Source organism: Dickeya aquatica, assembly GCF_900095885.1.
GTDB classification, from domain to species: domain Bacteria; phylum Pseudomonadota; class Gammaproteobacteria; order Enterobacterales; family Enterobacteriaceae; genus Dickeya; species Dickeya aquatica.
This window is the reverse complement of record NZ_LT615367.1, coordinates 749,483-807,153: the sequence shown is the minus strand read 5'-3', so window position 1 is coordinate 807,153 and position 57,671 is coordinate 749,483. Positions and strand designations below refer to the sequence as shown.

The 57,671-nt window shown below is 48.3% G+C and carries 46 protein-coding genes, 1 tRNA gene and 1 pseudogene (1 of these 48 cut by a window edge); 21 read left to right on the top strand and 27 right to left on the bottom strand.

What is annotated here, in order from left to right; translation table 11 throughout:
* Positions 1 to 633: 633 nt before the first annotated feature.
* The 4 genes from DAQ1742_RS03670 to DAQ1742_RS03655 all read left to right on the top strand — a co-directional run bounded on the left by DAQ1742_RS03670 (position 634) and on the right by DAQ1742_RS03655 (position 3,107).
* Positions 634 to 1,383, top strand: a complete 750-nt coding sequence (locus DAQ1742_RS03670; protein ID WP_035339967.1) for an AAA family ATPase — start codon at positions 634 to 636, stop codon at positions 1,381 to 1,383.
* Between the two features lie 509 nt (positions 1,384 to 1,892).
* Positions 1,893 to 2,141, top strand: a complete 249-nt coding sequence (locus tag DAQ1742_RS03665; protein ID WP_035339965.1) for a hypothetical protein — start codon at positions 1,893 to 1,895, stop codon at positions 2,139 to 2,141.
* Positions 2,141 to 2,374 (top strand): 2Fe-2S iron-sulfur cluster-binding protein, encoded by a 234-nt coding sequence (locus DAQ1742_RS20830; protein WP_456298321.1) that lies wholly within the window; start codon positions 2,141 to 2,143, stop codon positions 2,372 to 2,374. Before DAQ1742_RS03665 ends, DAQ1742_RS20830 begins: the two co-directional genes overlap by 1 nt.
* 55 nt (positions 2,375 to 2,429) lie before the next feature.
* A complete protein-coding gene (locus tag DAQ1742_RS03655) occupies positions 2,430 to 3,107 on the top strand; it encodes a hypothetical protein (protein WP_035339963.1) in 678 nt (225 codons plus the stop codon).
* A gap of 143 nt (positions 3,108 to 3,250) precedes the next feature.
* Here the strand turns inward: DAQ1742_RS03655 and iolD are convergent, their stop codons facing one another.
* Positions 3,251 to 5,176: a 3D-(3,5/4)-trihydroxycyclohexane-1,2-dione acylhydrolase (decyclizing) gene (iolD, locus tag DAQ1742_RS03650; protein ID WP_035339961.1), complete on the bottom strand. Its 1,926-nt coding sequence runs from the start codon at positions 5,174 to 5,176 to the stop codon at positions 3,251 to 3,253.
* Positions 5,177 to 5,203: 27 nt separating this feature from the next.
* Positions 5,204 to 6,715, bottom strand: a complete 1,512-nt coding sequence (locus DAQ1742_RS03645) for a CoA-acylating methylmalonate-semialdehyde dehydrogenase (protein ID WP_035339959.1) — start codon at positions 6,713 to 6,715, stop codon at positions 5,204 to 5,206.
* 300 nt (positions 6,716 to 7,015) lie between these two features.
* Here DAQ1742_RS03645 and DAQ1742_RS03640 point away from each other — a divergent pair, with 300 nt between their 5' ends.
* Together DAQ1742_RS03640 and ddlA are read left to right on the top strand one after the other, a co-directional pair.
* On the top strand, positions 7,016 to 7,879 hold the full coding sequence (locus tag DAQ1742_RS03640; RefSeq protein ID WP_035339957.1) for a MurR/RpiR family transcriptional regulator: 864 nt from the start codon (positions 7,016 to 7,018) through the stop codon (positions 7,877 to 7,879).
* Between the two features lie 224 nt (positions 7,880 to 8,103).
* The gene (gene ddlA / locus DAQ1742_RS03635; protein WP_035339955.1) at positions 8,104 to 9,207 is read left to right on the top strand and encodes a D-alanine--D-alanine ligase; all 1,104 of its coding nucleotides are present in this window, start codon (positions 8,104 to 8,106) and stop codon (positions 9,205 to 9,207) included.
* Between the two features lie 183 nt (positions 9,208 to 9,390).
* Here ddlA and DAQ1742_RS03630 read toward each other — a convergent pair whose 3' ends face one another.
* Entirely contained in the window at positions 9,391 to 9,675 is a 285-nt protein-coding gene (locus DAQ1742_RS03630) for a YciI family protein (RefSeq protein ID WP_035339953.1), read from the bottom strand.
* A gap of 17 nt (positions 9,676 to 9,692) precedes the next feature.
* Positions 9,693 to 10,085: a VOC family protein gene (locus DAQ1742_RS03625; RefSeq protein ID WP_035339951.1), complete on the bottom strand. Its 393-nt coding sequence runs from the start codon at positions 10,083 to 10,085 to the stop codon at positions 9,693 to 9,695.
* A gap of 87 nt (positions 10,086 to 10,172) precedes the next feature.
* Here DAQ1742_RS03625 and DAQ1742_RS03620 point away from each other — a divergent pair.
* A pseudogene (locus DAQ1742_RS03620) lies at positions 10,173 to 10,316 on the top strand (GNAT family N-acetyltransferase); the annotation flags it as partial.
* Positions 10,317 to 10,382: 66 nt separating this feature from the next.
* Complete coding sequence (locus DAQ1742_RS03615) at positions 10,383 to 10,622, top strand: DinI family protein (protein ID WP_035339947.1); 240 nt, start codon at positions 10,383 to 10,385, stop codon at positions 10,620 to 10,622.
* Positions 10,623 to 10,688: 66 nt separating this feature from the next.
* Here DAQ1742_RS03615 and DAQ1742_RS03610 read toward each other — a convergent pair whose 3' ends face one another.
* On the bottom strand, positions 10,689 to 11,240 hold the full coding sequence (locus DAQ1742_RS03610; RefSeq protein WP_035339945.1) for a GNAT family N-acetyltransferase: 552 nt from the start codon (positions 11,238 to 11,240) through the stop codon (positions 10,689 to 10,691).
* 132 nt (positions 11,241 to 11,372) lie between these two features.
* Positions 11,373 to 11,795: a hypothetical protein gene (locus DAQ1742_RS03605; protein ID WP_035339943.1), complete on the bottom strand. Its 423-nt coding sequence runs from the start codon at positions 11,793 to 11,795 to the stop codon at positions 11,373 to 11,375.
* A gap of 645 nt (positions 11,796 to 12,440) precedes the next feature.
* Between DAQ1742_RS03605 and nifJ the strand changes: the two genes are divergently transcribed.
* The 6 genes from nifJ to DAQ1742_RS03575 all read left to right on the top strand — a co-directional run bounded on the left by nifJ (position 12,441) and on the right by DAQ1742_RS03575 (position 22,393).
* On the top strand, positions 12,441 to 15,974 hold the full coding sequence (nifJ, locus tag DAQ1742_RS03600) for a pyruvate:ferredoxin (flavodoxin) oxidoreductase (RefSeq protein ID WP_035339941.1): 3,534 nt from the start codon (positions 12,441 to 12,443) through the stop codon (positions 15,972 to 15,974).
* 252 nt (positions 15,975 to 16,226) lie between these two features.
* On the top strand, positions 16,227 to 17,279 hold the full coding sequence (locus DAQ1742_RS03595; protein WP_035345734.1) for a L,D-transpeptidase family protein: 1,053 nt from the start codon (positions 16,227 to 16,229) through the stop codon (positions 17,277 to 17,279).
* 316 nt (positions 17,280 to 17,595) lie between these two features.
* Positions 17,596 to 18,051 (top strand): MarR family winged helix-turn-helix transcriptional regulator, encoded by a 456-nt coding sequence (locus DAQ1742_RS03590; RefSeq protein ID WP_035339939.1) that lies wholly within the window; start codon positions 17,596 to 17,598, stop codon positions 18,049 to 18,051.
* Positions 18,048 to 19,169 (top strand): HlyD family secretion protein, encoded by a 1,122-nt coding sequence (locus DAQ1742_RS03585; RefSeq protein WP_035339937.1) that lies wholly within the window; start codon positions 18,048 to 18,050, stop codon positions 19,167 to 19,169. Before DAQ1742_RS03590 ends, DAQ1742_RS03585 begins: the two co-directional genes overlap by 4 nt.
* A complete protein-coding gene (locus DAQ1742_RS03580) occupies positions 19,156 to 20,778 on the top strand; it encodes a DHA2 family efflux MFS transporter permease subunit (RefSeq protein ID WP_180706230.1) in 1,623 nt (540 codons plus the stop codon). Before DAQ1742_RS03585 ends, DAQ1742_RS03580 begins: the two co-directional genes overlap by 14 nt.
* Positions 20,779 to 20,878: 100 nt before the next feature.
* Complete coding sequence (locus DAQ1742_RS03575; RefSeq protein WP_067486593.1) at positions 20,879 to 22,393, top strand: mannitol dehydrogenase family protein; 1,515 nt, start codon at positions 20,879 to 20,881, stop codon at positions 22,391 to 22,393.
* A 63-nt stretch (positions 22,394 to 22,456) separates the two neighbouring features.
* On the opposite strand, the gene DAQ1742_RS03570 is transcribed toward DAQ1742_RS03575, so the two are convergent.
* A complete protein-coding gene (locus DAQ1742_RS03570; protein WP_035339931.1) occupies positions 22,457 to 22,666 on the bottom strand; it encodes a helix-turn-helix domain-containing protein in 210 nt (69 codons plus the stop codon).
* Positions 22,667 to 23,118: 452 nt separating this feature from the next.
* Between DAQ1742_RS03570 and DAQ1742_RS03565 the strand changes: the two genes are divergently transcribed.
* A complete protein-coding gene (locus DAQ1742_RS03565; protein WP_035339929.1) occupies positions 23,119 to 24,645 on the top strand; it encodes an MFS transporter in 1,527 nt (508 codons plus the stop codon).
* Positions 24,646 to 24,908: 263 nt separating this feature from the next.
* Complete coding sequence (locus tag DAQ1742_RS03560) at positions 24,909 to 25,064, top strand: hypothetical protein (protein ID WP_158513803.1); 156 nt, start codon at positions 24,909 to 24,911, stop codon at positions 25,062 to 25,064.
* Between the two features lie 92 nt (positions 25,065 to 25,156).
* Here DAQ1742_RS03560 and DAQ1742_RS03555 read toward each other — a convergent pair whose 3' ends face one another.
* Both DAQ1742_RS03555 and DAQ1742_RS03550 read right to left on the bottom strand, forming a co-directional pair.
* A complete protein-coding gene (locus DAQ1742_RS03555) occupies positions 25,157 to 26,167 on the bottom strand; it encodes an AI-2E family transporter (RefSeq protein WP_067486590.1) in 1,011 nt (336 codons plus the stop codon).
* Between the two features lie 588 nt (positions 26,168 to 26,755).
* Positions 26,756 to 27,148, bottom strand: coding sequence for a hypothetical protein (locus tag DAQ1742_RS03550; protein ID WP_035339925.1), 393 nt, complete (start codon positions 27,146 to 27,148; stop codon positions 26,756 to 26,758).
* Positions 27,149 to 27,892: 744 nt separating this feature from the next.
* Between DAQ1742_RS03550 and acs the strand changes: the two genes are divergently transcribed.
* The 3 genes from acs (at position 27,893) to actP (ending at position 31,941) form a co-directional block, all read left to right on the top strand.
* Positions 27,893 to 29,854, top strand: coding sequence for an acetate--CoA ligase (gene acs / locus DAQ1742_RS03545; protein WP_035339923.1), 1,962 nt, complete (start codon positions 27,893 to 27,895; stop codon positions 29,852 to 29,854).
* A gap of 120 nt (positions 29,855 to 29,974) precedes the next feature.
* Complete coding sequence (locus DAQ1742_RS03540) at positions 29,975 to 30,286, top strand: DUF485 domain-containing protein (protein WP_035339921.1); 312 nt, start codon at positions 29,975 to 29,977, stop codon at positions 30,284 to 30,286.
* Positions 30,283 to 31,941: a cation/acetate symporter ActP gene (gene actP, locus DAQ1742_RS03535; protein ID WP_035339918.1), complete on the top strand. Its 1,659-nt coding sequence runs from the start codon at positions 30,283 to 30,285 to the stop codon at positions 31,939 to 31,941. The genes DAQ1742_RS03540 and actP overlap by 4 nt, the downstream gene beginning before the upstream one ends.
* 63 nt (positions 31,942 to 32,004) lie before the next feature.
* Here the strand turns inward: actP and DAQ1742_RS03530 are convergent, their stop codons facing one another.
* The 5 genes from DAQ1742_RS03530 to DAQ1742_RS03510 all read right to left on the bottom strand — a co-directional run bounded on the left by DAQ1742_RS03530 (position 32,005) and on the right by DAQ1742_RS03510 (position 38,889).
* Positions 32,005 to 33,651, bottom strand: coding sequence for a Na+/H+ antiporter (locus DAQ1742_RS03530; RefSeq protein ID WP_035339916.1), 1,647 nt, complete (start codon positions 33,649 to 33,651; stop codon positions 32,005 to 32,007).
* 210 nt (positions 33,652 to 33,861) lie between these two features.
* On the bottom strand, positions 33,862 to 35,229 hold the full coding sequence (locus tag DAQ1742_RS03525) for an NCS2 family permease (RefSeq protein ID WP_035339914.1): 1,368 nt from the start codon (positions 35,227 to 35,229) through the stop codon (positions 33,862 to 33,864).
* Positions 35,230 to 36,085: 856 nt separating this feature from the next.
* Positions 36,086 to 37,009 (bottom strand): kdo(2)-lipid IV(A) palmitoleoyltransferase, encoded by a 924-nt coding sequence (lpxP, locus tag DAQ1742_RS03520; protein WP_456298324.1) that lies wholly within the window; start codon positions 37,007 to 37,009, stop codon positions 36,086 to 36,088.
* Between the two features lie 314 nt (positions 37,010 to 37,323).
* The gene (locus DAQ1742_RS03515; RefSeq protein ID WP_035339910.1) at positions 37,324 to 37,872 is read right to left on the bottom strand and encodes a sugar transferase; all 549 of its coding nucleotides are present in this window, start codon (positions 37,870 to 37,872) and stop codon (positions 37,324 to 37,326) included.
* 54 nt (positions 37,873 to 37,926) lie between these two features.
* Entirely contained in the window at positions 37,927 to 38,889 is a 963-nt protein-coding gene (locus DAQ1742_RS03510; RefSeq protein ID WP_180706229.1) for a UDP-glucose 4-epimerase family protein, read from the bottom strand.
* A gap of 153 nt (positions 38,890 to 39,042) precedes the next feature.
* On the opposite strand from DAQ1742_RS03510, the gene DAQ1742_RS03505 reads away from it, so the two are divergent.
* Both DAQ1742_RS03505 and DAQ1742_RS03500 read left to right on the top strand, forming a co-directional pair.
* Positions 39,043 to 40,920, top strand: a complete 1,878-nt coding sequence (locus DAQ1742_RS03505; protein ID WP_035339905.1) for a polysaccharide biosynthesis protein — start codon at positions 39,043 to 39,045, stop codon at positions 40,918 to 40,920.
* 4 nt (positions 40,921 to 40,924) lie between these two features.
* Positions 40,925 to 41,674, top strand: coding sequence for a galactosyltransferase-related protein (locus tag DAQ1742_RS03500; protein WP_067486587.1), 750 nt, complete (start codon positions 40,925 to 40,927; stop codon positions 41,672 to 41,674).
* A 178-nt stretch (positions 41,675 to 41,852) separates the two neighbouring features.
* On the opposite strand, the gene DAQ1742_RS03495 is transcribed toward DAQ1742_RS03500, so the two are convergent.
* The 13 genes from DAQ1742_RS03495 to lysS all read right to left on the bottom strand — a co-directional run.
* The gene (locus DAQ1742_RS03495; RefSeq protein ID WP_145916152.1) at positions 41,853 to 43,451 is read right to left on the bottom strand and encodes a hypothetical protein; all 1,599 of its coding nucleotides are present in this window, start codon (positions 43,449 to 43,451) and stop codon (positions 41,853 to 41,855) included.
* Between the two features lie 531 nt (positions 43,452 to 43,982).
* A complete protein-coding gene (locus DAQ1742_RS03490) occupies positions 43,983 to 44,918 on the bottom strand; it encodes an NAD-dependent epimerase/dehydratase family protein (protein ID WP_035339901.1) in 936 nt (311 codons plus the stop codon).
* Positions 44,919 to 45,060: 142 nt separating this feature from the next.
* On the bottom strand, positions 45,061 to 48,531 hold the full coding sequence (locus tag DAQ1742_RS20680; protein ID WP_051124005.1) for a glycosyltransferase: 3,471 nt from the start codon (positions 48,529 to 48,531) through the stop codon (positions 45,061 to 45,063).
* Positions 48,532 to 48,620: 89 nt separating this feature from the next.
* A complete protein-coding gene (locus tag DAQ1742_RS03480; protein ID WP_035339898.1) occupies positions 48,621 to 49,973 on the bottom strand; it encodes an ABC transporter ATP-binding protein in 1,353 nt (450 codons plus the stop codon).
* A gap of 312 nt (positions 49,974 to 50,285) precedes the next feature.
* Positions 50,286 to 51,074, bottom strand: a complete 789-nt coding sequence (locus DAQ1742_RS03475) for an ABC transporter permease (protein ID WP_035339896.1) — start codon at positions 51,072 to 51,074, stop codon at positions 50,286 to 50,288.
* A 19-nt stretch (positions 51,075 to 51,093) separates the two neighbouring features.
* A complete protein-coding gene (rfbC, locus tag DAQ1742_RS03470; protein ID WP_035339894.1) occupies positions 51,094 to 51,645 on the bottom strand; it encodes a dTDP-4-dehydrorhamnose 3,5-epimerase in 552 nt (183 codons plus the stop codon).
* A gap of 4 nt (positions 51,646 to 51,649) precedes the next feature.
* Positions 51,650 to 52,525 carry a dTDP-4-dehydrorhamnose reductase gene (gene rfbD / locus DAQ1742_RS03465; protein WP_035339892.1) on the bottom strand — a complete coding sequence of 292 codons (876 nt, stop codon included), beginning with the start codon at positions 52,523 to 52,525 and terminating at the stop codon, positions 51,650 to 51,652.
* A gap of 17 nt (positions 52,526 to 52,542) precedes the next feature.
* Positions 52,543 to 53,406 carry a glucose-1-phosphate thymidylyltransferase RfbA gene (gene rfbA / locus DAQ1742_RS03460; RefSeq protein ID WP_035339890.1) on the bottom strand — a complete coding sequence of 288 codons (864 nt, stop codon included), beginning with the start codon at positions 53,404 to 53,406 and terminating at the stop codon, positions 52,543 to 52,545.
* Positions 53,406 to 54,473 carry a dTDP-glucose 4,6-dehydratase gene (gene rfbB / locus DAQ1742_RS03455; protein ID WP_035339888.1) on the bottom strand — a complete coding sequence of 356 codons (1,068 nt, stop codon included), beginning with the start codon at positions 54,471 to 54,473 and terminating at the stop codon, positions 53,406 to 53,408. Before rfbB ends, rfbA begins: the two co-directional genes overlap by 1 nt.
* Before the next feature lie 466 nt (positions 54,474 to 54,939).
* On the bottom strand, positions 54,940 to 55,323 hold the full coding sequence (locus DAQ1742_RS03450) for a winged helix-turn-helix transcriptional regulator (RefSeq protein ID WP_083960977.1): 384 nt from the start codon (positions 55,321 to 55,323) through the stop codon (positions 54,940 to 54,942).
* A 253-nt stretch (positions 55,324 to 55,576) separates the two neighbouring features.
* Positions 55,577 to 55,650 (bottom strand) — tRNA-Gly (locus DAQ1742_RS03445).
* A gap of 85 nt (positions 55,651 to 55,735) precedes the next feature.
* Positions 55,736 to 56,407, bottom strand: a complete 672-nt coding sequence (locus DAQ1742_RS03440) for a LysE family translocator (RefSeq protein ID WP_035339883.1) — start codon at positions 56,405 to 56,407, stop codon at positions 55,736 to 55,738.
* Between the two features lie 153 nt (positions 56,408 to 56,560).
* On the bottom strand, positions 56,561 to 57,671 hold the 3' portion of the coding sequence (lysS, locus tag DAQ1742_RS03435; protein ID WP_035339881.1) for a lysine--tRNA ligase. 407 nt of this gene lie beyond the right edge of the window; the window shows 1,111 of its 1,518 coding nt (coding positions 408–1,518); its start codon lies off the right edge, out of view; its stop codon occupies positions 56,561 to 56,563.

The following is a 57,671-nucleotide window of genomic DNA, read 5'->3' as shown; positions in this document are numbered from 1 at the left end:
AGGTAGCATTATCCTGTGGTGATAATAGAACGTTTATTCCAATTTAAGTAAAACTGGAAATTACGTTTTTGCGTACCAGATAACACTTTGGTGACAAATCAGCAAAATAGTGTTAGCAAAGTCACGGGATCAGCAGGGCCGTTTTTGCCGGTGTCAGGCTGGCGAAATACCGTCGAAGAGTGTGATACAACATCAGAAAGCATCAGCTTTGCCGGGAAAGGAGTCGCTTGCCGGGCAGGCAGGATGTGAAAAACAAAGGCCGTGTTAACCGCGCCACAACAGGCGATATGAGCGAGTACGCCAGTCAGTTGCATTGAAGCACACAAAATGAAATGAATATTCCAACCGTTATCTCTATACACAGGAAAATAGAAACCTCAACACCACCTCTCTTTTCCTGAATATAACGTTTTCCCTAAAAATAACGTTGATTTTGATAATAACAATCATTACCATATGTATGCTTTGCTTTAACAACCAACATTGCCTTATCAAAGCAAACAAATAATATGCGAGTGGTTTAACAAAATAGTTACAGAGCATCCCATACAGTTCTGGACTAAATGGATTGGAATAATTGGCCCACTGTGGTAGTGAATAGCTTTGGGTAGTCCATGGCAGGAATAACACAGAATGATTTCAAATCAGTATATCAGCCGCATCTCTCTTAACCGCGATAAGGTGGAATCATTCGACCTTTATCCATTTTCTATTCCAGCTATTCACTCGTTTGAGTTTATTGACCCTCATCCCAAGGTTACCTTTTTTATTGGCGAGAACGGCAGCGGGAAATCCACATTGCTGGAGGCCATCGCTGTTGCCATGGGGTTTAACCCCGAAGGCGGCACCCAAAATTTTAATTTCAGTACGCGGGCATCGCATTCACAATTATCGAATTACCTGAAAATAGCCAAAGGCGTGAAACGCCCCCGTAATGGCTTTTTCTTCCGTGCTGAAAGCTTTTTTAATCTGGCTTCTGAAATCGAACACCTTGATGCCGAACCTGCCAGTAGCCCGCCGGTGATTAATTCCTATGGCGGCCATTCTTTACATGAGCAGTCGCACGGCGAGTCATTTCTCTCACTGATGATGAACCGCTTTGGCAGCCAAGGATTATACCTGCTCGATGAACCGGAGGCCGCGCTCTCACCCGCCAGACAGTTAGCGATGCTGGCCAGAATGCATGACCTGATTCGGGATGACTCGCAATTTATCATCGCCACCCATTCGCCGATTCTGCTGGGTTACCCCGATGCGTTAATCTACCAATTTGATAGTGATAGTCTCTCTCCTGTAAATTATAAGGACACCGATCATTATCAAATTACACGTTCCTTTCTGAACAATCCGGAAAAAATGCTAAAAGAGTTGATGAAGAAATAGCTCTGTAATTATTAACTTCACATTGAATTTTTATTTCATCATCAATAAAAAACTTATGGAGGTTTAACAAAAAAATATCTATAGGAGTCATACAAACCCCACTAACAATAACACCATAAAAGGAAGAATAGGTGAATTATAAATCCATAAAAAAATATTTTTATTAGTTATTTATGCTACAACTTCACTCTATCATAACACAGGCCTTCCCGATGAAAAAACAAACAGAATATTGACACAAGAAAATAACAGTGGGAGAATAGAATTATCATATTACATCAATCAGCAAAGAATTAACCCAGAGAATTTTATTAAATCAAATCAATCTGCCAAGATACTTAATGAAAGTTACAAAGAAAAAAAAGATAGATGCATACTGGAATGTTTATCTACACTACCCACAGGCACGCTTGATGGTGCACCATTCCATAGATGTATGACTGAATGTATGGGAATGATGCCCATGTGTAACATTTAACTCACATTAAAAAACTTACGGGGTAATAACTATGTTTATTTCAGATAAAGATGTAGCCAGAAAAGTCATTAACAAGTCATCGATCATGATAACGTTAATTGAAAAAGATCTAATCGAATTAGGCACTCAAATACCTGAGGAAGAATACAACAAATGCAAATATAGAGTAGGTGAGCTCCTTTACACGCTTTGTAATGTTATCAATGATATTTCCATTGATCATCCTGATTTAAAACCCAAAGACTTCCCTGTATATATTACAAAAGAGGAAAGTAAATAATGCCAACTTATAATATAAGCATATTAAATTGCGGAGAAACAACGACGATAACATGCTCCGATGATGAATATATACTGGATGCCGCTGAGAACGCCGGATTAGAACTACCTTATAGCTGCCGAGCGGGTGCATGTTCTACATGTACATGTAGAGTCTTATCTGGAAAATATGATGACACCAATCAATCTTTTCTCAATCAAAATCAACAGGAAATTATATATTATCATGTGTAACATATCCTAGCTCTGATATGTTTATTATGTCTCATGCAGAGACGGATTTAACATAATGAACAGAAGATCTTTCATCATATCCGGGATAGCATTGGGGCTCTACAGCATCACGCATCAAACTTACAGCGCCCTAACGAAAAAAAACATCATAATAAATACAATACTCATCAATGACGAACAGAAAATTATCGACAGGTTGGATAAATTCCTGTTTAAAAAGGGGCAGTGTGTTTTTTCAGATTCGAAAGACCGTATACCTGTAAAATTTGTTTTGCGCTTTTTTGAAAAAAATACGATGAAACCGCTGATTGGCGCTAAAGTAGGGATCTGTCTTTCTGATGCGTTCAAAGCGATTGGAAAAACCCCCTCAACAAATAATACATGTAATGCAACATGGGCTGAGGTGACTGAAGAAAATTATATAGAGTTTTCAACTTACGTTCCCAAAATCACACTAAAAAAAGATAGATTCATGAACCCGATCGATTTCATTATCAGAAAAGAGGATAAATTCTCAATATCCAGAATTAATTTTTCGAATGATTTTTTACAAACACGAAGGGATTTACATAAGGAGGTTAAAAATGGTGTGTACACACAAACATTAACCGATCGAGCTATAGAGATTTCTGGCCAAAGTATTGATAGCTCGGTAGTTGAATTAACACCAGAAATGGCACGAGGTTACTTCCACGTCGCTATAGATTTTATTGTTGATGGTATTAATCTGTAAAACACATCACCGTATATCCAAAAGTAAACAAGAAATTTGGCATATCAGTTGTGTCCCTCTGTAAACATAAACAAAGTTATCGTATTGCGTTGAATCAGTATCCCATTTGTAAAACGGGATACTGATTAACTAAACTCCGTATTTTAATACTGCCGCGCGCGGGTGCGCTGTAATTGCACCTCGCGGGCGGCATCGACAATCGCCGGGTTTTCCGCCGTTTGCGCCGTGCCGATGTTCCACCAGGCGTCATAACCGTGCGACATGCTCTTGGGCAACACTTTGATATCCAGCAGACACGGGCCGGGGTGCGCCTGCGCCTCGCGTAAGGCGTGCAACAGCGAGGCTTCATCGCGCACCGTCCAGGCGCGCACGCCGTAGCTTTCGGCATTGCGGGCGAAATCCACCGTCACCAGCGGGCCGGTCAACCGGCCACTGCCCGGCTCTCGTCTGCGGTTTTCGGTGGCAAAACTGCCCATGCCCTGGCTCATCTGCAAATTATTGATGCAGCCAAAACCGGCATTATCAAACAACAGCACCGTGATTTTGATGCCCTCTTGTACCGCCGTGTGCAGTTCACTGTGCAGCATCAGGTAAGAGCCATCGCCCACCATGGCATACACCGGCTGCTGCGGCGCGGCCAGCCGTGCGCCCATCGCCGCCGCGATTTCATAGCCCATGCAGGAGTAACCGTACTCCAGATGGTAGCTGTCTGGCGTGTTGACCTGCCAAAGCCGCTGTAAATCCCCCGGCAGGGAGCCGGCGGCACCGACAATAATGGCATCCTCCTCCAGCGCCTGGTTAAGCAGGCCCAGCACACGGGTTTGCATCAAGCGCGTCCCCAGCGCTTCGCGGTATTCCGCCAGTTGTGCCTCAAGGTGCCCGGCGATTTCCAGCCCCTGCCCATCGTCATCGCGACGGGCGGCAAGGCGCTCGCACTCACGCTGCCAGTCGGCGCGGGCCTGCGCTATCGCCTCGCCCCAGGCGCTGCAATAGCCTTTCGTCGCCGCAGACAGGGCCTGCAACCCGACGCGCGCATCGGCTATCAAGGCAGTGGCATCCAGCTTCAGGGCGTCAAACTCCGCCACATTCAACAGCAAAAACTCCACGTCGGGATGCGTGAATAGCGACTTCGACGCGGTGGTGAAATCCGTCAGGCGGGTGCCGACGCCAATCACCACATCCGCCTGCGCCGCCAGCCGGTTGGCCGCCTGCCCGCCGGTCACACCAATTCCGCCGACGTTGAGCGGATGGGACGACACCACCGCGCTCTTGCCCGCCTGCGTTTCGGCAAAGGGTATCTGGCTGCGTTCGGCAAAGGCCTGGAAAGCCTCATGCGCCCCGGCGTAACGCACGCCGCCGCCGCAAATCAACAATGGCCGCTGCTTGCGCACCAGCAGTGCCGCCGCCTGCGCCAGACGTGACGCATCCGGCGGACGACGTTCCAGATGGTGTACCCGGCGCTGGAAAAAGGCCGCCGGATAATCCCAGGCTTGCCCCTGTACATCCTGTGGCAAACACAGTGTCACCGCCCCGGTATCGGCCGGGTCAGTCAGCACCCGCATGGCGTTGAGCAACGCGCTCATCAGTTGCTCGGGGCGGGAGAGGCGATCCCAATAGCGGCTAACCGGCCGCAGGCTGTCATTGGTACTGAGGGTCGCATCGTGGTACTGCTCGATTTGCTGTAACACCGGGTCGGGCTGACGGCTGGCAAACAGGTCACCCGGCAGCAGCAATAGCGGAATGCGGTTAGCGGTGGCGGTGGCGGCCGCTGTCACCAGATTCGCCGCGCCCGGCCCAACCGATGTCGTCACCGCCATCACACGCTGGCGGCGGTGCTGCCTGGCAAAACCAATGGCGATGTGCGCCATTCCCTGTTCATTACAGCCCTGATACACGCGCAAGTGCCCCGGCTCCTGCTCCAGCGCTTGCCCGATGCCCAGCACATTGCCGTGGCCAAAAATAGTCATCACCCCGGCAAACAGCGGGGTTTCCACCCCATCGACCTCAAGGTATTGCTGATTCAGAAACTTAACCAGCGCCTGCGCCATGGTCATGTTCAATGTTTGCATCGCTCTGCTCCTGCACCTGAAGTGGCATTATTCCAGCGTCGGCATCACAAAATGGCTGGTGTGCTGCGCAAGCCTGATGCTGGCAGGCCAGCGGCTGGTCACGGTTTTCATGCGGGTATAAAAACGCACGCCGTCATTGCCGTGTACATTGAGCGCACCAAAGATAGAGCGTTTCCAGCCGCCAAAGCTGTGAAACGCCATCGGCACCGGGATCGGCACGTTTACGCCGACCATCCCCGCCTGCACCTCCTCGCTGAACTGGCGTGCAGTATCGCCATCACGGGTAAAAATCGCCGCGCCGTTACCGTACTCATGCTGGTTGATAAGCGTCAGCGCGGTCTGGTAGTCCGGCACGCGCACCACCGCAAGCACCGGGCCGAAAATCTCTTTCCGGTAAATATCCATCTGCGGCGTCACGTTATCAAACAGCGTCGGGCCGACAAAATAACCCTGCTCATGCCCCGCTACGCGAAGGGCCCGGCCATCCACCCGCAGCGTCGCGCCCTGCTCAACGCCGCGCTGAATATAACCGATGATGCTGTCGCGATGAGCCGCCGAAATCACCGGCCCCATGTCATACTCTTTTTCCTCTGTCAGGCCGGGGCCGACGCGCATGGCGGCAATCTGCCGCTCCAGCGACTGGCACAGCGCTTCCGCCGTCTCATCACCCACCGCCACCACCACCGATAACGCCATGCAGCGCTCGCCTGCCGCGCCGTAAGCGGCTCCCAGGATCGCGCTGGCGGCCATGTCCATGTCGGCATCCGGCATCAGGATGCAGTGATTTTTCGCACCGCCTAATGCCTGACAGCGCTTGCCGTGCGCCGAGGCGGTACGGTAGATGTACTCCGCCACCGGCGTCGAGCCGACAAAACTCACCGCCTGAACACGCGCGTCACTGAGCAGGACATCCACCGCCTCTTTATCGCCTTGTACCACGTTAAAGACCCCCGGCGGTAAACCGGCAGCGGTAAGTAATTGCGCCAGCAGCAGCGACAGCGAAGGATCTTTCTCCGACGGTTTAAGCACAAAGGTATTACCGGTCGCCAGCGCAATCGGGAACATCCACATCGGCACCATCGCCGGGAAGTTAAACGGCGTAATGCCCACGCACACCCCCAAAGGCTGCATCAGCGAATGGCTGTCCACCCCGCTGCCGACATTCGCCGAGTGTTCGCCTTTTTGCAGGTGCGCCATGCCACAGGCAAACTCAACCACTTCGAGGCCACGGGTCAGCTCGCCGAGCGCATCAGAGTAAACTTTGCCATGCTCATCAGAGATAACGCGCGCCAGCTTATCCATGTTCTCTTCCAGCAGCGCCTTAAAACGGAATAACACGCGAGCCCGGCGCAGCGGCGACTGCCTGGCCCAGTCGGGGAACGCGTTGGCCGCCGCGTGGATAGCCTGTTCAACTTCCGCCGCGCTGCTTAATGCCACCTGCCGCGTTTGCTCGCCTGTCGCCGGGTTATACACCGGGGCAAACCGGCCACTGTGGCTCTGTGCAAGCTCGCCGTGAATAAAATTCGAGACCGTTTCCATCATGACACCTCCGCTGGGATTAAGGGGACAATTGGCTGCTACCGCTTTACTGTATATGAAATGAAAATTTCATTTTAATAGGAAATAAAATAAATGTTGATTATTGTGATCCAGCGTGGATTTTCAAAAACCCGTGTTATACCGCGTTCTGATAGCACTTTACCGTTCAGATAACCTGCAGGCGCATTGAATTATTTATTCTATTTATCACGCTAAAAACCAGAAAACGGTTTGAAATGCCGGTTCAACTCACTAGAATCTGAGCGACGGCATTCCGCCGGTGTGACGGAGAGAATAATCATGGCGATGGCGACCAGCCTGAGAGAACTACAACAGCAAATCCGTACCCGGTACGACACACTCAGCAAACGCCTGCAACAAGTGGCGCGTTATGTGCTCGATAACACCAATAGCGTGGCATTCGACACGGTGGCCATTATCGCCGAACAAGCCGATGTGCCGCCGTCTACGCTGATCCGCTTCGCCAATGCGTTTGAGTTCAGCGGGTTCAATGAAATGAAACAGCTGTTTCGCATGAATCTGGTTGAGGAAACCGCCAGCTACACTGACCGCGCGCGGCTGTTTCGTGAAATGGAAGAAGCCGCACCAGAACGCCCGCAAGACATATTGCATGAGTTTGCGCGATCTAACGCCCAGGCCATGCAACAGCTCGCCACGCGTACCGCGCCTGAAACGCTGGAAAAAGCCGTCGAGTGGCTGGCGCAGGCGCAAACCATTTATATCGTCGGGCTACGGCGTTCATTTAGCGTGGCGGCGTACATGGCGTATGCGTTAAGCCATCTGGAAAGCCGCCCGGTACTGGTCAACGGGCTGGGCGGTATGTTTCACGAGCAGCTATGTCGGGTCAGCGAGCAGGATGTGGTGGTGTCTATCAGTTTTTCGCCCTACGCGCCCGAAACCGTGATGGCAAGCGAACTGGCCGCCCGTGCCGGAGCGCGCCAGATAGTCATCACCGACAGCCAGCTCAGCCCGCTTGCCAGCCTCAGCGATGTCTGTTTCGTGGTAAAAGAAGCGCAGGTGGATGCGTTTCGTTCCCAGTCAGCCACCTTGTGCCTGGTGCAATCGCTGATGGTGTCGCTGGCCTACCGTCAGGGCAACCGCCAGCCGATACGGCAATTATCCTCGCAACCCACTGCCAAATGACCGCGTGTTTCGCCGCACCTGCGCCGATGACCATCGCGCGGCGACAGCCTCATCACTCGCCATGAACCGGAAAATCATGGCGAATATTGCCGCATTCACATTCACGTACCTGATGGAAAAAAGTCCCGTCGTCCGGCCTGAAATGATACTCTTGCAACCCTAGATCAAATAGCGTCTTATCAGGCAGTAGCCAGTACAACGGATCCCATAACGGAAAGAGTGATATGAGTAAAATTCGGGTTGGCGTGGTTTTTGGTGGTAAATCCTCTGAGCACGAAGTGTCTCTCCAGTCGGCAAAGAATATTGTGGATGCCATTGATAAAACGCGGTTCGATGTGGTGCTGTTAGGCATCGACAAGCAAGGCGAATGGCATGTTAATGACGCCTCCAACTACCTGCTGAACGCGGATAACCCCAAGCTTATCGCCCTTAATCGCTCCAGCCAGAATGTGGCGTTGATTCCGGGGCAAACCCATCATCAGTTGATTGACACCCAGAGCGCGGGCGCGCTGTCGCAGATTGACGTTATTTTCCCTATCGTACACGGCACGCTGGGCGAAGACGGTTCGCTGCAAGGGTTGCTGCGTATGGCGAATATCCCGTTTGTCGGCAGCAGCGTGCTGGGCTCGGCGGTCAGCATGGATAAAGACATCACCAAACGGTTATTGCGCGATGCCGGTTTACTGGTCGCCCCGTTCGTGACCCTGACGCGCGCCAACCGCGCGCACCACAGTTACGACAGCCTGAGCGCGGAATTAGGCCTGCCGCTGTTCGTCAAACCGGCCAATCAGGGGTCATCGGTTGGCGTCAGCAAGGTGCGCAACCGTGCCGAATTCGACGAGGCGCTGGCGCTGGCCTTCCGTTATGACCACAAAGTGCTGGTCGAGTCGGCGATTATCGGGCGGGAAATCGAATGTGCGGTACTCGGTAATGACTACCCGAAGGCCAGCCTGTGCGGCGAGATTGTGCTGCATGATGAGTTTTACTCTTACGATACCAAGTACATCAGTGAAGCGGGGGCAGCGGTGGCGATCCCGGCCCCGATGGATGATGCCGTGCATCAGCGTATCCGTGAACTGGCGTTGCGGGCCTTTCAAACGCTCGACTGCCGTGGCATGGCGCGGGTAGACGTGTTCCTGACACCGGATAATCAGGTGATCGTCAATGAGATCAACACGCTGCCCGGTTTTACCAACATCAGCATGTACCCCAAACTCTGGGAAGCCAGCGGCCTTGGCTACAGTGAATTGATCACTCAACTGATCGAACTGGCGCTGGAGCGCCATGCACAAGACACGAGCCTGCAAAGTTCTGTCTCGCCAGAGTAACCCGGATGGTTCGCCGTGCGCCCGGCACGGCGGTTGCAGCTATCCGCCAACGTCTCGGCGAGCGTGCGTCATTTTTACGACAACGGCATAAACGCAAGTCGTATAAACGCAAAGAGGGCGTACCGGTACGCCCTCTTGTCGCCAGCCAGCCCGGCCGACTAAGCCGGGTTTATCTCATCAGCATCACACGCGGCTTAACATCGCAAAGCTGTCGCTGGTCATAGATGGCTGAAAATCAGTCACCTCGTAGCGGGCAACGGCCTGAAACGGGTCTTGTTTCAGGAAGTCTTCCAGCACGGCGCGCTCAATACTGCGGGCCAGAATCACCCCACCGGTACGCGGATTCTTACGCCCGGAAGCAATAAATAATCCTTGTTCATAACCTCGTTTCAGCCAGGTGACGTGCGATTCCAAAAATCCCTCAACTTCATCCATGGGCGCTGTGTATGTCAGACTGATGATAAACATGGTCGTTCTCTTCATTATCAGTCGGTTATCGGCCAACGCCCCGCTTGCAGCACCACCCGATAACCGTCGGGATCCACAAAGGTTTTACCCTGCCGGTCCCAGTAAGGATTAAATGACGTCACCACGCTGAACCCGGCCTGCACCATACGTTCACAGGTTGCCTGCCACCGTATCGGGTCGGGAATGTACAGCACCAGTAAATCGTCTTCCGTCGGAGTCGGTCTGACCGGATGGTGATGGCAAACCGTCAACTCAAGATGCCAGGCCAACCCCGGTAGCCCCAGCATAACACCACTGAATCCATCATGTTGCGCAAACGCGCTTAATTTCTGCAATCCGACGCCATCGCAGTACATCCGTTCGCTGACGGCCAAATCCATCACCGGCCTTGCCACGCGCAATGTGATCATCTTTCACTCCTTTTTATTGCCAGACAGCGTGATAGCACGGTGTTAAGAAACGAGCCACATAAAAAACCTATTTTTTATCATGGCATTATCAGACTGAAAACCGGCATTCACCAACCACAGGCCATCCGGCTTTATCTGCGCCACGGCTATCGGGTGCGTGGCCTGTTTCCCCGCTATGATGATGATCCACTGAGCGTCTACATGGAAAAAACGCTGGTGGATAGCGCATAAAAAAGCGTTGCGCCCCCTAACGCAAAAGCTGTATATTCAACCAGCATTTTTCATGGAGAGGCAGCAATGTACGTAGAGCTGGTTTACGATAAAAGAAACGTGAGCGGATTACCCAACGCGGCAGAACAGATAAAAAACGAGCTAACTAAACGGATCCACCGGGTATTTCCAGACGCAGAGATCAAAATTAAGCCGATGCAGGCGAATGCGATTAACTCCAACGCCAGCAAACAGGATAAATCCACCATTAACCGCATCGTCGAAGAAATGTTCGAAGAAGCCGATGAATGGCTGGTGATGGAATAGCCTTTCATCGGCTGCGCCAGCCAGCCTCAGCGCTGCGGCTGGCATGGAACAGCCACGTTTCCGGTTTTAGACAGATGCGCACGGCTGTGGGTGCTCCATCATATACACCGCGACCGTCTCCTGCCGCTGAAGCGTGCTCAGAAACATCGGTCGTAACCCCAGCGAATGAAAGCCGCATTTCAGCAATACCCGCCCTGAGGCGACATTCTGCGGCAGGTGGCAACCGTAGATTTTCTCAATCCCCAGTTCGCTGAATGCAAACTGGCACAGCGCCCGGCTGGCCTCGGTGCTCAGGCCGCGCTGCCGAAAGGCGGGTTCCAGCCAGTAACCAATTTCCGGGTGTGCGGTTTCCAGCGACACCAGTGAAATCGCGCCCATAATTTGCCGGGTGCGAGAATCACAAATGGCGTAGGCCACCCCCTTATGCTGCTCCCAGTGTTGCTGAAAATCAGCAATCCAGGTGACAACTGCTGCCAATGAGCAAGGATAAGGGATTAACAGCGTCATGGCAGAAATGCCTGGGTCACTGTTTAGCAGTGTGCAGATGGGCTGCGCATCCTGTTCGTGTAACGGGCGCAGAATCAGGTGTTCGGTGGTCAGTGTGGGTTGTGGCGACATCAGGCTCTCCTTCTCAGTCGCGCCAGCACAACGGATATGTGTGTGTTTCGGCGTACTGTTTAGGTGGCGTGCCCCGTTCACGGTTCCGGGAAGGTGTAACCACACACCTTCCCGCTCCCCAGCCGGAGCCTTTCAGGAATAGAGGAGGCTGGCGACCTGTTCACTTTCCTCACGGGAATAGCCGCCATACGTCATGGCTGCGACAAACGTACTGCGATCGGTATTCGGATAGACCTGCTCATTAAGCACGATGCGCCCCACGTCTTCGGGCGTCAGCTCAGGAAACTGCTCGTGAATCGCCCCCACCACATCACGGCTGGCATAACCCAGCATACGGATGATACCGGCAATTTCCTGCGCGGATGTTTCATCCTGATAGGTGGAATAAATGACATCGGCAATCAATTTTGCTGTTAGCACGTTGACTCTCGACACATCGCTATAACGACTACCCAGAGACTGCACAATATGTGTGATGGCCTCTTGCGGCCCGTAGCCCCTTTCGCGGATTCGGGCTAATACCGTAACCATTTTTTCTCTCAGATCGTTAAACATAGCGCTGTTCCTTCCGTCGAAATCGATAATCAGCCCGAAGACCGCGAAAACTCTCCCTGGAGTAGAACCGCTATCCTTAACCCTCGCGTCTGGGATGCTTGCACCTGAGGCAATACGTATCGGCATCAGGTACATCATGGTATTACTTTCAGCATAGGCGCAGATACCTATCCTTCCACTGACTTATCACGCTTTACGGGTACAGGTTACTTTTTTCCGCCACACTTCACATCTTGAGCATGCACATAGGCTTACCCGATTGGCTGCCCCTATCACCGGATACAAACACCCTAATATATTAACGGCAATTTAACCTGATTTTTACAGCGTGCCGGGTCACATTCTTCATCAGAAAAAAACCAACCGGGTAATAAACCGTCAGACAACCGTGCTTCTTCGCAGCCAGAGACGACAAAACCCCAACACCTCACACCTCTGATTAGTTATCGGCCACTGCAAAGTCCTGCATCGAACTGCTATGATCCGGGTGGCGGCCGTGACATTACTGGCTTCATCCCGTGTCAGCCAGGTCATACACACCTTGAAACAACTCTGCCAGATCAGCATCGGTAAAAAACGCCGCGAGATTGCGATAATAAGCACCCGCAGAGTCATCAATTCAGCAATCAGTGAGAAGGTTACGTCATGATCACCACCGATGGTAATAGCGCGGTCGCTTCCGTTGCGTTTCGTACCAGTGAAGTTATCGCCATCTACCCCATTACGCCCAGTTCGACCATGGCCGAGCAGGCGGCAGCCTGGTCGAGTGACGAACGCAAGAATATCTGGGGAGATACGCCTCGGGTGATTGAGATGCAATCGGAAGCCGGTGCCATCGCCACGGTGCACGGTGCGCTGCAAACCGGTGCCTTATCCACCTCATTTACCTCATCGCAGGGGTTACTGCTGATGATCCCGACGTTGTACAAACTGGCCGGTCAACTGACGCCGTTTGTGCTGCATGTCGCCGCCCGCACCGTCGCAACGCATGCGTTGTCGATTTTTTGTGATCATTCCGATGTGATGGCGGTACGCCAAACCGGGTGCGCCATGCTCTGCGCCAGCAACGTGCAAGAAGCGCAGGACTTCGCGCTGATTGCGCAAATGGCCAGTCTGAATAGCCGCCTGCCGTTTATTCATTTCTTCGATGGTTTTCGCACCTCGCATGAAATCAATAAAATTGCGCCCCTGAGCGATGACGCGCTGCGCACTCTGCTGCCACAGGCCGCAATTGACGCGCACCGTGAGCGAGCACTCACCCCCGATCGCCCGGTTATCCGGGGCACGGCGTCCAACCCCGATACGTTCTTCCAGGCACGGGAAGCGACCAACCCGTGGTACAACGCCGCCTTCGGCCATGTGGAACAGGCGATGGACGACTTCGCCCGCGTCACCGGCCGCCAGTATCAGCCTTTTGAGTATTACGGCCACCCACAAGCCACACGCGTGTTGGTTATCATGGGTTCAGGCAGCGGCACCTGTGAAGAAGTGGTCGATGCGCTGCTGGCACGCGGCGAAGCGGTCGGGGTGGTGAAAGTGCGCCTTTATCGCCCGTTTTCAGCACAACACCTGCTGGGCTGCATCCCGCAGAGCGCGCAGCGCATTGCCGTGCTCGACAGAACCAAAGAGCCGGGTGCGCTGGCCGAACCGTTGTATCTGGATGTGATGACCGCGCTGGCAGAAGCCTTCTCCCGCGGTGAGCGCTCACTGATGCCGCAAGTCATCGGTGGCCGTTACGGGCTGTCGTCAAAAGAGTTCACGCCACAGTGTGTGGAGGCCGTATATAAAGAGTTAGCGCTCACCAACCCCAGAGCGCGTTTTACCGTCGGCATTTACGACGATGTGACCCATTTATCGTTGCCGCTGTCTGACCAACCGATGCCGACCCAGATGTCCCTGCAGGCACTGTTCTATGGCCTTGGCAGTGACGGCACGGTTTCTGCGGCCAAGAACTCAATTAAAATCGTCGGCAACGCTACCCCGCTGTTCGTTCAAGGCTATTTTGTCTACGACTCGAAAAAAGCCGGTAGCCTGACGGTATCTCACATGCGTGTTGGCCCGCATCCGATTCACTCGGCCTATTTGATTGAGCAGGCGGATTTTGTCGCCTGTCATCAGTGGCAGTTTATCGATAAGTACAGCATGGTCGATCGCCTCAAGCCAGGCGGTATCTTCCTGATTAATGCCCCGTATAGCGCCAGCGAACTGTGGGCACGGCTGCCGCAGGAAGTTCAGGCCGGTTTAAATCAGCGGCAGGCGCGGGTGTACTGCATTAATGCGGCTAAAATTGCGCGGGAATGCCAGTTGGGAGCACGCATCAACACCGTGATGCAGATGGCTTTCTTTCACCTGACGCAAATTCTGCCAGGTGAGAACGCGCGCGATAAACTGCGCGACGCCATCAGCAGCAGCTATGGCAACAAAGGTCAGGAACTGGTTGAGCGTAACTGGCGGGCGCTGGATGCCACGCTCGCTTCACTGGAAACCGTCGCGCTGGCACCCGTCAACCCGGCAAGCCCGCATCGGCCGCCGGTTGTTTCCGATGCCGCACCCGATTTTGTCAAAACCGTGACCGCCGCCATGCTGGCCGGGCTGGGTGACAGCCTGCCGGTGTCGGCCCTGCCGCCGGACGGCACCTGGCCTACCGGCACCACCCGGTGGGAGAAGCGCAACATCGCAGAGCGTATCCCGCTGTGGAAAGCCGAGCTGTGTACGCAATGCAACCACTGCGTTGCCGCCTGCCCGCATTCGGCTATCCGCGCGAAAGTCGTTCCGGCCACGGCAATGGCCGATGCCCCGGCATCACTGGCCTCGCTGGAGGTGAAAGCGCGCGATATGCGCGGCCAAAAATATGTGCTGCAAGTGGCCCCTGAAGATTGCACCGGTTGTAACCTGTGTGTTGAAGTCTGTCCGGCCAAAGATCGCCAAAACCCGGACATTAAGGCCATCAACATGGAGCCGCGTCTGGAGCATGTCGCGACAGAGAAAACCCATTACGACTTCTTCCTGACGCTGCCAGAAATTGACCGTAGCCAGATTGAACGCATCGATATTCGCACTTCGCAGCTGATTACCCCGCTGTTTGAGTATTCTGGTGCCTGCTCGGGCTGTGGCGAAACCCCGTACATCAAGTTGCTGACGCAACTCTATGGCGACCGACTGTTGATTGCGAACGCGACAGGCTGTTCGTCAATTTACGGCGGTAATCTACCCACCACACCGTGGACAACCGATGCCAATGGCCGCGGCCCGGCCTGGGCTAACTCGCTGTTTGAAGATAATGCCGAATTCGGCCTTGGCTTTCGCCTGAGTGTCGATAGCCACCGCCAGCGCGCGCTGCGTCTGCTGGAGCAACTGAGCGACCAGCTCCCGCAAGAATTGGTAGAGGGCCTGCGCGGCAACCGTGTTGCCGTTGATGCGCGCCGCGAGCAGATTGCGCAGATGCGCCTGTTACTGCAAACACACAGCGGTGATGCCGCGCGCCAGTTGTCAGCCGATGCCGACCACTTGGTCGAAAAATCCGTCTGGCTGATTGGCGGTGACGGCTGGGCTTACGATATTGGTTACGGCGGTCTTGACCACGTAATGAGCCTGTCGGAGAACGTTAACGTACTGGTGCTGGATACCCAGTGCTACTCCAACACCGGTGGTCAGCAATCCAAAGCGACGCCGCTTGGCGCGGTCACGAAATTTGGCGAGCACGGCAAGCGCAAAGCGCGTAAAGACCTGGGCATCAATGTGATGATGTACGGCCATGTCTATGTGGCGCAAATCTCACTGGGTGCCCAGCTTAACCAGACGGTTAAAGCCATTCAGGAAGCGGAAGCCTGGCCGGGCCCGTCGCTGATTATCGCCTACAGCCCGTGCGAGGAACATGGTTATGACCTGGCCCACAGCCATGAGCAGATGCGCCAGCTCACCACCACCGGGTTCTGGCCGCTCTACCGTTTCGACCCGAGACGCGCCCAGGAAGGTAAACCGGCGCTGGTGACGGACTCACGCGCACCGTCGGCAAGCCTGAGCGATACGCTGCTCAACGAGCAACGCTTTCGCCGCCTGAACACCCAGCAACCTGATGCCGCTGCGCAGCTTTATGCCGAAGCCGAGGCCGACTTGCGCCGCCGCTATGACTTCCTGAGCCTGCTGGCAGGCAAAGCGGAGAAAAACGTGCAGGAGTAACGCAACAGGCCTGCGCCGCGCCACAAAGGGAGCGACATGCTCCCTTTGTGGGCTTCAGGGTTGACCAGCGGTGATTAATTAGCCGTTTTGATGACAAAGAAATGTAATGGATTGTACAGCGGGTTTTCCTGCCAACTTTCTGAACATATAATGCGCATCCGGCCGGTTGTGAGCCGGAGATACCCAATGTATGCGGGGTATAACAACAATTCCTTTGCCACAATGGCTTTAACACTCAACAAAGACATGAAAATGAGTATTCGCGCGATCCTGACATCAGTAGTTGTGACGGTGGCGGCTTTCAGCCAGACAGCACTCGCCGTGGTTTATCCCTTACCTGCCCCGAACAGCCGGCTGGTGGGTGAAAATATTGAAGTGACCATTCCTAAAGACAGCACTGCACCACTGGAGCAATTCGCTGCCCAGTACCAGATGGGCCTGAGCAACCTGCTGGAAGCCAACCCGGGCATCGATGTTTATCTGCCGAAACCGGGCAGCACCATGATTGTACCGCAGCAACTGATTCTCCCTGACGCACCGCGTGAAGGCATTGTGATCAACACAGCGGAAATGCGGCTGTACTACTACCCGAAAGGTTCAAAAACCGTGGTCGTGTTGCCTATCGGTATCGGCCAGTTAGGTAAAGATACCCCGATTAACTGGGTGACGTCCGTGCAGCGCAAGAAAGAGCGCCCAACCTGGACGCCAACTGCGGCCATGCACGCAGAATACGCCGCCCGTGGCGAATACCTGCCTCAGGTCTACCCGGCAGGCCCGGATAACCCGATGGGCCTGTATGCGCTCTACATCGGTAAGCTCTATGCGATTCACGGCACCAACGCCAATTTTGGTATCGGCCTGCGTGTCAGCCACGGCTGTGTGCGCTTGCGTGCAGATGACATCAAGTACCTGTTTAATCACGTTCCCGTCGGCACCCGCGTACAGTTTATTAACGAGCCGGTAAAAGCCACCGTTGAACCGGATGGCTCACGCTACGTTGAAGTGCACAACCCGCTGTCACGCACGGAAGAAGAGTTCAACTCATCAGCGCCTGCGCCTATCAAACTGACACCGGTTGTCAGCAAAACGCTGGCGGATGCCAGCGTAAGCGAAAACGCCGTCAACCAGGCGCTGCAAAACCGTGTTGGTATGCCGGTCAAAGTCAACGGCGCGCAAGAAGCCGCCCCGGTTGCCCCGCAGGCTCCGGTTATCCAGCAGACCAGCAGCCCGGATAACAGCCAGCCAGCCATTATCCCGGTACCGGCAACCACCGCCGCTCCGGCGGCTGATGCCAGCCAGTCTTAATGACCCTGACAGGGCAGCCTCCGCTGCCCTGATTTTTTCGGCCCCCATGACTTACCCCACCGCCTGCTCATAGCGTCAACGATAATTTCCCGGCGCTCCCAACAGCCTGTTGCTGCACCGCCTGCGTATAACGCCCCCTATCATCACAACATCCTGCTTTCAGAGCGATTTTTTAACGCCTGCACCGGGCTGATGCCTAAAAGCGCCCATCTTATCCGGCATGACTTTCACCCCCAAAATCAATTGACTTGTCATCTATTGATTTGGTTAACTAATGCCTGTTCACTATTTCACTGACTTCATGATGGATACCGCCATGCTACAGACCGAATCCTCCGCCCGCCGGAACTTTGCCATCCAGTTAGGCCAAACCACGCGCCTATGGCGACGGGTGATAGACCGGGAACTTCAGCCCTACGGCTTAACCCAGGCAGCCTGGCTACCGCTGCTGTTTATTGCAAGGGGTGATGCCCCTATTCACCAAAAAGCGCTGGCGGAATCGCTGGGCCTGGATGCGTCCGCCGTGGTCAGGGTTTTAGATAACCTGCAAAAACAAGGGGTGATCGAGCGCCGGGAAGGCAATGACCGCCGCTTTAAGGAAATACACCTCACCGAGAGCGGAATTGCACTGGTTAACAGGGTTGAGCTGATTGCTGCACAGGTGCGAAATCAGGCCCTGGAAGGGGTAAGCGAGCAGGATATCCAACAGGTCAGCCGGGTAATAGGCCAGGTTATCGACAATCTCTCCCAAACAGAAAGTCGTCAGTCATGAATCATCACATTCCAAAACTAGCAGGGCTGCGCCGTCTGAATCCGCGCCAGCGCACATTTTTACTGACCGGCAGCGCACTGGTGCTGTTAACCGTTATCGCGTTGTCATACTGGCTCCACCAACGCTTTACCCATATCACCGAAACCGATGCCCGCGTCATGGGCGAGGTGATTTCGCTGGCCAGCCGGGAAAGTGGCTGGCTGACGGCACGCCCGGTTATCGATGGCGATAACATCAAAAAAGATCAATTACTGGCTCAGGTTGACGATAGAGAAGCCCGCCTGAAACTGGCCGAGCAAGAGGCGGATTTGGCCGCTGCCGATGCCCAGATCATCTACAGCCAAACCCAGCGGCAGGTGACGGAGTTAACCACCCAGGCGGCGCTGGATGAGGCGCGCGCGAACCTCTCGTCTGCCGAGTCAGCCGTCAGCAATGCCGGTTATCAGCTCAGTCTGGCGCAAAATAACTTCCAGCGTGATGACCAGTTGCTGAAAAACAACCTGACGGCACGCAAAACCTGGGACGAATCCCATACGCAATTATTACAACGCCAAAGCGAACTGCATGAAGCACAGGCGCAGCGCACAGCACGGCAGGCCGCGCTGAACAATGCCGAGGCGCAGCGCCATACCTTGCAGGTACAAGACCGGCAAATCGAGATGCTGCGCCAACAACGCATCGCCATACAAGCACAGGTTGACCAGCTAAAACAGGATATTGCAGACCGGGCCTTGTCGTCGCCAATAGACGGCGTAGTAGACAGAACCCTCGTCAATAGTGGCAGCTATGTGCAGGCAGGACAGTGGATTATGCTGATTCACTCTCCCTATCAGGTGTGGGTGGAAGCAAATATTAAAGAAACCGTAATCGGCCAGGTCAAAGTCGGGCAATCCGTTGATATACAGCTTGATGCGTACCCGGATAAGCATCTCAGCGGTAAAGTGATACGGGTCGGTAATACGGCAACGAGTCAGTTTGCCCTGCTGCCCAGCCCAAATCCGTCAGGCAATTTCACCAAAATCACGCAACGCGTACCGGTTCGTATCGCGCTCGATAAGCCGGACGAGAGCCTGAAGCCGGGGTTAATGGCGGAAGTGAATATTCATGTCGCCGAGTAAACCTATTTTATCACCGCTGGAAAGCCAGGCAGCCCGTTTTGGTGACAGCTACCGCTGGCTGGCGACCTTCACCATTATGCTGGGTACTATTGCCACAACGGCCACCGCCACCATTGTCAATGTGGCCATGCACGACATTATGGGAGCCTTTGGCATGGGCCAGGATCAGGCACAGTGGCTCTCAACCGCCTTTCTGGCCTCAATGACCGCCACCATGCTTGTTACCGCCTGGACGCTGGAGCGGTTTGGCTACCGCGCCACCTACGTCGGGGCGCTGGTTATCTTTGTGCTCGGCAGCCTGCTGGGTACGTTCAGCCAAAGCAGTGCAGAGGTGATTATCGCGCGAATTCTTCAGGGGGGAGCCAGCGGCATTATCCAGCCTTTAGCCATGATTATTATCTCGCAGGTTTTCCCGGTTTCAGAACGGGGCAAAGCGATGGGCATTTATGGCGTGGGCGTGGTGCTGGCACCAGCATTAGGCCCAGCGGCAGGCGGCCTGATGGTGGATTCTCTCGACTGGCGCGCCGTATTCATGGTGGTGGTGCCATTTTGCCTGGCAGGCATAGCCGCAGCGGTGGTGATTCTTCCGGCTAAAAGCCCTCATCGTTCAGGAGGACACCAGCGCTTTGATACCGCAGGATTTATACTGCTGGTTGTCTCGCTGACCGCTCTGTTAGCCGGTCTCTCAAACGGTCAGCGTACAGGATGGGATTCCTTTTTTATTCTCGGCCTGTTGACCCTTGCCCTGATGACGATGCTGGCGTTTATTGTGCGTGAATTCACCACGCCTCATCCTTTACTTAACCTGCGGGTATTTGCCAATCCGGCCTTCACGTCAGGTTGTATCGTCGCATTTGCGCTGGGAGCGGGTATTTATGGCTCCACTTACATTATTCCGTTATTTGTCCAGAGTATTCAGGGCTATACCCCAACGCGCTCGGGTTTGCTATTAATGCCTGCCGGGCTAGCCCTTGGCATGGTATTTCCGCTGGCTGGCTCATTAAGTGACAAACTCAGGCCACACACACTGGTGATTATCGGCCTGTTGCTGTTTGGCCTGTCATGCTGGTTATCCAGTGCGGCAGACACCGACACGCCCTTCTGGACGATGGCCTGGTGGATTGTGATTGGCCGTATTGGTCTGGGCCTGATGTTGCCAGCCATGAATGCCGGCGCACTGAGGGCACTGCCCGCTAATCAATTGGCCCAGGGTGCTGGCAGCCTGAATTTTGTCCGCCAGTTAGGGGCGCAATGGGGGTCAACCTGCTGTCAGTGTTTCTCGGAACGGCGCACCACGTTTCACGGCCAGATGCTGGCACAAGCGTTAATGCTGGATAACACACGCAGCCCCGATGCCATTCGCCAGCTCGGCCTGTTATTTGGCCATGCCGGCAATCCACTGGGCGACCCGCTCAGTACCAGTATCAACCCAGGCATCATGACCTACCTGCTCTCCATCTTGACCCCCAAGGCCCAGATGTTCGCCTATCAGGATGGTTTTTTCGTCGTGGCATTATTCTTTTTCCTTGCCATGCTGCCAGCCTGGTTTATCCGGCCTCGCACGGTGCTTAACCCAACGCCCCCTGCTGCCGTCTCACAGGGTTCCTGACTCTGTGAGACGTATTCCGAACACACCGCATAATGGTTGCCGCCCGCCGTAAAGGCCGTTAAGGTTGGGCGGTTAATTTCCTCATTTCAGGACGCGTACTATGTCCAGCAACACCTTATCCAGTAACGAAAAAAACATCGCCAACCTGCCTCTTCCCGCTGGCGTACAACAGCCTGACTATGACAGGCAAGCCTTAAAACCGCGTATCGTTCACATCGGTTTTGGTGCGTTTCACCGCGCACATCAGGCACTGCTGACTGACCGGGTGCTCAGGCAGCACGGCGGGGACTGGGGGATCTGTGAAGTCGTGCTATTTAGTGATGACACCCTTATCTCTGCACTGCGCCGTCAAGACCACCTTTTCACGGTGCTGGAAAAATCCGCACTGAGCGATCGCGCGATTGTTGTCGGATCCGTTTGTCGATCGCTGCATGCGCGAGTCGAAGGCATCGATGCCATTCTGGAACAACTGGCAGACCCGCAAGTCGCCATTGTGTCACTGACTATCACCGAAAAAGGGTATTGTCGGGCGGGTAATCGGGGTGAACTGGATAAAGAGAACCCACTGGTGCAACAAGACCTGGCCCACCCGCGCCAGCCTGCATCCGTGCCGGGCCTGCTGGCTGAAGCACTGCGGCTGCGTCGGGAGCGTGGTATTGCCCCATTCTCGGTGCTCTCCTGTGACAATGTGCCGGAGAATGGCAAGGTCACACGTCAGGTGGTTATCGATGCCGCTCGCTTGCAAGACGCGTCTCTGGCGCAGTGGATAACCGAGCACGTCACCTTCCCCAATACTATGGTCGATAGAATTGTGCCAGCCGCCACCCCGGAAACGCTGACTCAAATCGCCCAGGCAACCGGTGTTGCAGACCCATGCGGTATTGCCTGTGAGCCGTTCATTCAATGGGTGGTTGAAGACAACTTTGTCGCCGGCCGCCCTGCGTGGGAGCTCGCTGGTGCGCAATTGGTTGAAGATGTGCTGCCGTTTGAAGAAATGAAATTGCGCATGCTTAACGGCAGCCACTCGTTTTTGGCCTATCTCGGCTACCTGGCCGGTTATGAGCACATTAACAATTGTATGGATGATGCACATTACCGCCGTGCCGTGCGTCAGTTGATGTTACAAGAGCAAGCCCCGACATTACAGGTAAGCGGGATCGATCTGACTGCCTATGCCGAGCAACTGCTGGAGCGCTTCTCTAACCCCGCGCTGAAACACCGCACCTGGCAAATCGCCATGGATGGCAGCCAAAAGCTTCCCCAGCGTATGCTGGCCTCACTGCGCTGGCATCTGGCGCAAGGCAGCGCTCACCGTGCACTCACATTGGGCATTGCGGGATGGATGCGTTATGTTGGCGGAATTGATGATGCCGGGCAGAATATTGATATTCGCGATCCGCTGGCGGAAACCTTGCTGCACCTCACCCGGAGCACGCCGGATACAGAAGAACGGGTGCAAAGATTGTTATCAATTCATGCCTTGTTTGGCGATGATTTACCCGCCAACACAGCCTGGGTGGAAGCATTAACCCAGGCTTACTTATCACTGCGTGACCGTGGGGCCGCAGCCACTGTCGCCGTGCTGTCGGAACACGAATACGACGCGGAACACTAATACGGCATGGTATCTGCCAGCGACCGGGCACAACGTTCCCCCGGTCGCTGGTTTTACGGCTCGTCACTCCTCAGCCAAATATTCCAGTACATCACCCGGTTGACACGACAATGCTCCACAAATCTTTTGCAGCGTGTCAAACCGGATACTTTTCACCTTACCGGATTTCAGTAGCGAGAGATTCTGCTCCGTGATGCCGATTAACATCGCCAGTTCACGGGATTTCATTTTTCTTTGTGCCAACAGCACATCGAGTCTGACAACAATTGGCATAACAACTTACCAGGAAACCAACCTATAGCCCGATAAAATACTCCGCCTTGCCGCGTGAGGTAAATCACATTCGGGCAAGCGCCAGCACCTTACATCACAACCTGATCACAATTTATCGCCATTTTTTACAATTATGCTTGCTTTTTCTTCTGCAACACGGCGAAATGGTGCTGACAGATTCAGCACTCTCATCCACAAGCCTTTCCCCGCCTTCTTGATTTTTTAATGTTTAACGATAAAGAAATATCAAAAACCAACAAACTACTGCGTTACTCTTCTGACAACCCTTAATCAAATTAAAAAAACTTATTTCATGATCTCCATGACAGATTGCTATTAAAAGCACTCAGGAGCGGGATGGCTAGTTTACTTTTGTCGCGATCAGGCAAATGATAAGAACATAAGTTCATTTCAAATGAAATAATGTTTTAATATTGTTAGGCGAATTGACTATGAGTAAACCTATTACGTTCAAACACACGTTCTGCTACGGCAGTGCGAACCTGCTAGGCAGTGGCGCGTTAGCCATTAGTGGTGCCTGGTTAATGTATTTTTACACCACATTTTGTGGATTAACCTTGGTTCAGGCCGCCGCCATTTTCTCTGTGGCGAGCGTTATCGATGCCATCAGTAACCCTATCATGGGTTACATCAGTGACAACTTCTACAACACCCGTATCGGCCGTCTTTTAGGTCGCCGTCGTTTCTTCATTCTGGTGGGTATTCCGCTGGTACTGGTCTACCCGATGCTGTGGGTGGAAGGGTTCGGCTTCTGGTATTACCTGTCAACTTACATCGTGTTCGAGCTTATCTACACCTCAATTATGGTGCCGTACGAGACGCTCGCGACCGAAATGACCACCGATTTCAAAATTCGCTCTAAGCTGACTGGCTCCAAAGCCATTTTCGGTAAAGTCGCCAACTTCCTGGCTGCGTTTATCCCAGGGCAGTTTATCGGTATCTACGGTAAAGACTCCGCTACACCGTTCTTCTACACCGGTCTGGCTTACGGTGCCATCATGTGTGCGGCAATGATTGCGCTCTACCTCACTTCCTGGGAGCGTTCTCCTGCCGAAGTGACGCGTGAGCACACACAGAATCTGTGGCAATCACTGAAGAAACTGAGCATCGATATGGTTTCCACCTTCCGTCTGCGTATCTTCCGTAAACACCTCGGTATGTACCTGTTCGGTTTCGGTGCTGAATGGCTGTTCGCTTCTGCGTTTACGTATTTCATCGTCTTCGGTCTGAAACAAAGTACGGCGGTGGTATCACAGCTCAATAGCTTCAGTTCGATAATGCAGTTTATCTCTACCTTCCTGTTCATCGGTATCTGCGTGAAGATGGGCTTTGGCCGTCCATACCGCATGGCACTGATGGTTGTTATCGTCAGCGTCATCGCTTATGCCGCGCTTTACTTCGCCGGCTGGTCTCAGACTTCGATGATGATTGTACTGTTTGGTATCACCGCCGTTTTTGGCCTGAGTACCGGTGGTATCTACTACATTCCGTGGACGGTCTACACCTTCCTCGCTGATGTGGATGAAGTATTGACAGGTCGCCGTCGTGAAGGGATTTACGCAGGTGCAATGACCTTTGCAGGCAAAATGGTGCGTTCTGTCATCGTCTTCGCAATGGGATGGATTCTAAGCCAGTTCGGTTTCGTGTCAGGCAAAGCCGCCCAGCCTGAAAGCGCGGTATTGGCTATCGTCGGCGTGTTCTCTCTGGGTGTGATTGCACTGGCTATCGTGGCAATTTATTTCAGCTCCCAGATGCGTTTAGATCGCAAAAACCACATGATCCTGCTGCAAGAAATTGCCCGTATCAAAGCTGGTGGTGCGATTGCTGATGTTCCGGCTGAAGCGCGCGCAGTAGCAGAAGAGCTGACTGGCTGGAAATACGAGCAGTGCTGGGGGAATAACCCACTGGGTATGCAACAAGCCGCGCCAGAACCGGTTGTCGCCACTTCTTCTCGTTAATACAGCAACGAACCCATCTGTTCTTTTATGCCGCCCTCTTGGGCGGCATTGCTATTGACATAACACTGACGAATGTAACTGTAGTCCCTCCGGTTTTTCATACACGATAATTTTCACAACCACCCCTGCAACGGCTGGTTTTACCACCACCGCACGGTTTCGCCTGCGGCCCTATCCGCTTACCACCTGATATGTCCTTTTACCGTGTCCATCTACACACAAGCAGCCAGCCTCAGGCCACTTTAATAAAGAAGGCTCATCGTATGGTTGATACTCCCGCCAGCCACCTTAAAGCGATATCCCTGATACGCACGTATCACCACACGCGCCAAAGCACAAAGATAGCGGAAGGTCATGCAGGAGATGACGATGGCTCACAGGCGCAACAGCAGCAGGAAAACGAAGCAGATAATGAATAGCAAACGGCCGATAGGTCGCTGCCATCGGCCGTTATCATCACACGCCATCCGGGTTAAGGCACCAAGGCCGCCCGTTGAGATAGCTTAAAGCGTTAAATCAGTGCCGCTTCACGCAACTCACTTTTCAGGTAGGCGTAATAGATCGGAGCGGCAATAACACCAGCAATGCCGAAAGCAGCTTCAAACACCAGCATCGCCAGCAGAAGTTCCCAGGCGTGTGCCTTGATGCGGCTACCCACAATTTGTGCGTTGAGGAAATACTCCAGCTTGTGGATCAGCATCAGATAAGCAAGCGCCAGCAGTGCAATCGGCAACGAGATAGACAGCGCGGCGATAAACACAATCGAATTGGAAATAAGATTACCAATGACCGGCAGCAGTCCAAAAACAAACGTCAGTATCACCAGTGTCTTGGAAAAAGGCAGATGGATCCCAAACCCGGGCAACAACCCCAAAATGAAAACAGCAGACAGTACCGTATTGACCAGCGAGATTTTTACCTGAGCAAACACGATATTACGAAACGAAGACGACAGCAGAGACACTCTGTGCATCAGCTCTGTTTTCAGTAGCGGTTTGTTCACCGAGGGTTCAATGTTATTGAGCGAGATGATAGCGCCCAGGATCATGCCAATTAACATGGTCACAAACCCGTGCAAGAACTCTTTCCCCATGTTTTGGAGCATTTCGACATGTTTTTGTAACCACACCACAAATTCATGCTGCAACTCCTCCACACTCACTGGCAGATAGCCCGGCAGATAGGTCATTATCTGTTTTTGTACATCGTTGAGGATGAAAGCGATGCGGGCATTAAAAACACTGGTATCTTTCATTTCCTGCATCAACAACCCGACCAGCGTACCGAATAACACGCTCAACAGGCTGACAACCAGCGTGCTGATGACCGCCACCACCACCAACCGGGCCCGTTTCCCGCTGATCACCTTCTGAAAATGGGGGGTTAGCACATTAATGATTTCATACACCAAAAACCCCGCAATAAAGCAGGCAAGCAGACGCAGCTCCAGCAAGAGCAGCAGTCCTCCCATGATAAAGATAAAACTGAGCAATCGGGCTTGTTTCAAATTTAACAACTGCATATGACATCCTGTTTCGTACCACTGTGCCAGAAGCCTCCCGCCGTAACGAGATGCCAAATCACACCGCTACAGATCAACACCCTGACGATGAAATGATGTTTCAACCGACATTCTTAGCATTTTAATCACGAAATACCAGCAAGATTCACACGGTGTTGAGCAACGTTTGAGGATCTCAGGCAGGATGGCGCAGTACATGCCTAAGGCAAAATCGGCTATAGCATCAAAACCGCCCTCTTGACCTGCAATAGCGCGTGCGTCCTCCACACCCGTTATCAAAGTGCTGCCTATTAACCTTATTGAATTAATGGTTATTAATCTTTTATCCTCTGCACCGTGCAGCGGATAGAGGAAAACACATACGTTATGAGTACAAATATAAATACACCAAACGAGACATTTTTATTGATAAAGTGTCGTTAAATATGAGGGGGAGTTGGTTTATTGGCAATAGCCGTTATCGAAACGTATCGATATCAAAATCACAGCAGATGACAGGTATTTAGCAGGCGGTCATTAAACCGTAACAGCTCACAGCAGGCAGCAAAAAACAACATCAACTGTAGGGGGATAAAATCCGTTACAGACTCACGATGCCATATTCGTGGGAAAATCACCCTCATCCTGATTGAGGATCAGCAGTGACAATACCCTATCTTCCACGTTCAGTTTGGAAAATGACAGCGTACTCAACGGTTTTTTAGCAAAGCCATCCGACAGTAAATCCCAGGCAACATGTGTACTGAGCAAATCACTGTTGGTCATAAAATCCTGATAGGCAAACCGGACATTAACAGGCAGAACATCATCGATAGACGCGGGAACGCTGGTACCGCTACGTAAACCAAAATGTGCGTTAAACGCGGAATTCGCGCAGAGGATCTTACATTTCTCATCAATCACGGCAATAGCTCGCCTGTCATTATGAACAGGTGCGCTTAACATACTCATGATTTCATTCTGCCCAAATATCAGACTCATATATCCTCTGCCTTTTGCTATGTGAAATCTATCTCGCAACGATATCCTCGATATTGCTGGAAATCTGAAGATAGCTTTAAAATCAGCCAGATATTTATCTGACAAACATAATAATTAAACCGTTGATATAATTATAATTCAACCAATATGGACAGAGTCTCTCAACAGGGCGTTTAATTCCCATCGTTATTATGCAGTCTAAAAGATATAGATTTATTTACTCTATATTAGAGTATATCGGCCCCTTTGATTCAGCGTAAATCGAAATCGTCTATTACAATAATCAGGCTATTGGTTAGTCACAATTTGGTTACAGACGAAACAGTTTAGTAACGAATAATCTCGTTTTACCCTGTTCTTTTAGAGGCTGTTAGCACTATATCTGCTTTTAACAGCAGTTGATCGTCCAAATAAGGCCGATCTTTGGCTCTTTTGATCACATCACGCGATCAACTTCTGGCTAATGATAGTTAATGTCGATGAAAGAGTCATTTTCATTAACGATCTTCTTTACAAAGCGGCCTTGCGCCCTTGCCGGTGAAAATGTGAACTGCTTCGCATAAAGCGGCCACTTCTCCTCATGAGGCCATCACACAGACCAATATAAGACTATTCTTGAAAGCAAATGCCTCAGCCCTTTTCAGCAATGCGTGATCCGTCGCGCAAAAAAGAAACAAATGTTAACGGCTCGCTGTTATTAACCTTTGATTGACATAATATTAACAATGTTTAAGGAGAAGCGCTATGAGCCAATATAATAAGCACCCTATACCCAAAACTATTGCAGAAAATGCGTTAATCACCGCTGAACAATATAAGCAAATGTATCAGCAATCGGTTCAGGATCCTGATGCTTTCTGGCGGGAACAAGGCAAGATCGTTGACTGGATCAAACCGTATCAGCAGGTCAAAAATACCTCTTTTGACCCAGGTCACATCAATATCCGCTGGTTCGAAGACGGTACACTCAATGTGTCTGCCAACTGCCTTGATAGGCACCTCGATACGCGGGGCGATCAAACGGCGCTCATCTGGGAAGGAGATGACAGTCGTGAAAGTCGCCATGTCACCTATCGGGAACTGCACCTTGCCGTAAGTCGTTTTTCTAATGCACTGAAAGAAAAAGGCATTCGCAAGGGAGATGTCGTTGCTATTTATATGCCAATGGTGCCGGAAGCCGCTGTTGCCATGCTGGCCTGCGCCCGTATCGGGGCGGTGCATTCCGTCATCTTCGGCGGTTTTTCCCCTGAATCTATCGCCGGGCGCATTGTCGATTCCAGTGCCAAACTGGTCGTCACTGCCGATGAAGGTATCCGCGCGGGCCGCACGATACCACTGAAAAAGAATATTGATGAGGCATTGCGTAATCCCGCCGTTACCACCGTCAATCATGTGATCGTCTTCCAGCGTACCGGGAAACCGGGCAACTGGCAGGAAGGCCGAGACCTGTGGTGGCATGATGTTGTCGCACAGGCAGCCGATGACTGTCCACCAGAAGAAATGAATGCTGAAGATCCGCTCTTTATTCTCTACACCTCGGGTTCAACCGGTAAGCCCAAAGGGGTGCTGCACACCACCGGTGGATATCTGGTTTATGCCGCCACCACCTTCAAATATGTATTTGATTACCATCCCGGCGATGTGTACTGGTGTACAGCGGATGTCGGCTGGGTTACAGGGCACAGTTATCTGTTATACGGGCCACTGGCCTGCGGTGCCATTACGCTGATGTTTGAAGGTGTCCCGAATTGGCCAACCGCCAGTCGCATGGGACAGGTGGTGGATAAGCATCAAGTCAACATCCTCTACACGGCACCCACCGCCATTCGTGCCCTGATGGCGGATGGCGATAAAGCCATTGAAGGCACCTCCCGCCTGTCGCTGAAAATCATGGGGTCAGTAGGTGAGCCTATCAACCCGGAAGCCTGGGAGTGGTACTTCCAGAAGATAGGCAACAGCCGCTGTCCTATCGTTGATACCTGGTGGCAGACAGAAACCGGGGGATTCATGATAACCCCGCTGCCTGGGGCGATTGAAGCCAAGCCCGGCTCGGCGACCTTACCATTTTTTGGTGTGCAGCCAGCGCTGGTGGATAACCTTGGCACACCGCAGGATGGAGCCTGTGAAGGTAATCTGGTGATTACTGACTCCTGGCCCGGTCAGGCCCGCACACTGTTTGGCGATCATGAACGCTTCGAACAAACCTATTTTTCTACTTTCAAAGGCATGTACTTCAGTGGTGACGGTGCCCGCCGTGATGAGGATGGTTACTACTGGATAACCGGTCGCGTTGATGATGTCTTGAACGTTTCCGGCCATCGGCTGGGAACAGCAGAAATAGAATCGGCTCTGGTTTCACACCCCAAAATCGCCGAGGCAGCTGTCGTCGGGATCCCTCACAGTCTTAAAGGACAGGCTATCTACGCCTATATCACCCTCAATCACGGTGAGGAGCCCACCAGTGAGCTGTATAACGAAGTGCGAAATTGGGTGCGTAAAGAAATCGGCCCTATCGCGACACCGGATATCCTGCACTGGACCGACGCACTACCGAAAACCCGCTCCGGCAAAATCATGCGTCGTATTCTGCGCAAGATAGCCGCCGGAGATACCAGCAATCTCGGGGATATCTCTACGCTTGCCGATCCTGGCGTCGTAGAGAAACTGCTGGAAGAAAAGCAAGCCATGGACAACACACCGTCTTAATCGTTATCCGATAAAAGCAGCGCCATCCGCACCGGAGCCACCACGTTATCCGGTGTGTGATGGCACCTGAAAAACAGCCGTCCGGCAGGACGATACGTACTACCTGACTGGAGATTTATGATGAATGATCTCATTTATCAACGGATTGAGGCTAACCCCAAGTTTCAAGAGCTTGTCCAGAAACGGCAGCATTTTGCCGCATTTCTTTCACTGATCATGCTGGTGCTGTACATCGGTTTTATTTTATTGATCGCATTTGCACCCGGCTGGCTGGGTACTCCCATCTCACCCGGCGCGGGCACCACCCGCGGTATTCCACTGGGCATTGGCCTTATTATCATCTCTTTCGTGTTAACCGGAATTTATGTCTACCGTGCTAATCATGAGTTTGATCGCCTGACCAAAGAACTGCTCGACGAGGTGCAAAAATGAAAAGCCGTCTTTTGCTGCTGACAGGTTTGCTGGGGCTGCCACTATTAGCACAGGCGGCAGATGCCGTTTCCGGCAACGTACAAAAACAACCGCTAAACGTGCAAGCAATTATACTGTTTGTATTGTTTGTTGCCGCCACACTCTACATCACTTACTGGGCTTCCAAACGTACCCGCTCGCGCAGTGACTACTACACGGCAGGCGGCAATATCACCGGTTTTCAAAACGGTCTGGCTATCGCGGGCGATTATATGTCTGCGGCATCGTTCCTCGGTATCTCTGCTCTGGTTTACGCCTCAGGATTCGATGGCCTGATTTATTCGCTCGGCTTTCTGGTCGGCTGGCCTATCATTTTGTTCCTGATAGCCGAACGGCTGCGTAACCTCGGGCGTTATACCTTTGCTGATGTGGCCTCTTACCGGTTGCAGCAAAAACCGATTCGAACCCTCTCTGCCTGTGGTTCTCTGGTGGTGGTCGCACTCTACCTGATTGCACAGATGGTCGGTGCGGGCAAACTGATCCAGTTACTGTTTGGCCTGAACTACCATGTCGCCGTCGTGTTGGTGGGTATCTTGATGGTGATGTATGTCTTGTTTGGCGGCATGCTGGCGACCACCTGGGTGCAGATAATCAAAGCGGTCTTGTTACTGTGTGGCGCAACGTTCATGGCACTGATGGTATTAAAAACGGCCAATTTCAGCTTTGATACCTTATTTACTGAAGCGATGAAAGTCCATGCCAAGGGCAGCGCAATCATGAAACCCGGCGGTCTGGTTTCTGATCCGATTTCTGCGCTGTCACTCGGGTTAGGGCTGATGTTCGGTACCGCTGGCTTGCCTCATATTTTGATGCGGTTTTTCACCGTCAGTGATGCCAAAGAGGCACGGAAAAGTGTGTTGTTCGCCACAGGCTTCATGGGATATTTCTACTTCCTGACCTTCATCATCGGCTTTGGTGCCATCCTGTTGGTCAGCGCTAACCCGGCATTCAAAGATGCCGCCGGAGCGCTTATCGGTGGTAACAACATGGCAGCGATTCACCTTGCTAATGCTGTCGGCGGTAACTTCTTCCTGGGCTTTATCTCCGCTGTCGCTTTCGCCACGATTCTGGCCGTTGTGGCAGGATTAACGCTGGCAGGCGCTTCTGCGGTATCACATGACTTGTACTCAAACGTTATCAAGAAGGGGCAAGCGACCGAGCGCGACGAACTGAGAGTGTCAAAAATGACCGTACTGGCACTGGGTGTGGTCGCTATCCTGCTGGGGATTTTGTTCGAAAATCAGAACATTGCCTTCATGGTGGGACTGGCCTTCTCTATTGCCGCCAGCTGTAACTTCCCGATTATTTTGTTGTCGATGTACTGGTCTAAACTGACGACCCGTGGAGCGATGATCGGTGGTTGGGCTGGGCTGCTGACAGCAGTGATATTAATGATTTTGGGGCCAACTATCTGGGTGAAAATTCTGGGTAATGCCACCCCTATCTACCCCTATGAATACCCGGCGTTATTCTCGATGCTGGTCGCCTTCATCGGTATCTGGTTCTTCTCGATTACCGATAACTCGGCTAATGCCGTTGAAGAGCGCAATAAGTTTAAAGCGCAGTTTATTCGCTCACAAACCGGCCTTGGCATTTCAAAAGGCGGCTCGCACTAACGAACAAGGGCATAACTCTGGTTATGCCCTCTCTTTTAAAGCCGGGGCACCCCGGCTTTTTCATCACACTTTCTCGCTTAATACCGCTTCCAGTAAATCCAGTTCACGCAACATTTTTTGCAAGGTTTCATTGCTGATACGCTGGGTCGCACGCAGGTGATAGAGCTCGGCACGCTCGGCATTGACCGCCGCCAGACGAAAGCGCCGCTCCAGATTCTCAATTGCCATACTGTTTTCCAGCTCATCGGTGCCCGCCACCCGGCGATGCAACATCCCGATAACCCGCGCACTGACTTCGGCCAAAACCTGATCGTCAAGGTTTTCCTCCCGGTCTGCCGCCAGTCGCTCCTGCATTTTTTTCAGGCTATCAATCGCCACCTGAGCCATAGTGACCCGCGCAATACGTTCTTCTTTCTTCTGCACGCTGTGATCGGTAAGCGTGACACCTTTTAACAACACCGGCAGCGCCAGTACACCACATAGCAGCGAAAACAGAATCACGCCGGTGGCAATAAACACCAGTTGATAGCGTGATGGAAACGGCTCCCCCTCGCTCAGGTAAAGGGGAATCGACAGCACACCCGCCAGCGTAATCGCACCTCGCACGCCGGCAAAGGTACTTATCCAGATTTCGCGCGACGAATAATGCGCAAATAACATAGGATGTTTGTGATTAACCGCTCGGCTATAGAGTTTCACTAACCACAACCAAGCAAAACGCAGCAGCAACAGCGCACAATAGATCAGCAAAATATCGGCAAACAGCATCCAGGTTTCGATAGTCGGGTCGAGTTCAGCCTGCACGATGGACTCTTCAATCACGCCGGGTAATTGCAGCCCCAGCATCAGAAACACCATACCGTTGAACACAAACTCCAGCATATTCCACACGCCATTGGCTCGAAGCCGCATATTGAGTGGTGCCTGACGCAGCAATTGCGTTCGGCTCATGGTCATACCCGATGCCACTGCCGCCAAAATACCTGATACACCGAAATGTTCGGCAATAAGGTAGGCAGCAAAAGGTAATAACAGCAGCAGAACAATTTGCGTTGCAGCATCATCGTCCGTTTGGTGGCCCAGCAAAACCAGCGATTTACTGTAAATCCAGGCCACACCAATACCCGCCAGCAAACCACCAAGCGCCACCTGCAAGAACGCCAGCGTAGCGCCCGCGACACTAAACACCATGGTGCCCATCGCAATCGCGACAGCAAATTTCAGTGATACCAGCGCAGAAGCATCATTCATCAGCGCTTCGCCTTGCAAAATCCCCATGAGTTTTTTCGGAATGCGATCTTCACCGACGATGCCAGACAGCGCGACAGCATCGGTGGGCGATAATACTGCGGCCAGGGCGAACGCAGCCACCAACGGCATTTCCGGGATCATCCAGTGCAACAGATAACCAATACCCACCACCGTCACCACCACCAATACCAACGCCAGCCCAAGAATTTCCCGCATATGCAGCAAAAACTCACGGGTTGAGGTTTTCCAGCCATCGGCAAACAGTAACGGAGGGATAAACAGCACCATGAATAATTCAGGATTAAAATCAACATGTAAGCCGAACTGAGGCCAGGCTAGCATCGCACCCAGTGCGATTTGCATCAGTGGCAGCGGTATTTGAAAAGGTAAAATACGGGTGACGACACCAGAAAGTGAAACCACCAGCGTCATAATAAGAATGGTGAAAAATATTTCCATGTGTTCCCTGGTTGCCTGCCCGTTACATGAAATGCTTCCAGACTGCGATAATCCCATGCAGCCACACACCACCTATAGAGTGATATTTGGTAATAATAACAAGATATTGTGTGATGAACAGAAAACAACAAGAAAATCAGCAAAGAAAAACAAAAAAGGGGAACCGCAGTTCCCCTTAATAAATTTGAGCGTCGTTCTTAACAAAGCGCGTTACAGCGCCCAGCCGCCGGCATAGAACACCACCAGTGCAACCGCAATGATAACCGTACCAGCGTTAAGCTTACGCCATTCACCGCTAAATAGACGTCCTAACACCAGTGAACCAAAACCCAGCATAATGCCGGTCACAATGTTACAGGTCAGTACGATAAATACAGCACACACCAGGCCAGACATGGCATCAACAAAGTCGTTAAAATCCAGTTTGGAAACATTACTCAACATCAGCAAACCGACATACATCAGTGCCGGAGCGGTTGCATAGGCAGGAACCAGGTAAGACAACGGTGACAAAAACAGAATCAGCAGGAACAACGCGCCGACCACCGTAGCCGTCAGCCCGGTTTTACCACCAGCGGCCGTACCCGCCGCAGACTCAATGTACACCGCTGCCGGTGACGTTCCGACCAGGCTTGCAAAGATACTGCTCACAGAGTCAGCCGTCAGTGCTCGCCCGCCGTTGGTTATCTGCCCGTCTTTATCCAGCAGATTGGCCTGACCGGCAACCGCGCGGATCGTGCCCGTGGCGTCAAATACAGCAGTCATAACCAAAGCCAGCACACTCGGCAGAACTACAGGCTGTAATGCGCCTTTAATATCCAGCGCAAAAATCAACGACTGACCATTGGCATCACTCAGGGTCGGTAAAGCGAACAGCCCCTGATATTTCACATTCGGATCAAAAATCAGGCCGATGACTGAAATGGCGATAATCACAATCAGTATCCCGCCCGGTACGCGGCGTTTTTCCAAACCAATGGTGGCCGCCAGCCCAATCAGTGACATCACAACCGGGAATGCCGTGAAGTGCCCTAACGCAACCGGTAAACCATCAATCGGGTTTTTGATAACCAGGCCAATGCCATTGGCCGCAATAATCAATAAAAATAAACCAATACCAATACCTGCACCATGCGCAACACCGGTAGGCAGATTACGCAGGATCCAGGAGCGGATACCTGTCGCGGAAATGACGGTAAACAACACCCCCATCATAAAAATTGCGCCCAGGGCCACCGGCACGCTGATATGCTGCCCCAACACCAGACTAAAAGCAGTAAAAGCCGTCAGAGAAATAGCGCAGCCAATCGCCATCGGCAAGTTGGCCCACAGGCCCATCAACAACGATCCAAATCCAGCCACCAGACAGGTTGCAACGAATACCGCGGCAGGAGGGAAACCCGCCTTACCCAGCATCCCCGGTACAACAATAACCGAGTAAACCATAGCCAGAAATGTTGTCAGCCCCGCCAGCACTTCCTGGCGAACGCTGCTTCCACGCTGTGTAATCTTAAAAAAAGCATCAAGTGCGCCAGTCGGGCGCGCCGCATCGTCAGCCTGACGAGTGGTATTAGACATGGTATATCCCCCTGAATTGTCGTTGTTATCACGTATTATGGTTATCAGGTTATCGGGCATATGCCCGGCCTGTGTGGAGTCAATGGGCAGACACCTGATGGTTTATCAGATGCAAGATAGACCGCCACTTCCCCACGCCTGCCCGGTACGCAAACGATTAGCTATTGCGTTACAGAGAGGCTGAACTCTGTCAGTTGCTATTAAGGCGGCAGATTATCCTGCCTTCTGGAGCACCATTTCAACTGCTATTCCAGTCAGGCTCAGCCGGTATGATGCTTCAACAGGTCACGCCAGATGAAACAGAACCCCGTGCGGTAAGCAGGTAAAATGCACTCCGAACGCAATACAACAGGCAACATATTGAGTCTCAAAGAAAATAAAACGAAGGTTCAGAATATGCAGACGATGCGCTCAACTTTTTTTGTGATGAGCTTCACAAAAAAGTTGACCCCTTTTTAAGCTCGGTGTATCTTTAAAACCGTGAAGAGCATCACATAAATAATGAATCAACGAGAGGAATACGACAATGACATTTCTGAAAAAAGTTATCGCTATGTTTGAAAACTTCACCGTTAATTTCGGTATGTTCAACAACTAATTCTATTAAGTGTGTGGGGTAAAGCTGATGAGTATTGTCCGTCAAATCACTCAAGTATTAAAAGCGTTGGGCAAAACCTATCGCGGTGTTAACCCATACGCTCTGTTTCGCTAAGCATCACTCAATCTCTCCTTCTTATTGCGGCCACCTCTGGTGGCCGCTTTTTTGTGCTCAATAAAACCCGAGACTAACACCCAACCGGCAGGACACACGCCTACGACGAAGCACAATAAACGGCACCATCGAGGTGCCGCAGATTTAGCAGTACAGCGATGCTTCACCGCAAGGCCGGGTCTTAAAACGACGATGCAGCCATAAATACTGCTCTGGTGCCCGCAGAATTTCCCGCTCGATAATCTGATTCATATAGTGTGCGGCCTGTTGTTGATCATCACAGGGGTAATCCTGCAACTCAGGCTCAATAACCAGGTGGTAGCCTCGAAAGCCCGGTTTACGAATCAGCACCGTCGTAATAATCGCCGGCTTCGCCAAACGATGAATGGTAAACGTGCCCGAGGTCGTCGCCGCCTGTTCAACGGCAAAAAATGGCGCAAACACACTACCTTTCGGGCCGTAATCCTGGTCGGGTGCAAACCATACGGCTTCACCACTTTTCAGTGCCTGCACCATGCCGCGTAAATCCTTACGGTCAATCATCGCCTTATTCGAACGCGAACGTCCCCAGGTCTGCACCAGCTCCATGACCTTATTGTTATGACGTCGATACATCGCCATCATTGGCTGGCAAAGCCCCATAGCACGGCCACCGAGCTCCAGCGACATAAAATGAACGCCGATAACCATGACGCCACGGTGTTCTCGACTGGCATGCTGGAGATGTTCAAAACCGGAGACATCAAACCATGCCCGTACACGCCTGTCTGACCAAAACCAGGCCATGCCGGTTTCCATCAGCGCCATGCCAAGAGATGCAAAATTCGCCTCCAGCATACTCTCACGTTTTTCAACCGGCATATCCGGGAAACAAAGTTCCAGATTGCGACGAGCCACGGCAACACGGCGTTTGAGAAAATAACGGGAGCCTCGTCCCATGCAACTGCCTAAACGCATCAGCAGTGGATAAGGTAATTGTACCAACAGGAATAATGTGGCCAGGCCGCACCACAGTAACCAATAACGGGGGTGGAGCAAATCCCGAGTGAACCTTTGTTGAGTCATGATGAATGTCTTCTTGAATACGATGCCGGCCAGTTTTTACAAACCAACCATGCACGACAACGCCGTTATCCAGGTAACCCAGAGGAATACACAGTTAATGTGAAAAAAGAGGATTTATGGTGGCAGACAAGATAAAGACTTAACCTGCCACCAAGACCCTTCAGGTTACCCGAAATTGCCCCAGGAAAGGAGAGCCGGAGTGTAAATGTTGCCACAGAGTTGAAGCTTTAATGTACACGTTTAAACCAGGGGCTCTATCTGCCGTTCATCATCGCTCTGCTGACGATTATGCACCGGAGAATACGGGCTTGTTGTTATTAGCGAACCCGATCTCCTGACCCTTTGCCGATAACGGTTTGCACCAGATACGTAAAATAGTGTGTCACGCTCATCGTCTTGATCATCTGTTGATCGCATTGCGCCAGCTTCTGTGGCGTAGACATATCTATTCCACTAACCTGAGCCAGCCCTGTAATCCCTGGTAGTACCTCGAATACACCTCGATCCTGGCGCTCGGTAATCAATTCCTGCTGGTTGAACAGGCAAGGGCGAGGCCCGACCAGACTCATCTCACCCTTAAGAACATTAATCAATTGTGGCAGCTCATCTAATTTGGTTTTGCGCAAAAAAGCGCCCAGCGGCGTGATAGCACTGCGGCTGGCCAGATGTGTCGCGACCGATTCTGTTTTCACCGCCATAGTGCGAAATTTGATAAGGTGAAACGGGCGCTGATGTTTACCTACACGCTGTTGAATAAACACAGGGGAGCCGGTATCAAATAGTCCCAGCACATAAATAACTACCATCACAGGCCACAGGCACAGCAGCCCAATCAGGGCAAACACAACATCAAAAACACGCAGCATAATTATCGCTCAACTTTTTCAGATTCTGTCTTAAGGGCAGGGTTGCCCCTGGCATCATCGCTTTTTTGCATCACCAGATTGCGCTAAAAGCGCTCGCGCGGTAATTGACATGGCCTGATGATAGGGGATAGCGGGTTGCCAGCCAAGACATTGCCGGGTATCAGAGACATCGACTTGTAGTGACCCGACTAAACGTTCCACCATCGCACCTTTACCCACTATCGTCGCCGCACATCTCAGCAAGGACACCGGACACCGCCAACTACGATTTCTCACCCCTAACGCACGAGCCATATCAGCCAATAATGTCGCCGTAGAGACATCATGATCGTCGGAAACCATCCACACCTTACCTACCGCTTGCGGATTATCCAGACACAACAACACCAAACTGACCAGATTATCGACAAATACCAGACTACGGCGGTTATCTACCGCCGCCAATGGCAGCGGCACGCCCCTCATTACCCAGCGCATCATGGCCTGAAAATTGGCCTTCACCCCCGGCCCATAGACTAACGGTGGACGAATAATCACCACCTCAAGCCCGGTTTCGCGCGATAAAGCCAGTAACCCTTGTTCTGCTTCGAACTTGCTTAATGCATAAGGATCGGCCGGGGGGATGATAACCTCAGGAAGGAAAGGCTGGCCAAAGGGGGTGGATTCACCATTTACTTTGACTGAGCTGATAAAAATAAAGCGTTTGACTCCGGCTTCACTCGCTTGTCTGGCTAATCGCAACGTGCCGGCGACATTCGTCTGCCGATAAAGCGCCAACGCGCCCTGTTTGTCACTCATCTGATGAACCCTGGCAGCACAATGCACAATCACATCAACATCGCGTAATGCGGGCATCCAGTCAGTTGACTCCGTCAGGTCAGCGCGAAAAACTGAGCTATTATCAATATCTTCCCCACGTAAACTGCGCTGCTCCAGACAGGTTATGCCCTGCTGTTGCGCCAGTTTCACCACTCGTGTGCCGACAAAACCACTGCTACCTGTTACGAATATCTTCAAGATGATTACCTGATTAAAAGCACACAGACATGATGACCGTCACAAGATCTTTAACCAAAATTCAGCATCGCACGACTGGTCAAGACATTAACAGACCACTAAAATACCCGATTAATACCACTTTACTGTCGCATCCAAACATTCAGGCCCTTGATGTTAAAATTTATTCCGCTTTTGCTTAACGCTGAGCGCGCCCAAAAGCGCATCGTGACGGTACTGTATGACGTTATCGCCATCATTATCTCTCTCTATCTGGCTGTGGCTGTGCGTCTGGGCACCGTCACTTTTCCCGTCGGATACGCGGAAATCGCCAGTCTTGCGGTCACACTTTCTATCACTATTCTGGTTTTCATTCGCTGCGGCATGTATCGGGCCGTATTGCGTTACATGATGCTACCCGCGATGGGGTACGTTTTTTTGTCAGTGATTCTCTCGGCCATCAGCCTGACATTAAGCAGTTTCTTTTTTCAATCATTCGTGCCACGTAGCGTACCTTTTATTTACGCCGGTCTGGCAACACTGGCTCTGGGTAGCCCACGCGTTCTCATCCGCACGTTTTATTATCACTATTATAAACGCCAGAAACCAAACGTTTTTATCTACGGTGCGGGGTCTACAGGCAGAGACTTGCTTTACGCCCTTATTCAGGGAGATGAATATCATCCGGTCGTCATTTTCGATGATGATGAAAAGAAAGTCGGCCAAATCATTTGTGGTATCCGGGTTCATAGCAGCAGCGAGTTTGAAAAATTAAAACCACTCTATCAACCCGTAAAATTGTTATTGGCGATTAATAATATTAAGAAAGGTCAGCGTTTGCGGTTACTGGAAAGATTGTCACATTGGCCGATAGAAGTGCAATCGGTTCCCTCTGTTGAGGATATTGCCGCGGGTAAAGCCATTGCGACCGAAATACGCGATCTGGATGTAGCGGACTTGCTGGGGCGTGAAGCCGTTGATGCCGACAGGCAACTGATGGCTAAAAATATTACGGGCAAATCTGTCATGGTGACGGGGGCTGGCGGCTCGATCGGCTCAGAATTATGCCGGCAAATTCTGACACAACGCCCTCGGGTTTTAGTGCTATTTGAATTAAATGAGTACAACCTCTACACCATTGATCAAGAATTACAAAGCATTAAAAAACGGCTGAAACTGGAAACAAAAATTGTTACCGCGCTCGGCTCCGTACAAAAACAGAACCGGGTACAAAAGCTCATCAAAGCCAATCAGGTCGAGACGATTTACCACGCTGCCGCCTATAAACATGTGCCCCTGGTTGAAGAGAATGTGATTGAAGGCATTCGCAATAACGTTTTTGGTACGCTTGCCTGTGCAGAAGCCGCCATTGCCGAAGGTGTGGCCAACTTCACTCTGATCTCAACAGATAAAGCGGTTCGCCCAACCAACATCATGGGAACCAGCAAACGCATGGCAGAGCTCATTCTGCAAGCACTGGCAGAACGTCAAAACCAGACCATATTTACCATGGTTCGTTTTGGCAATGTGCTGGGCTCATCAGGATCTGTTGTACCATTGTTTAAAAAACAGATTCGCCAGGGCGGGCCGGTTACCGTAACCCATCCTGATATTATTCGTTATTTCATGTTAATCCCTGAAGCTGCACAGCTTGTGATACAGGCAGGCGCTATGGGTATGAATGGTCAAGTGTTTGTACTGGATATGGGGGAACCGGTCAAAATTCTCGACCTGGCGCGCCGAATGATCAATCTCATGGGAATGAAAGAATATATTGAGGGATACAGCGATGAAGGAGATATCGCTATCAAATTTACCGGATTGCGTCCTGGCGAAAAACTATATGAAGAACTGTTGATCGGTGAAAATGTTGAAGGAACCGATCATCCTAAAATCATGACGGCACAAGAAGAAAAACTAAGCTGGCAAGATATGCAGCTATTATTAGAAAGACTCGATAAATGCTGCCATGATTTTGATGTTGAATCCATCAAAAGCATTTTACTAACGGCTCCGACAGGATACACCCCAACTCTAAGTAAGAAGGCTTGATATTTTGAATAAAATTTTCATCTCTGTTGTTAATCATAACAGTGACGAGCTAATTATAAAAAGTAATGTCCTGTCTAAGCTGTCGGAAGATTTTAGCGTTATACTAAAATGTAATACGCCAGCCACGCCAGAACTGATTGAGCATGCAAAGAAGTCAGCTATTATATTGCTTAATGAAAGCTATGGGTTAGGTTTCGCTCAAAATAACAACTTCGTTTACAATCATTGCTATCATCAATTAAAAATATCCGACTCGGATTTCTTCCTTGTACTAAACCCTGACGTAATCATTGAAAAAAATGATTTAGAAAGTCTCTATGAAATAGTAAAAAAAGAAAAACCAGCGATATGTACGATCAACCTATTTAAAGATAGTGAAAAAACACAGCTGGAGTACTCAATAAAAAAATTCCCATCATTACTCACCCCCTGGATAGCGCTTTTCAAAAGCACCCGCCCGGACATATATGACAAAGCCAGCATTGAAAAGCCGATTCCCATTGACTGGGCGGCAGGTTCATTTTTGCTTTTTCGGTCAGAAATCTATAGGAAGCTAAACGGTTTCAACGAAAAATTCTTTATGTACTTTGAAGACGTAGATATTTGCAGAAGAGCCCATAAAGAGAATATAAGCATTACCTACTATCCCAATATAAAAGCAACCCATCTTGGTGCCTATAACAACAGAAAAATACTATCACGTCATTTCTGTTGGTATCTAAGAAGTTATTTGAGATATCACTTCAATTTTTGATAAAAATCGCCTTCATCAAATAAGCATGCAGATATTTAAAACCTATTATCCTATTCACAGGAACATACATCCTCGCAACAATAATAGATTAACAAAAAACAGACTTCATAATAAAAAAACGCCATCCAAAAAATCAGGATGGCGTTTACGTTAAAACTGCAATCATTCCCAATGTGACTTATGCGTTATCACCTGGAGACGTATTTTCCGCAACTTTCTTAAAAGATAAAAATTTTGATTTCAAAAAGAAAAGGAATATAACGAACCAGATCGAAAACAAAGGCGCTGAAAATACCATATACCGGCTGACAGGAGCAACACTCGTAAAAAGAATAGAGGTGACTAATGTACGAGCAAGTAAACAAGCTGAGATAATCCCCATCCAGACCAAGCCAGTGATGCTCATTTTTCTTGAAGGCAAAAGCAAAACCAAAAAACAGACCAAGATAAGTATATTTTCATAATGAGAAACAATAAATTCTCTTATTTTATGCATCCGCCCATCAAATTGCTTTGGTACAATCGAAGGCCGACGATTATATGCATTATTAAAGTTTTCGGGATCAAAATCGCTGCGAGCACCTAAACCGGAAAAATCACCAGTTAAAAAAACCGTATCTTTTAATAAATAAAATGAAGAGGATATGATATCACCAATCCAATGATTTAAATTAGGGTCAAAAGGGTAAGGAACAGCTAGCGTATAGGAAGGGAGAGCACCTTCATTCAGTAACTTATCGAGCTCCTGAGTAGCTGCGCTTAATTTTAGAGCCTTAATATGTCCATCTTGAGCATACTTACTATCTAATGCATTATTTATCGCCCAAATAGTCCGTGTTGGGTCTATTTCTCTCTTACCGACAAAAGACGATGAGTGTTCTCGAAGCAGCTCATAGTAACCATCTCGTCGTGTTATGTCAGAAGCAAACTCTGCAAATGCAGGACTTTTCTCAAGGGCAAGTCTAAAAGTATTCGTTGTTATAGGCGCATACCTCAGAGCATCGTCAGATTTTATACGATTAAGCTGATTTAGCAGTTTAACCTCATAAGAAAAAAGGCCTCTATAACCATCAACACCAAAAAAACTATAATTCAAGGACGATACAATTTTCAGTAAAATAAAAATAGGCAATAATGCTATCACGAGAAGATATATAAGCTTCTTCTTTTGAACTTTCCGATAAAAAAACAAGATAGAGAGTGCCAGTGAAGCGATAAGGACAACAGAAAAAACTTCTTCACCTTCCCTCGTTAAAATAATAAATGCCAAATTAAAAGAAAAAGCAGCCCCCAAAAGATAGGGTACCTTACCCTGCTTAATATGTTGCAGTATATTCAGAACAATACTGAACCCGACAATATACAATATTAATAAGACAGGTTCTCTTTGTGCCTCAGTAAAGCTCCTAATAGTATATGGGTTGAGTATAACAACCACTGACACTGCAATTGCCAGAAGCCGACCAAATTCTTTCCTCAATAAAGAAGCAAGCCAAGTTGTTGATGCAATAAAAGCGACTTCAAGAAACAAGCGAAATGGTATACCACTTTTCATCACCAGCCACCCTAATAAAGGGAAGAATGGTGGGCGGATTGGATCCTGTGAATGCCCCCAGTAACCAGCATTAACTAAATAGGCAAGTGCATCAGTATCATATTGCCCTCCAACAATTTCCGTTGTAGAGCTGATAATAAATCTGAAAGAAAATATTATTAGCACAGCTAACCATATGAATCTATCTTTAGACAGCAAAATACCACCATATAGATTTTTCATGACATAACCATTTTTTAATCTAAATAATTTTATAAATCTGCGAATACTTAAGAACTCGTAGACACGCAATGCTATGCTATAATCAAGGCATTTGAATACTAACTCATAATAATCAGGAAACCATTCTACTCTACCCATCTGACTTGTGGATACTTCATAATAAAAAATAAATTTCCATTATAATGGTTTTATCTTTAACAAAGTCAGTATTATACAACAATAGAAAAAACATATAATGCGGACTTTAACCCCGAATTATATAGGGATAGATACTGTTAAAGCTCTACTTTATATCTCCCAAGAATAACACCGGATAGACGTATAAAATATGGATTCCACTTTATGAAACAGTGATGACCCTCTATAAAGTCATTAGAACTTAACCATCACTTAAATTATACAATACTATAACTGCTGTTTTTTAACCAAATCGAGGGCGTTTTTTGATATTGGTAAAATGAAAAGAAAGATTGGTATAGTCAACATAATAAAACCTATTCTAAAAAAGAATGCTTTATATAATAAAAATTATTATCTTTTTAAATAGTTATCATCTAACCATTGAATGGTTTTTCTAACGCCTGATTCAAGATCAACTACAGGTGACCAATTAAATTCTTTCAAAGCCAATTCGTTAGATAATATACTCACCGGCACATCGAAACTACGACCTGGTTTATACTCACAAGAGACAGGTCTTCCCAGTACCTTTTCAATAGAATTTTTTATATCTATAAGTGAGGCTCCAACACCAGAACTAATATTAAATACGCGATGCATCCCTTCATAAGTTAGAGCCTTTGCAAAAGCATCAGCAAGATCTGCAACATATAGAAAATCCCTGGTAACACTGCCATCACCCCAAATTTCAATCGTCTTATCTTGTAATGCAAGATACGAGAAAATAGTTAAGGCACCTTGTGCTGTATTAACTTTTTGTCGTTCACCATAGGGGTTTGAAACTCTCAGAGAGAAAGCCTTAATACCATATTTTCTTTCGAAAATAGCCAAGTACTTTTCGATGGTAAGCTTAGTTACACCATAAGATACGACAGGCTCTGTGGGATGCTGTTCATCTATAGGTAAATAAACTGGATTTCCGTATACAGTGCCGCCTGATGAAATAAAAATAATTCTAGAAACTTTTTGCTCTACCATTAAATTAAGAATTTGAATAGTTCCAAGAACATTACTCTCTACATCAAAAAATGGATTATCGTTAGAGCTTTGAGGTAATGTCGTAGAGACAAGATGATATATAACATCCACACCACTTAGTGCCGAACTAACATCATCCTTATTACAAAAATCACCTTCAACCCATGTGACAGATTCATTGATAGAGAATTCTCTATATGGTTTAACATTTTCCCTATCGAAAACAACGATATCATGCCCATCACGCAGCAATCTATCCACTACAGCTGAGCCAATAAACCCACCACCACCTAATATAAGTACTCTCACATATACCCCATGACTGAAAGCTTATTAATAAATAAGGTTATACATTCTCAATGTTATGAAAATAAAAGGTTAAGAATGTTTTAGACACCAGCCTTATATGCAGTAAGGCTGGTGTCAGCTTTAAATTTTTCACACCAAAAATTTAACTTATATAGCTTACATGTGAAATTGTTGATGTATAAATACCATCATAAGCTTCGAAAAGTTTCTCTTCACTAAACTTAGAAGCAGCATGCGGGACATTATTTTTCAATAAGTTGTATTTTTTAGAATCAACACTTGATAGGTCAACTAAAAGTGAAGCCAGCTCTTCAACTGGTATTTTCCAGTTATCCAAGGAAAATAAAACACCAGCATCCCCATGAGAAGACTTAATCATATCTGCTATTTCACCTACATCACTAGCAATAATAGGCCGACCAGCGAGTAAACAATCGATGAGTACCAGTGGAAAACTTTCACCTTTAAATCTTGATGGTAATAAACCGATATCTGAAGCACTAAAGTAGTCGCGAATATTGCTTCTAAAGCCTAAAAAATGAATAGTGGAAGATGCCTTTGATTTTGACAGTGATTCATAGCACTCCCCTTCACCGATCAGTAATAGATGAATTTTCCTTTCACTGGTTCCATTAGCTATATTAACGGCATCAATGGCTTCAGCCCAACCTTTTTCAGGAATAGCACGACTGACCAGGCAAATAACAAAGTCATCTTCTTCAACCCCTAGCGATGACATATCTACAGGATTAATATCTAACTTAGGCAGAGCGTTATTAACCTTCACAAAGCCCAATTTATTTTGGAAGTCTACTGAGAACGGAATCAGGTTTTTCTGGGCTGTGTATACAACTTTATGAATAGAGCGCTCCATTAGCCCCAGGCAGTGTTTTCTCTCTTTCTCAGGGATCATTTCGTACATGCCATGCATAGATATTACTCTGGCAATTTCTTTATTTTCTAACAATAACGCAGCCAGAGACATATCAACACATGCGTGGTGCGAATGAGTGACTTCAATACCTAAATCAGTAGCAATGACACCCAATTGCTCGCGATTAATATTTTGTAGCAGTGGAATGTTTTTATTTAACATTTTACGCACACCAATTTCAGTTGGTGCGTCAAACCAGTTAAATAAGGTTACAGCATAACCATTCTTTTGCATTATGTTAGCAAGTAATATTGGGAATGTCTCTCCTCCCCCAGCGGCAAGGGCATACGTAGACATCAACAAATTAGGTTTTCGCTGTGTGGCTGCTGACCTTACTCGTTTTATATTGAAATACTCAGACAACACATCAAATGATTCTTCAGAATTAAATATACTCCACTGCTTTTGTACTTCTTTTTCTAGTCTAGGCAGCACACCATCGTTAACTTTATATAACGACACAATCTGTTTCGCAACAGCCTCATATTCCTGATAATAGATAGGCTTTGACTGATTAGAGGTGGAGGTGTTTTTTTCATGTTGCCGATAATAGTTTGTGCTATTAGGCGTATAAGCGACTAATCCACCTCTGATGAGATGCAGATAGAACACCCAATCCCCACAAATCTTCATCGAGAACCATTGCTTGTCATCCAAAATCTGAAGATCTCCAGGATGACGGAATAAAGCACTACTCACATTGGCAACAAGGTTACCAATCCCCCAAGAATGATTAACAAGATAGTGCGCCGATTTTATAAAGTCTTTATCCAGATTTTTTAAATCCAAACCATTTAAGTATTCATCTGAAGACCATATTTCTTTTTTATCATCGCCAGAAACAAAAACTGTACGACAGAAAGACAGCATAACCGCTTCATTCCTAAACTTCTTAACATTTTCTTCCAAGAAATTAGAGGAACAATAGTCATCACTCTCTGCAATCCAGATTAAGTCACCGCGAGCTAAAGAAAAACCTTTTTTCCATTGAAAGAAAACACCACCTGAATTTTCTTCATTAACGAAAATTCTTGTATTTTCTTTATAACGTTCAGCATATTCTTCTAAGACAATCTTACTATTATCTGTAGATTTATCATCAAGCAAAATAACTTCAATATTTTTATAAGTTTGACTATAAATAGAATCCAATCGTTCCCTTAGATATTTTTCATGATTATAGTTAGGAACTATAATGGAAACCAACGGTTCATATCCGATATTATCGGAGGGTATATCGTAATTATAACCGTTAGAAAAACCTGAGTTATCACTATGATTAACTACATTATCACTATCGATTTCCTTAGCATTGTGGGATGTATTTCTTAACAAAAGAGTGTTCGCGCGATTTTTTATCCCCTTTAACCCCTCCCGATTATAAATATTCACAACCTTCTTTATTAAAGTTTTATAAGAACCATAATAACGGAGGGCATAGAAAGAAGCATTGTATAATTTAATAAACTTACGTTTTGGTTCTAAAATTAGTTTTGAAATTATGAATTTTATCATAGAGATAACTTTATTATATTTTCTTCCAAACAATCGTACTGGTGAGGATATTTTCCACGAGGTAGATTGCTTTATTTCATCAATGTAAACACGATAGGAATCAGCAATATTATGCAAATCACTATTTACTATATTTAACTCAGAGAGTGATAAATAAAGCCTTGATTTTTCATCCTCTAACTTTGACTTTTCATCTTCAAGTTCTAACTTTTCATTTTCAAGTCTTGATTTTTCATCTTTGAGACATTTGATATTTTCTAAAAGCGTATTTTTTTCTTCTAACATCTCCTTAATGATCACATCTCTAGCATCTAAAGACAAATTAAGATTTAATCTTTCATCCTCTAACCTTACGCTATCACTTTCGAAAAACTTTATATTTTCTATGAATATATTATTGTTCTCCATAACATCTTTAATCATTAAATCTTTAGCATTAATAAGTTGCTTTATGCTATTAACCTCATCGACTAAGTTTTTAATTCTTTCGCTTTGCGCTATTAGAGCTGTGCTATCTGGATTCTCAGCAGAATCGTTTATTACACCAGTGACTTTACTTGAGTAACCATTTGAAAAATCTGATATACTATCGATTATTCTTTCTTCGAAATTTGAAGAAAAGCTTGCATCTTTCAGTATAACTGCAACAAAGTCATTCCAGGCACCGCCACTGGCGACCTCACCTTCTGATTTTTGACCTATGAATGACTCAAGCAGTAATGCATTATGACCATTTCGATTGGCCCAGTTTACCATTGCATGCCCAGAATCAGGATAAAAACGCCAACAGTCAACAGGCCAGCGATGAACGAATCCATTACTCGGGGCATTTAAATATAATACGCCATCTTTCTTCAAAACTCTTAATGCTTCAAGCAGTACTAACCAGAAGAATTCCGAGTGTTCAAAACATGATGAACTCACTACAACATCAACAGAATTGTCATCCAGTGGCAGTCGGTATGGATCATCGATAATAATATCGACACCATTTCCTGTAACAAAATCCATTCCTATATAATCGGAGCCTTCTGGAGCAATATCTCTTAATGAACCATTTACGTTTTGGGAGCCTATTTCAGCTATTACCAATTTCTTATTCATATGATTGTGGCAATATGCTTTAAAGAACATACCTCCATAATACATAGCTGATTGATGCATCAATATTTCCTCGAAATTTACATCGACTTTTAGATATAATTTTTTTACATCACCAAATTTTTTGGTAGCGATGAAAAATTACGTTATATTCACTTAACAGATAATTCAATATCTCTCATTGGTATACCAACAAGGCCAAAACATATAGAACTTGCATGAACTTTAACCATCATTGCATCATAAACCCAGTGCAATTGAACATGTTTTTCTTGTGTACCATCTGCTATTGCAGCATTAATTGTATAATCCCCGGTGGGAAGCATAGGTAGCCGAAAATGAAATTTAGCCACTACAGTTTGTCCAGCCTTAATTTCTGATGGAATATGCCTATACTTTATATAAGTATTATCGCCAAAGATAACCTGTCCCAACCTATCCTTAAAATCAAAGCCGATAATAGGCTGAAAAATATGCTCTTTGGCAATACACCTTACTTCTAAGATAACGTTCTCTCCTCCTACTATCCACGATAGCGGGACGCCATCTGAATCTAATAATCTGACAGAGTTAATCTTCGCACCACCGCTACCAAAACTATCCGCTTCATACGAGAACTTAAAAATCTCAATATCATTTCTTAATGTAGAGGAGTTGACGATTGATTCTCTGAAATCCCTATAATCTGATTCAGTAATTTCTTTTTCATCACTCAGCTCATCAGCAGAGTAATTAATATCTTGTTCTTCTTCATACAAAGAAGCGAGATATTTAGCAGTAATTTCTTTCGGTGAACCTATACTTACTATCTCACCTTTATCAATATAAATTGCTTTATTACATAGATTAATAACAGCTGCGGTATCATGACTCACAAATAGAACAGTGCCTTTCTCCATGAAGGAGCGTAAAAATCGCATACATTTTTGAATAAAGAAGGCATCACCTACAGCCAGGGCCTCATCAATAATTAAAATATCTGCATCTACATGTGCAATAACAGCGAAAGCCAGCCTAACAACCATCCCGCTAGAGTAATTTTTTACAGGCTGATCGATAAATTCACCGATATCAGCAAAAGCCACAATATCATCAAACCTTTGTTCTATTTCTGTCTTTTTTAACCCCAGTACAGATGCATTCATATAAACATTTTCGCGACCGCTAAATTCAGGATTAAATCCTGAACCTAATTCAAGTAATGCCGCTATACGTCCATTAGTTTTAACACTACCCGAAGTTTGGCTCAACGTGCCACAAATTAGCTGTAATAATGTCGATTTGCCACAACCGTTACGTCCTATTAATCCAATCGTCTCACCTTTCTTTATTTCAAAAGAAATATCTCTCAAAGCCCAAAAATCTTTATGATACTTTTTATCTTTACCAGTCAAATATCGAATCATTGGTGGAAAGATGAATTGCTTCAGTCTATCTAAAGGCCTATCATAGATTTCATAGCATTTATTTAAATTTTCTACTTTTATCGCAATATCGGAGGACATCAGCAAAACCCTTTATTGTCTTTTGAAACCCAAAACAGCTAATAAAAGCCATGAGTAATGAAAAGCATATATAATGCAATAGGAGATATACTATTATCTCAGATACCTTTAGTATATGTTTCAGCAACAAATATCGATTTGAACAAGAATATGTATTAATAAAACCATAAAGAAGCACTTAGCAGTGCCAGACACCGCTAAAAAGACATATCATCAAAAAATTCATGACTGCCGCCATGTAAGAGGAGCCTTATCTACAATCAATAAAGGCGGCAGAGAAAATTATAATCTATATATTTTTGTATTACTCAATTACAGTACATCGGCAAATCCCTTCTTCGTTCTTTTAAAGAAAAGATAACCAAAAATAAGAATAATCAGTGAGAAAACTGTAATCAATAAAAAATCGATAATGTTTACAGGCCGCCCCCATATCATAACATCCCTCACCTGCTCAATAATTAAGGTAAGCGGATTGATTTTCATAAGATCCTGAAATTGCTCTGGTAAAGAGTCTACCGAATAGAATACTGGCGATAAAAAAAGAAGAGCTGTGGTTATTAGTCCCGTCATCTGTGAAACATCTCTTATATAAACACCTAACGCAGCTAAAAACCAACTGATGCCCAAGGTAATAAAAACCAAAGGCAACAGTACTACAGGCAGAAAAAAAATCGTTAGCGGAGGAAAACCGGAAAAAATGGAATAAAATACACCCCATACAATAAAGCTCATTAGTGCCTGAAAAAGAGAAGAGATGACACTAACAATTGGCAAAATCTCAATTGGGAAAATGATTTTTTTAACAAAATTCGGATTGTTGACTATCAATAAAGGAGACTTATTAACACATTCCGAAAAAATGTTATATACAATCAAACCAGAAAATAGTAACAATGCAAACTCGATCTTACTGCCTGTGCCACCAGGCCATCTTGCTTTAAAGACAACACTAAAAACAAATGTATAAACAGCCAGCATCATTATCGGATTTATTAACGTCCATAAAACACCAAAAAATGATCCTTTATAACGAGAGCTTATATCTCTAATTGTTAAAGTTTTTATCAGACCGATATGATTATACAGTCGAGAAAGCATGTTTTTTATACCTCAATTACTATAACTTCTGACACTCTATGAATGATTTACCGTTCTTATCTTTTTCCGATAAAACCGGTTCATGGTCTTCGGGGAAAGGCCAATTAATATTAATATCTGCATCATTCCATAGTAATGTACACTCAGATTTAGGATTATAGTAATCAGTACATTTATAGACGAACTCAGCCTCCTGACTTGTCACGTAGAAACCATGGGCAAAGCCTTTGGGTATCCATAGCTGCCTTTTATTTTCCGCGGAGAGATATATCCCAACCCATTTTCCAAATGTTGGTGATGACTCTCGAATATCAACAGCAACATCAAAAACTTCGCCGAGTGTTACCCGGACTAATTTTCCTTGGGTATTCTCTGCCTGATAATGTAGCCCCCGGAGAATCCCCTTCTGTGATCTTGACTGATTATCCTGCACAAAGTGACATGGATAACCCGCGACTAACTTATCAAACTTATCCTGTTGCCAGGTTTCCATAAAAAAGCCGCGTTCATCACCAAACACGGCAGGCTCAATAATCTTAACATCAGGAATATCGGTATCTATAACTTTCATAATATCACTTATATGCTTGAATGTTACTCAATGCTTTCTGCCAGTCACTAGGGAAAATATTGAACTGATCTTTAATTTTTTCACAATTTAACCGTGAATTCGAAGGCCTCTTAGCTGGTGTAGGATATGCTGAGGTTGGAATCGCTGAGAGCAATGGAACAGATTCAAGCACTTTTCTTTCTTTAGCCTGACAGAATATTTCGGATGCAAATTCGAACCAGCTAACATGCGGCGTGCCTGAGAAATGATATATGCCCCACTCGGGAGTATTACCGCTCTCAATATAGTCAACCATGCTAATTAATGCAGCAGCAATATCACCCGCATAAGTTGGACCACCGACTTGATCGCTAACGACACTCAGCGCATCTCGCGTTGCACCAAGACGTAGCATCGTTTTCACAAAATTATGTCCATGCTCACCAAATACCCATGCAGTACGCAAAATCAAATGATGATTTGCCGCTGCTGCAACAGCCCGTTCGCCAGCAAGCTTACTCTTACCGTATATGCCATGTGGTGCGGTAGGCATACTTTCGTCATACTCATGCTCACTCTCACCGTCAAAAACGTAATCGGTAGAGATATGCAACATGACAGCATTTACCGCATTGGCAGCTTGAGCGAGAAAGGCTGGGCCATCACGATTGATGGCATAAGATAACTCTATTTCATCTTCAGCTTTATCGACTGCCGTGTGAGCGGCAGCATTAATAATATAGTTTGGACGAAATTGTTCAACGACACGAAAGACTGCAGCTTTATCAGTAATATCGAGCTCATCACGATCAACAGCCAGTACATCAGCTTTATTTGTTAATTGTGAAACAAGGCAATGCCCGACTTGCCCCTTGCTGCCGGTAATTAATACTTTCATCATAGTTTCCTGGCAGAATGTTATTTAACAAGTCCCATCAGATACTGTCCGTACTCATTCTTAAGCATAGGTTCTGCTAGCGACACTAATGTTTCATCGGACAACCAGCCATTGCGCCAGGCGATCTCTTCCAGGCAGGCAACTTTTAACCCCTGAACATTTTCAATTGTTTGAACAAATGAAGAGGCTTCATGCAGACTTTCATGTGTGCCCGTGTCGAGCCATGCAAAACCACGTCCGAACAGTTCAACACTCAAAGACCCATCATCAAGATACATTTGATTAATTGAAGTAATCTCAAGTTCGCCACGATGAGATGGTTTTACCTGTTTAGCAAAGTCCACGACACGGTTATCATAAAAATACAGCCCGGTAACGGCATAGTTCGATTTAGGTTTGACCGGTTTTTCCTCAATGGAAATAGCTCTCATGTCAGCATCAAACTCAACTACCCCAAAACGCTCGGGGTCTTTAACCTGATAACCAAATACCGTAGCACCAATATCCTTTGACGCTGCACTTTTAAGCATTTTGCTAAAAGATTGTCCGTAAAAAATATTATCGCCTAACACCAGACAGCAGCGATCATTACCGATGAATTTATCACCAATAATGAATGCCTGAGCAAGTCCATCCGGACTAGGCTGAACAGCATACTCAATATTGATTCCAAAATGACTGCCATCGCTCAACAAACGCCGGAACCCTTCGTTGTCTTCAGGTGTCGTGATAATTAATACATCACGAATACCCGCCAGCATTAACGTTGACAGGGGATAATAGATCATTGGTTTGTTGTAAATAGGCAACAGCTGTTTGGAAACACCACGGGTCAGTGGATAAAGTCGCGTGCCAGAGCCACCAGCAAGAATAATCCCTTTCATTATTTATTTACGCTCCCCAAACGCTCACCACTGTATGAACCATCTAACACGCGTTCCCACCATAAACGATTATTGAGATACCATTCGACGGTTTTTCGAATGCCACTTTCAAAGGTTTCCTGAGGTTTCCAGCCCAGTTCTCGGCCAATTTTACCGGCATCAATGGCATACCGCACATCATGACCGGGTCGGTCTTTTACGTAAGTAATCAAATCGTGATAGGCATCCACACCAGCGGGCTTCTGCGGCACCAACTCTTCCAACAGAGAACAGATAGTTTTTACTACCTCAATGTTCGCTTTCTCATTGTGCCCACCTATATTATAGGTTTCGCCTATTTCGCCTTCGGTGACAACCTTGTAGAGTGCGCGAGCATGATCTTCCACAAACAGCCAGTCACGAATTTGCATCCCGTCGCCATACACCGGTAACGCCTTGCCTTCCAGCGCATTCAAAATCATCAGCGGGATCAATTTTTCTGGAAAATGATAAGGCCCATAGTTATTAGAGCAGTTTGTTACAATTGTCGGCAAACCATAAGTACGCAACCAGGCACGTACTAAATGATCGCTGGAGGCTTTGGAAGCGGAATAAGGGCTGCTGGGCGCATAAGGTGTCGTTTCTGTAAACAACGAATCCGTTCCTTCCAAATCGCCATACACTTCATCTGTAGAAATATGATGGAAACGGAACGCTGATTTCTTGCCAGGCTCCAGATTACTCCAGTAAGCACGGGCAGCCTCAAGCAAGGTGTACGTCCCTACGATATTCGTTTCAATAAAGGCAGCAGGGCCGTCAATCGAGCGATCAACATGTGACTCAGCAGCCAAATGCATGACCGCATCAGGCTGACAGCTATCAAAAACATCTTTTAGTGCAACGGCATCGCAAATATCAACTTGCTTGAAAACGTAACGCTCATGACTACTGACATCAGTCAGTGATTCCAGATTGCCGGCATACGTGAGTTTATCGACGTTAACAACAGAATCCGTTGTATTCTTTATTATGTGACGAACCACCGCAGAGCCGATAAATCCAGCCCCACCTGTTACTAATATTTTCATAGTTTTGCATCCAGAAAACGAAATATCTGACTCTTTGGCCATCAGTTTCTTCAACAAAAACCGTATGAATTTTAGGCATGCTACCGCCCTTGGGAACCCCCAAAGCTCATCCTCATGCCGTCAATCTACCGATGTGCATTCAATTTTGCTGAAAATATGGCCAGAAGCAGGAAAAATAACCCGCATATTTTACATGTCACAGCAAAGGAGGTGTAGCAGTATTGTGATTTACCTCTACAAGAAAGCTAGAAACTTACGCCATATTCCCTTTACCACAAGTCAATACCCGTATCATTTTCATAATAAATATCACTCACTACCGTAGCGAAGAAAACGAAGGCCCTGGCAGGTGCATTGAACAAAAAAAGGCGAATGCAAGAGAATCAGGCTATTCTGGAATAAAAAGAAAATGATTATCATTCTTGATTAATTCGGATTAAACGCGTCCTGCCTGGCAAAGGGGCGTTCAGTTGGATATGATATCCGGTGCTGTATTTATTTTGTCATAACGCTGCTGTGCAAGCATCACTTCCTCAATATTACTTTCAGCCCAATGAGTTAGCTCATGTATGGTCGTGACCAATGTGAGGCCAAGATGGGTAAGCGAGTATTCCACCGTCACGGGCACCGTCGCAAACACCTGACGGCATACCATGCCATCACGCTCAAGGTTTTTCAGGGTCTGCGATAACACTTTCTGTGACACCCCCTGGATATCACGCCTGAGTTGATTAAATCGCACAGGCTCACGGGCTAATCGGTCAAGAATCAGCAATGACCATTTATTCGATAAGCGATCTAACACGACGCGTGCCGGGCAAGTTTTACTGTAGACATTAAATGCTGGCATCTCTGTTCCCCTATTCATAAACCCATATTGGCCGAGTATTTATTTAATACCAACAGGTTAATACCATACCTTGTTCCAATAAGAAGCCTGGTTTTTTTTAGAAACTGTCAAAGTGAGAGAAAACTTATATATCGCTATTTGAATGAAGTCTATGTGCAGACGTACACATCCGGGCAAGCAGGTATAAACCGTTGCCTGATATGCAAAGTTGATTAGAGGGGGTTATCAGCAGACAGAAGCATATGAATATACTTGGAGCGGGCGAAGGGAATCGAACCCTCGTATAGAGCTTGGGAAGCTCTCGTTCTACCATTGAACTACGCCCGCGCAGGAAGTGAGAGGCATTATAGCGTTATCTGCCTGGCGGGCAAGACAAAACACCGGTTAACTGCGTGTGTTTTGAGCGATTGAATCAGGCCAGTGGTAACAGCAGTGTTTGATAGCCATTCACGATAACCTGGATGGCAAAGCCTGCAAACAGCACTGCCGATATCGCGCTGCAATAGAGCGATAAGCGCCCTTTTAATGCACCGCGCCCGAATTTGATGAGTATCGACATCAGTAGCGTCCAAAGCACGCCGCCTGCAAAAAAACCGGACAAAAACAAGGCGACCTGACTGGATGACCCATCGGTTGCCTGGGCAATCAGCGTGCCGCCTACTGCGGCAAACCACAATAATGAACTCGGTGACGCTAATGCCATCCCTACGCCGCTGATAAAGTTCCGCCCGGCGGCAGTCGCCACAACCGGTGTGGATGGCTCTTGTGTCTCAAGCGATAACGTGCGCTGTTGCCAATAATCACGCCAGGCGCTGCGCGCCATACTCAATGACAACCACAGCAATACTGCGCCACCACCTAGCCATAACAACCAGCGCACTGGGGTGTAATTGAAGATAACCACCATCCCCAGAGCCGATAGCGTGGCGTAAATCAGATCGCCAAAGCACGACCCCAGGCCAATAAAAAAGGCGGCCCCCACCCCATCGCGTAAGCCACGGTTAATAATGGCGGTATTCACTATTCCCAAATCGAGACACAGTGACAGTGATAGCAGTAATCCACTCAGCACAACCAGTAACATTGTTTTCCTCTTTTCCGTCAGCCTTTATTTATTGTTTGCCACAAACATCATGCCACGGTTACCCAGATCATCAACAGCCATGCAGTTAAAACGAAAACGGCCCGACTGCCTCTTTTCAGGCAGCCGGGCCGTGCAACATCTGACGAGAAACCGTTACTTCTGCGGACGCATGGCCGGGAACAGGATCACATCACGGATGGTGTGGCTGTTGGTAAACAGCATCACCATCCGGTCGATACCGATGCCCAGACCTGCGGTCGGCGGCAGGCCGTGCTCCAGCGCAGTGACGTAATCTTCGTCATAGAACATCGCTTCGTCGTCACCGGCATCTTTCGCCGCCACCTGATCCTGGAAGCGTTGCGCCTGATCTTCGGCATCGTTCAGCTCGGAGAAACCGTTACCGATTTCACGCCCGCCGATGAAGAACTCAAAGCGGTCAGTGATTTCCGGGTTCTGGTCATTACGACGTGCCAGCGGAGAAACTTCTGCCGGGTATTCGGTGATAAACGTCGGCTGGATCAGGTTGGCTTCTGCAACTTCTTCAAAGATTTCAGTCACAATACGGCCAAGACCCCAGCTTTTCTCCACCTTGATACCAATGGCCTCAGCAATGGCTTTCGCGCTATCAAATTGATCCAGCTCGGCCAATTCAGTTTCCGGGCGGTATTTCTTGATGGCTTCACGCATGGTCAGTTTTTCAAACGGCTTGCCAAAGTCGAACACCTGGTCGCCATAAGTCACTTCGGTATGGCCAAGAATAGTCTGGGCCAGCGTGCGGAACAACGATTCGGTCAGTTCAATCAGGTCTTTGTAGTCCGCATACGCCATGTAGAGTTCCATCATGGTGAACTCAGGGTTGTGACGCGGCGAAACCCCTTCATTACGGAAGTTACGGTTGATTTCAAACACGCGTTCAAAACCACCGACCACCAGACGCTTCAGGTACAATTCCGGTGCAATACGCAGATACATGTCGATATCCAGCGCATTGTGATGGGTAATGAACGGGCGAGCCGAGGCCCCACCGGGGATGACCTGCATCATCGGTGTTTCCACTTCCATGAAGTCGCGGCCAACCATGAACTGGCGAATACCGGCCAGGATCTGCGAGCGCACGCGGAAAGTGTGGCGCGATTCGTCGTTCGCAATCAGGTCAAGATAGCGCTGACGGTAACGGGTTTCCTGATCCGCCAGACCGTGGAACTTGTCCGGCAACGGGCGCAATGCCTTAGTCAGCAGACGCAGTTCAGTACAGTGGATAGAG

Excerpts from the sequence above, each read along its gene's own strand:
- DAQ1742_RS03670 (WP_035339967.1), top strand. The coding sequence starts at position 634 with ATGATTTCAAATCAGTATATCAGCCGCATCTCTCTTAACCGCGATAAG.
- DAQ1742_RS03665 (WP_035339965.1), top strand. The coding sequence starts at position 1,893 with ATGTTTATTTCAGATAAAGATGTAGCCAGAAAAGTCATTAACAAGTCA.
- DAQ1742_RS20830 (WP_456298321.1), top strand. The coding sequence starts at position 2,141 with ATGCCAACTTATAATATAAGCATATTAAATTGCGGAGAAACAACGACG.
- DAQ1742_RS03655 (WP_035339963.1), top strand. The coding sequence starts at position 2,430 with ATGAACAGAAGATCTTTCATCATATCCGGGATAGCATTGGGGCTCTAC.
- iolD (WP_035339961.1), bottom strand. The coding sequence starts at position 5,176 with ATGCAAACATTGAACATGACCATGGCGCAGGCGCTGGTTAAGTTTCTG.
- DAQ1742_RS03645 (WP_035339959.1), bottom strand. The coding sequence starts at position 6,715 with ATGGAAACGGTCTCGAATTTTATTCACGGCGAGCTTGCACAGAGCCAC.
- DAQ1742_RS03640 (WP_035339957.1), top strand. The coding sequence starts at position 7,016 with ATGGCGATGGCGACCAGCCTGAGAGAACTACAACAGCAAATCCGTACC.
- ddlA (WP_035339955.1), top strand. The coding sequence starts at position 8,104 with ATGAGTAAAATTCGGGTTGGCGTGGTTTTTGGTGGTAAATCCTCTGAG.
- DAQ1742_RS03630 (WP_035339953.1), bottom strand. The coding sequence starts at position 9,675 with ATGTTTATCATCAGTCTGACATACACAGCGCCCATGGATGAAGTTGAG.
- DAQ1742_RS03625 (WP_035339951.1), bottom strand. The coding sequence starts at position 10,085 with ATGATCACATTGCGCGTGGCAAGGCCGGTGATGGATTTGGCCGTCAGC.
- DAQ1742_RS03615 (WP_035339947.1), top strand. The coding sequence starts at position 10,383 with ATGTACGTAGAGCTGGTTTACGATAAAAGAAACGTGAGCGGATTACCC.
- DAQ1742_RS03610 (WP_035339945.1), bottom strand. The coding sequence starts at position 11,240 with ATGTCGCCACAACCCACACTGACCACCGAACACCTGATTCTGCGCCCG.
- DAQ1742_RS03605 (WP_035339943.1), bottom strand. The coding sequence starts at position 11,795 with ATGTTTAACGATCTGAGAGAAAAAATGGTTACGGTATTAGCCCGAATC.
- nifJ (WP_035339941.1), top strand. The coding sequence starts at position 12,441 with ATGATCACCACCGATGGTAATAGCGCGGTCGCTTCCGTTGCGTTTCGT.
- DAQ1742_RS03595 (WP_035345734.1), top strand. The coding sequence starts at position 16,227 with ATGAGTATTCGCGCGATCCTGACATCAGTAGTTGTGACGGTGGCGGCT.
- DAQ1742_RS03590 (WP_035339939.1), top strand. The coding sequence starts at position 17,596 with ATGCTACAGACCGAATCCTCCGCCCGCCGGAACTTTGCCATCCAGTTA.
- DAQ1742_RS03585 (WP_035339937.1), top strand. The coding sequence starts at position 18,048 with ATGAATCATCACATTCCAAAACTAGCAGGGCTGCGCCGTCTGAATCCG.
- DAQ1742_RS03580 (WP_180706230.1), top strand. The coding sequence starts at position 19,156 with ATGTCGCCGAGTAAACCTATTTTATCACCGCTGGAAAGCCAGGCAGCC.
- DAQ1742_RS03575 (WP_067486593.1), top strand. The coding sequence starts at position 20,879 with ATGTCCAGCAACACCTTATCCAGTAACGAAAAAAACATCGCCAACCTG.
- DAQ1742_RS03570 (WP_035339931.1), bottom strand. The coding sequence starts at position 22,666 with ATGCCAATTGTTGTCAGACTCGATGTGCTGTTGGCACAAAGAAAAATG.
- DAQ1742_RS03565 (WP_035339929.1), top strand. The coding sequence starts at position 23,119 with ATGAGTAAACCTATTACGTTCAAACACACGTTCTGCTACGGCAGTGCG.
- DAQ1742_RS03560 (WP_158513803.1), top strand. The coding sequence starts at position 24,909 with ATGGTTGATACTCCCGCCAGCCACCTTAAAGCGATATCCCTGATACGC.
- DAQ1742_RS03555 (WP_067486590.1), bottom strand. The coding sequence starts at position 26,167 with ATGCAGTTGTTAAATTTGAAACAAGCCCGATTGCTCAGTTTTATCTTT.
- DAQ1742_RS03550 (WP_035339925.1), bottom strand. The coding sequence starts at position 27,148 with ATGAGTCTGATATTTGGGCAGAATGAAATCATGAGTATGTTAAGCGCA.
- acs (WP_035339923.1), top strand. The coding sequence starts at position 27,893 with ATGAGCCAATATAATAAGCACCCTATACCCAAAACTATTGCAGAAAAT.
- DAQ1742_RS03540 (WP_035339921.1), top strand. The coding sequence starts at position 29,975 with ATGAATGATCTCATTTATCAACGGATTGAGGCTAACCCCAAGTTTCAA.
- actP (WP_035339918.1), top strand. The coding sequence starts at position 30,283 with ATGAAAAGCCGTCTTTTGCTGCTGACAGGTTTGCTGGGGCTGCCACTA.
- DAQ1742_RS03530 (WP_035339916.1), bottom strand. The coding sequence starts at position 33,651 with ATGGAAATATTTTTCACCATTCTTATTATGACGCTGGTGGTTTCACTT.
- DAQ1742_RS03525 (WP_035339914.1), bottom strand. The coding sequence starts at position 35,229 with ATGTCTAATACCACTCGTCAGGCTGACGATGCGGCGCGCCCGACTGGC.
- DAQ1742_RS03515 (WP_035339910.1), bottom strand. The coding sequence starts at position 37,872 with ATGCTGCGTGTTTTTGATGTTGTGTTTGCCCTGATTGGGCTGCTGTGC.
- DAQ1742_RS03505 (WP_035339905.1), top strand. The coding sequence starts at position 39,043 with ATGTTAAAATTTATTCCGCTTTTGCTTAACGCTGAGCGCGCCCAAAAG.
- DAQ1742_RS03495 (WP_145916152.1), bottom strand. The coding sequence starts at position 43,451 with ATGAAAAATCTATATGGTGGTATTTTGCTGTCTAAAGATAGATTCATA.
- DAQ1742_RS20680 (WP_051124005.1), bottom strand. The coding sequence starts at position 48,531 with ATGCATCAATCAGCTATGTATTATGGAGGTATGTTCTTTAAAGCATAT.
- DAQ1742_RS03480 (WP_035339898.1), bottom strand. The coding sequence starts at position 49,973 with ATGTCCTCCGATATTGCGATAAAAGTAGAAAATTTAAATAAATGCTAT.
- DAQ1742_RS03475 (WP_035339896.1), bottom strand. The coding sequence starts at position 51,074 with ATGCTTTCTCGACTGTATAATCATATCGGTCTGATAAAAACTTTAACA.
- rfbC (WP_035339894.1), bottom strand. The coding sequence starts at position 51,645 with ATGAAAGTTATAGATACCGATATTCCTGATGTTAAGATTATTGAGCCT.
- rfbD (WP_035339892.1), bottom strand. The coding sequence starts at position 52,525 with ATGATGAAAGTATTAATTACCGGCAGCAAGGGGCAAGTCGGGCATTGC.
- rfbA (WP_035339890.1), bottom strand. The coding sequence starts at position 53,406 with ATGAAAGGGATTATTCTTGCTGGTGGCTCTGGCACGCGACTTTATCCA.
- rfbB (WP_035339888.1), bottom strand. The coding sequence starts at position 54,473 with ATGAAAATATTAGTAACAGGTGGGGCTGGATTTATCGGCTCTGCGGTG.
- DAQ1742_RS03450 (WP_083960977.1), bottom strand. The coding sequence starts at position 55,323 with ATGCCAGCATTTAATGTCTACAGTAAAACTTGCCCGGCACGCGTCGTG.
- DAQ1742_RS03440 (WP_035339883.1), bottom strand. The coding sequence starts at position 56,407 with ATGTTACTGGTTGTGCTGAGTGGATTACTGCTATCACTGTCACTGTGT.